We start from the raw sequence: 56,916 nt of genomic DNA on the forward strand, positions 1-56,916 counted from the left end.
CTCTTCAGTTTAATCTCTGTTTGTTGACTCTTTCGAGTCACCGGCATTGCTGCCGGGTCGCTCACTCAAAATACTGACCGTCACTTCATTTCTGAAGCAACGTTAATACTTTTTGTGAACATTTGATAATTTAAGTATGCGGCTGAACAAGTCAGCCGGCACCTTCATCAAACGCCCACACTTATCGACTGTTAATTTTTAAAGAACGCGGCTCCCGCCGAGGGTTCGGTACTGCACTTGCTGCTATGTTGCGAATCGTTGTGTTCGTCAGCAGCAGAGAAGAGAGATTATGAAGCTTTACTACGATCTCGTCAACTCCCTTTTTCCCTTCGCTTCGCTCATCTATAAGACGGCGTTTGCGTTGGAGAGGCGAGATTATAGCCACCCTGTCACGCGCCCGCAAGGCCTGTTTCTGTCGTTTTTTACGACATCGACGCGACCAGCTCGTGATACCAGCGCTCTTGTCTTGTCTTATGCAAGCGGAACCATGCCTTGGCCGTTTCCGGACGCCAGACCTTCAGCATCTTCAATACTTCATAAGAGAACTCGAGCGGCGCCAATCCGCTGGCGGTGATCAGGTTGTCGCCGCGTACCGCCGGTTCCTTGCGGTACCAGGTTTCGCCCCGGTACTCCGGACTGGACTGCTTCAGGAAGCCAAGATCGTTACTAGTATGGCGCCGCGTATTCAGAGCGCCAACATTGGCCAGGCCAACCGTGGCGCCGCAAATGGCGGCAACCCGATGCCCGCGATCCAGCGCGTCGCGCGCCAGCTCCAGTACCGGACGGGTCTGCGGCTGGTCCCACATGTTCGACCCTGGCAGCACCAGTACGTCGCCCTGCTTCAGTTCGATCGCATCGAAGGCCAGGTCCGGCGTGTAGACCACGCCGCCCATGCTGCGAACCTCATCCCTGGTAATGCCAACCTTCAGCAGATTGCAGTCCGCGGTCGGATCGGCGAAGTACCGGCGGCTGTTCAGCTCGGCCATGAGATAGCCGACCTCCCAGTCCGCCAGCGACTCGACAACAGCCAGATAGACGTTCATGCGACGGCGATCAGCGGCGGCCGGACTTCTGCTTGGCCTCCAGCTTCGGCTTGGTCTTGATGGTGGCCAGGATCGACGGACGCGCCGCGGTCGATGCGGCCGGCGCAGCCGGCGCGCGATCGGCACGGCCACCAGCGCCACGCACACCGGGACGCGGACCTGCCGGACCGCGCTTGGCAGTCTCGCGCTCCGACATCGGCACATTGCCCGGCACCACGCGCTTGCGCTCGCCCACCGGCTGGCCGGTCTCTTCCGACGGATGCCATGCCGGAATTAAATGCCGCTCGCCATTGCCGATCAGATCGCCACGGCCCATCTTGGTCAGCGTCTCGCGCAGGATCGGCCAGTTGGCCGGATCGTGATAGCGCAGGAAAGCCTTGTGCGCCTTGCGCACCTTGCCGCTGCGCGCGGTTTCGACGACTTCCGAATCCTCGGTGACCTTGGCCAGCGGGTTCTTGCGCGAGTGATACATGGTGGTCGCCATCGCCATCGGCGTCGGCGTGAATGTCTGCACCTGGTCGAGCTTGAAGTTGTTCTTCTTCAGCCACAGGGCCAGGTTCAGCATGTCCTCGTCGGTACAGCCCGGGTGCGCCGCGATGAAATACGGAATCAGGTACTGCTTCTTGCCCGCTTCCAGCGAGAACTTCTCGAACATGCGCTTGAACTCGTCATACGCGCCGATGCCCGGCTTCATCATCTTCGACAATGTGCCCTGCTCGGTGTGCTCCGGCGCGATCTTCAGCAGGCCGCCCACGTGGTGGGTCACCAGTTCCTTGACGTACTCGGGCGAACGCACCGCCAGGTCGTAGCGCAGGCCGGAACCGATCAGGATCTTCTTGATGCCGGGGATCGCGCGCGCCTTGCGGTACAGCGAGATCAGCTTGCTGTGGTCGGTACCCAGATTGCTGCAGATGGTCGGATACACGCACGACAAACGGCGGCAGCTCTCCTCGATCTTCTTCTCTTTGCACGCCAGGCGGTACATGTTCGCGGTCGGGCCGCCGAGGTCGGTGATGGTGCCGGCGAAGTTCTTGGTCGTGTCGCGGATCAGCTCGATCTCGCGCAGGATCGACGGCTCCGAGCGGCTCTGGATGATGCGGCCTTCGTGCTCGGTGATCGAGCAGAAGGTGCAGCCGCCGAAGCAGCCGCGCATGATGTTGACCGAATAGCGGATCATTTCCCAGGCCGGGATATGCGCCTTGCCGTAGCTCGGATGCGGCGCCCGCGCATAGTTCAGGTCGTAGACGTTGTCCATCTCGTCCATGGCCAGCGGCAGCGGTGGCGGATTGAGCCAGACGTCGCGGTCGCCGTGCGCCTGCACCAGCGCGCGCGCATTGCCCGGGTTCGATTCCAAGTGGAATACGCGCGACGCGTGCGCATACATCACCGGGTCTTCGCTGACGGTCTCAAAACTCGGCAGGCGCACCACGGTCTTGGCCGCCTTTTCGCGCGCGGCCGCCTGACGCTGCTCGCGCGTCATGATGACCACCGGTTTGGCCACCGGTTCCGGTGCGGCATTGTCCAGCGCGCAGGCTTTCGGGTCTTCCAGCGCCATCGCGTACGGGTTCGGCTGCTTGTCGATGCGGCCCGGCACGTCCACGCGGGTGGAATTGTGCACCGACCACTCTTCGTCCGGCAGCCAGCCCTGCGGCACCAGGAAAGCGGTGCCGCGCAGGTCGCGGATGTCCTTGATGTTCTCGCCCGCGGCGATGCGGCGCGTGACGTCGACCAGCGCGCGCTCGGCATTGCCGAAGATGACCAGGTCGGCCTTCGATTCGAACAGCACCGAGCGGCGCACTTTATCCGACCAGTAATCGTAATGGGCGATGCGGCGCAGCGAGGCTTCGATGCTGCCGGCGATTACCGGCACGCCCGGGAACGCTTCGCGGGCGCGCTGGCAGTACACGGTCACGGCGCGGTCTGGGCGTTTATTGGGCGCGGCGTCGGGCGTATAGGCGTCGTCGGAACGGATCTTGCGGTCGGCCGTGTAGCGGTTGACCATCGAGTCCATATTGCCGGCGGTGATCCCCCAATACAGGTTCGGCTTGCCCAGCGCGCGGAACGGCTCCACCGACGTCCAGTCCGGCTGGCTGATGATGCCGACCCGGTAGCCCTGCGCTTCCAGCAGGCGGCCAACCAGCGCCATGCCGAAGCTGGGGTGGTCGATATAGGCGTCGCCGGTGATCAGGATGATGTCGCACGAATCCCAGCCGAGCGCGTCCATCTCGGCGCGGGACATCGGCAGGAAAGGCGCAGTAGCAGCGCGGCTAGAGCGCTTGGGAACGCTCGCGAAGAGATTGGTGGGGGAGTTCATTGGCCGGCATTGTACCGGAAAACCATTTTCGCAGCATCGCCGCCCCCAGAAAATGGCTTAACTATCAATGACTTGTGGCTATTTCCCGACTGGCTTAGATGCCCATGTTCGAGAGGATATTGCCAAGTTCACGCAAACCGGACTCGACGCGCGGGTGGCGGGCGGCGAAGCGGGCGGCCAGTTCCTGCGAGCGCGAGCCCAGGCCATAGGTGTTGTCGTCGAGCTGGGCTTGCGCGCGGCGCTCCAGGACCTTCTCGATATCGCCGTCGAGCTGGCGCAGCAGCATTTCGAGTTCGGCGTCGGTTTCGCCGCCGGTTTCCTGCAGGTGACGGTGCAGGGCTTTGAGGCGGGCCTTCAGGTCGGCATCTTGTTCGGGTTGCATCGTTTTCCTCCGGTGGTGGGTCGATTTGATTGTACGACATGGGGGGAGGAAGGTAGAACACGGCTGTTCTGGGCAGTGCGCGGGGAAGCGGGAGCGGGTTGAACGCGTCGGCGGGGAACCCGCCAACCCTACGATAAACGGGTAGGGTTGGCGGGTTCCCCGCCGACGCAGTGATACGTACCAGTCATCTCACCACGACCGGTCCTGGCATCGGTCAGTTGCCGGTCAGACCACGACGCTCCAGCAGCGGCTGGATCACCGCATCCTTGCCGCGGAAGTTACGATACATCTGCATCGCATCCAGCGTACCGCCGCGCGACAGCAGGGTCTTGCGGAAGTGATCGCCGTTCTTGCGGGTCAGGCCACCATTCTCCTTGAACCAGTTGACGGTGTCCGCGTCCAGCTTCTCGGCCCACAGGTAGCCGTAGTAGCCGGCCGAGTAGCCGCCCGCGAAGGTGTGCGAGAAGTAGGTGGTGCGGTAGCGCGGCGGCACCAGGGCGAAGTCGACGCCGGCCTTTTTGAGCGCTTCAGCCTCGAACGCCAGCACGTCGGTCGGGATCTGCTGCGGGGTCAGCTGGTGCCAGGCCTGGTCCAGCAGCGCCGCGGCCAGGTACTCGGTGGTGCGGAAGCCTTCGTTGAACTGCTGCGAGGCCTGCACTTTATCGAGCAGCTCTTTCGGCATCGGCGCGCCGGTCTCGTAGTGCTTGGCGTAGTTGGCCAGCACTTCAGGCCATGCCATCCACATCTCGTTCACCTGCGACGGGAACTCGACGTAGTCGCGCGGCACGCGCGAGCCCGAGAAGCGCGGGTACTTCACGTCCGAGAACATGCCGTGCAGCGCGTGGCCGAATTCGTGGAAGGTGGTGCGCACTTCGTCGTAGGTAAGCAGGGTCGGCTCCCCGGCGGCCGGTTTCGGAATGTTCAGGTTGTTGGCGATGACCGGCTTCGTGCCCAGCAGCGAGCTTTGCGCCACCCAGGCGTTGGCCCAGGCGCCGCCGCGCTTGTTCGAGCGCGCGTACGGGTCGAAGGTGAAGATCGCCAGCTGCTTGCCGTCGACGTCGAACACGTCGAACATGCGCACGTCTTCGTTGTAGCCCGGCAGGTCCTTGCGTTCCTTGAAGGTGATGCCGTATTCCTTGGTCGCTGCGAAGAACACGCCGTCGATCAGCACGCGGTTCAGTTCGAAGTATGGACGCAGCTGGCCGGCATCAAAAGCGTAGCGCTGGGCGCGCACCTTGTCGCTGTAGAAGGCCCAGTCGTGGGCGGCGGCCTGGAAGCCACCTTTCTCGGCGTCGATCATCTTCTGGATCTCGGCCGCTTCCTTGCGCGCGTTGTTCACCGCTGGCTTGGCCAGTTCAGCCAGCAGGCTGTTGACGGCGGTGGTGGTCTGCGCGGTCTGGTCTTCCAGGTGGTACGAAGCGAAGTTCGGATGACCCAGCAGCTGGGCGCGTTCGGCGCGCAGCTTGACGATCTTCAGCACCACGTCGCGGTTGTCGAACTCGCCACCGCGGCTGCCGCGCGCCATCGAGGCGGCCAGCAGTTTTTCGCGCGTGGTGCGATTGGTCAGCACTGCCAGGCTGGCTTGCTGGGTGGTGTTCACGACCGGGATCACGAACTTGCCGTCCAGGCCACGTTTCTTGGCTTCGACGGCGGCGGCGTCGATCGCCTTGTCGCTCATGCCGGCCAGTTCGGCGCGGCTGTCGACCACCAGCGCCGAAGCATTCGATTCCTTCAGCACGTTCTGGGCGAACTGGGTCTGCAGCGCGGCCAGCTGGCTGTTGAAGTCCTTCAGTTTGGCCTTGTCGGCGGCGGACAGTTTGGCGCCGGCGCGCACGAAGTCGTCGTAGTAGCGTTCCAGCAGATAGGTCGATTCGGCGTCCAGCTTCAGGCTGGCGCGCTTGTTGTACAGGGTCTCGATGCGCTTGAACAGCTTGTCGTTCAGGCGGATCGCGTCGCCGTGCTGCGACAGCTTGGGCGCCATTTCCTTGCCCAGCGCGATCAGGGTGTCATTGGTGTAGGAACCGGACAGGGTGCCGAAGGCGCCGCTCACGCGATTCAGGAGGCGGCCGCTCTTTTCCATCGCGACGATGGTGTTGTCGAAGGTTGGCGCGGCCTTGTTGTTGGCGATCGCTTCCATCTCGGCGGCCTGCTGGCGCATGCCTTCGGCGTAGGCCGGGGCGAAGTGCTCGTTGCGGATCTTGTCCCAGGCCGGGTAGTTGAACGGCAGCGAGCTCTCGCGCGCGAACGGGTTCGACGCTTCCAGCTTGTTGCCCGGTGCGGTCGGGGCGGCGATGGCGATATTGGCGACGGCGACGCTCGCGGCGGCGACCAGCATGATGTGAGGACGGTTCATGGTCTCTTGCTCTGGTTTGTGAAAAAGGGTACTGCCGGGGAGAGCGGCGAACCGCCCTCCCCATCGTTGAAACGAATCAGTTCAGGCCACGGCGCTCGAGCAGCGGCTCGATGACCGGATCACGTCCGCGGAAGGCGCGGTACATCTCGACCGCATCCTGGGTGCCGCCTTTCGACAGCACCATCTGGCGGAAGCGGTCGCCGTTCTTGCGCAGCAGGCCGCCGTTTTCCTTGAACCACTCGCCGGCGTCGGCGTCCAGGCGCTCGGCCCACAGGTAGCTGTAGTAGCCGGCCGAGTAGCCGCCGCCCATGGCGTGCGAGAAGTAGGTGCTGCGGTAGCGCGGCGGCACCGGTGCGAAATTCAGGCCGGCATCCTTCAGCGCCTGCTGCTCGAACGCCACCACGTCAGTCGGGATTTGTTTTGAACCCAGCTGGTGCCAGCGCTGGTCGATCACGGCGGCGGCCAGGTATTCGGTGGTGCGGTACCCTTCGTTGAAGCGCTGGGCCGCGCGCAGCTTCTCCAGCAGTTCTTTCGGCATCGCGGCGCCGGTCTGGTAATGCTTGGCGTAGCTGGCCATCACTTCCGGCCAGGCCATCCACATTTCATAGACCTGCGACGGCAGCTCGACGTAGTCGCGCGGCACGCTGGTGCCCGAGAAGCGCGGGTACTTCACCTTCGAGAACCAGCCGTGGGTGGCGTGGCCGAATTCGTGGAAGGTGGTGCGCACTTCGTCCCAGGTCAGCAGGGTCGGCTCGCCGGCGGCCGGCTTGACCAGGTTCAGGTTGTTGGTGATGACCGGCTTCTTGTCCAGCAGCGTGCTCTGGTCGACCAGGGAGCTCATCCAGGCGCCGCCGCGCTTGTTCGGACGCGCATACGGGTCGACCACGAAGATCGCCAGGTGGCTGCCGTTCTCTTCGAACACGTCGTACACGCGCACGTCGGCGTCGTAGGTCGGCAGGTCGGTGCGCTGCTTGAAGGTGATGCCCCACAGTTTGGTGGCGGCGAAGAAGGCGCCCTTCTCCAGCACGTTGTTGAATTCGAAGTAAGGTTTCAACTGGTTGGCGTCGAACGCGTACTTGGCGGTGCGCACCTTGTCGCTGTACAGGCTCCAGTCCTGGGCCGCAACCTGGAAGCCGCCTTTTTCGGCGTCGATCACCTGCTGGATCTCGGCGGCTTCTTTCTTCGCATTGCGCACGGCCGGCGCGGTCAGGTCGCCCAGCAGCTTGTTGACCGAGGCGGTATCCTTCGCGGTCTGGTCTTCCAGCGAGTAGGCGGCGTAGTTCTCGTAGCCCAGCAGCTCGGCGCGTTCGGCGCGCAGCTTGGCCAGCTGCAGCACCACGTTGCGGTTGTCGAATTCGTTGCCGCGGGTGCCGCGGATCATCGAGGTGGTGAGCAGCTTTTCGCGGGTGCCGCGCACGGTCAGCTGCGCCAGCGGCGCCTGCTGGGTGGTGTTGGTCACCGGGATCACGAACTTGCCGTCCAGGCCGCGCTTCTTGGCTTCCACGGCGGCGGCGTCGATCGCCTTGTCCGACAGGCCGGCCAGTTCTTCGCGGGTGTCGACCACGAAGGCCGAGGCGTTCACTTCCTTCAGCACGTTCTGGCTGAACTGGGTCTGCAGCGCGGCCAGTTGGCTGTTGTACTGCTTCAGCTTGACCTTGTCGGCATCCGACAGGTTGGCGCCCGAGCGCACGAAGTCCTTGTAGTAGCGCTCCAGCAGGAATTTCGATTCGGCGTCCAGGCCGAGCGCGTCGCGCTTGTCGTGCAGGGTCTTGATGCGCGCGAACAGCTTCGGGTTCAGGCGGATCGCGTCGCCGTGGGCCGCGAACTGCGGCGCCAGCTGCTTGTCCAGCGCCTGCAGGCTGTCATTGGTGTAAGAACCGACCAGGGTGTAGAACACCGCGCGCACGCGGCCCAGCAGCTGGCCCGAGCGCTCCATCGCCACGATCGTGTTCTCGAACGTCGGCGCCGCCTTGTTGTCGGCGATCTTGACGATCTCCTGCGCCTGTTCGCGCATGCCTTCGGCGAAAGCCGGGGCGAAGTGCTCGTTCTTGATCTTGTCGAAGGCCGGGTAGCCGTACTGCAGGGTGCTCGGCTTGGCGAACGGGTTCGAGGCTGCGAGAGCCGCTGCTGCTGGTTGGGAAATCGACATGGTGGCGAGGGCGACGCTGGCTGCGATCAGCAGCAGTGGTGGACGGTTCATGGAGTCTCTTGTGCGTTGTGGTGGAAGGTATTTCAAACTCAAACGAAACGCCCCCTGTCGCTCATGACGACAGGGGGCGCATACAGCAATCAGTTACCGGTCAGGCCGCGGCGCTCCAGCAGCGGCTCGATCACCGGACCGCGGCCGCGGAAGTTCTGGAACAGGTCCATCGCTTCGGCGGTGCCGCCGCGCGACAGCAGCGTCTTGCGGAAGTGGTCGCCGTTCTTGCGGCTCAGGCCACCGTTATTCGTGAACCACTGTACGGTGTCGGCGTCCAGGCGCTCGCTCCACAGGTAGGCGTAGTAGCCGGCCGAATAGCCGCCGCCCATCGAGTGCGAGAAGTACGTCGTGCGGTAGCGCGGCGGCACCAGCGCGTAGTCGACGCCGGCGTCCTTCAGCGCTTTCGCTTCAAAGGCGAGAACGTCGGTGGGGATCTGGTTCGGCGCGAGCTGGTGCCAGCGCTGGTCGAGCAGCGCCGCGGCCAGGTATTCGGTGGTCTTGTAGCCCTGGTCGAACTTCTTCGACGCCACCACTTTATCCAGCAATTCCTTCGGCATCGGCGCGCCGGTCTGGTGATGCTTGGCGTAGTTTGCCAGCACCTCGGGCCAGGTGACCCACATCTCGTTGACCTGCGACGGATACTCGACGAAGTCGCGCGGCACGTTGGTGCCCGAGAAGTGCGGGTATTTCACATCCGAGAACATGCCGTGCAGCGCGTGGCCGAACTCGTGGAAGGCAGTCACCACTTCGTCGTAGGTCAGCAGCGTCGGCTGGCCGGCGGGCGGCTTCGGAATGTTCAGGTGGTTGCCGATCACCGGGCGCAGGCCGAGCAGGTGCGACTGCGACACGTATTCGTTCATCCAGGCGCCGCCCTGCTTGTTGCCGCGTGCGTAGGGGTCGAAGATGAAGATCGCCAGCTGCTTGCCGTCGACGTCGAACACGTCGAAGGTGCGCACGTCCGGGTTGTACACCGGCAGGTCCTTGCGTTCCTTGAAGGTGATGCCGTATTCCCTGGTGGCGGCGAAGAACACGCCGTCGACCAGCACGCGGTTCATCTCGAAGTACGGGCGCAGCTGGTTCTCGTCGAAGTTGTAACGCTGGGCGCGCACCTTGTCCTGGTACATTGGCCAGTCATACGCCGCGGCCTTGAAGTTGCCTTTTTCGGCGTCGATCACCTTCTGGATGTCGGCCGCTTCCTTCTGCGCGTTGGTGACGGCCGGCTTGGCCAGGTCGCCCAGCAGTTTGTTGACGGCGGCCGGGTTGCGCGCGGTTTCCAGTTCCTGCGAATAGGCCGCGAAGTTCGGGTAGCCGAGCAGCACGGCGCGTTCGGCGCGCAGCTTGGCCAGGCGCAGCACCAGCTGGCGGGTGTCGAATTCGCCGCCGGTGGCGCCGCGCTGCAGCGACGCCTTCAACAGGCGCTCGCGCGTGGCGCGGTGCTTCAGCGTCGACAGGGCCGGCTGGCTCGAGGTGTTCACCAGCGGGATCACGAACTTGCCCTTCAGGCCACGCTTCTCGGCTTCTTCGGCGGCGGTGTGGATCTCGGCGTCGCTCATGCCTTCCAGTTCGGCGCGGGTGTCGACCACCAGCGCGCTGGCGTTGACGCCTTTCAGCACGCGCTGGGTGAAGTCGGACTGCAGCGAGGCGATCTCGCCGTTGTAGGCCTTCAGCTTCTTCTGGTCGGCGCTTGATAAGTTGGCGCCGGCGCGCACGAATTCTTTGTAGTAGCGCTCGAGCAGGAAGGTCGATTCGGCGTCCAGGCCAAGCGAGGCGCGCTTGTCGTGCAGCGTCTTCACGCGCGCGAACAGCTTCGGGTTCAGGTGGATCGCGTCGTCGTGCGCGGCCAGCTTCGGCGACATCTCGCGGTCGACCGCGTCCAGCGTGTCGTTGGTGTTGGCGCCATGCAGGTTGGAGAAGGTCGCGTTCACGCGCGACAGCAGCTGGCCCGAACGTTCCAGCGCCACGATGGTGTTGTCAAAGGTCGGTGCGGCCTTGTCGTTGGCGATGGCTTCGACTTCGCGCAGGTGCTCGCGCATGCCGGCGTTGAAAGCTGGCAGGAAGTGGGCATCCTTGATCTTGTCGAAGGCCGGGTAGTTCAGCGGCAGGCTGCTGGGCTTGGCGAAGGGGTTGGATGCGTCGAGGGCAGGAGCTGCCATGGCGGGTGCATGCGCCAGCGCGACGGCGGCGGCAACGATGAGCAGTTGTGGACGGTACATGGGATCTTTCGCGAACACTGGGAAGGGCGCTGCCGGGCTAGCTCGGCAGCCTTGCGCGAAAGATCATAGCAGGCTTGCAGTTATCTCGACACAATTAAAAAGTATCCAATGTAACAGCCTGGCGGGCCTGTATTGACGGCGGTATTGACGACCGTAAGGACGAATATGCATGCGATAAATGGTCTGCATCCCGCCCTTGCGAGGCGCCTGTGCTAGCATCGGCCGCCATGCGTTCCCCTGCTCTCACATGACCTCTTCTCCTACCTGTTTTGATGCCATCGTGGTCGGCACCGGCCCCGGTGGCGCCAGTGTGGCGCGCGAACTGGCGCGTGCCGGCCGCCGGGTACTGATCCTGGAACAGGGTGGCGCCGCGCCGCTCACCGGCACCCTGGGGCAGATGGCGACCATGGCGGCGGTGCCGGGACGTGCCGCCTTCATCCACCGCGATGCGTCGCTGCTGGTGGGCGGGGCCACGCTCGGCGGCAGTTCGGCCGTGAACTTCGCCACCGCGGCGCCGCCGCCGCGCGCGCTGTTCAAGGCATTCGGCATCGACCTCGATCCGGCACTGGCCGCATTGCGCGCCGAGTTGCCGATGGCGCCCCTGCCCGACAATCTGGTCGGCCCGCTGGCGACCCGCATCGGCCAGGCGGCGCGCGCCATCGGCCTCGATTGGCGCAAGCTGGACAAGATGATCCGCCCCGCGCTATGCCGCAGCGGCTGCTGGCGCTGCGCCTATGGCTGCCCGTTCGGCGCCAAGTGGAGCGCGCGCGAATTCGTCGATGAGGCAGTGCGCCATGGCGCGCAGCTGCAGGCGAACAGCCGCGTCACGCGGGTGCTGCTGCAGGACGGCCGCGCGGCCGGCGTGGAAGTGATGCACCAGCGGCGCCTGCAGACGGTCCAGGCGCCGCTGGTGGTGCTGGCCGGCGGCGGCGTGGGCAGCCCGCGCATCCTGCACGCGTCGAAGCTGGCGCCGCGCCATGCGCCGTTCTTCAGCGATCCGGTGGTGGCGGTGATGGGGACGGTGGACGATGTCGACGGCGGCGCCGAGGTGCCGATGGCGGCCGGCATGCACGATGCGCAGGCCGGCATCGCGCTGGCCGATCTGACCTTGCCGCGTCCGATGTACCAGGCGTTTGCGGCCCAGGTCGGGCGCGTGGACCGCCTGTTGGCGCACCGGCGCACGCTGAGCATCATGGTCAAGATACGCGACGGGATCGGCGGACGGATCGGGCCGCGCTGGGCCGACAAGCGGCTGACCGACGCCGATCGTGGGCGTTTGCAACAGGGAGAACAGATGGCGCGCGCGATTCTGGCGCAAGCCGGAGCGCATCACGTGTTCAGGAGCTGGCATTTCGCCGCGCATCCGGGCGGCAGCGTGCCTATCGGGGCGAATGCGGGGGCGGGCGTGGATGCGGATCTGCAGACGTCCGCACCGGGATTGTTCGTGTGCGACGCCTCGGTGATTCCGGGACCGTGGGGCTTGCCGCCGACTCTGACGCTGCTATGCCTGGGCAAGCGGCTGGGGCAGCATCTCAATAATGCGGTGGCGGTTCGTTGAGCGGCGCCTGGCCGGCGTCGCGCAGGGTGCGCACGTGGTCGGCCATCTTGGTCAGCATGGCTTCCAGCTGGTCGATGCGGCGTTCCTGGCGGTAGATGGTCTTGTTCATCTCGTCGAGCAGGTCTTCCTGCTGGGCGAGCTTGATCTCGAGATTGATGAAACGGTCTTCCTGGTCCACGGCGAACTCCGGCTGCAAAGCCGGCATTATGCCAGCCTTGCATTGCAGTTCGGGCAAGTCCTCTCAGTTCACGATCGGCTTCGGCGTTGCCAGTAACGCTTTCAAGTTCGCCAATCTTTCCTTCGGGCTCAGCACTTCGCTTTCCATCGGCGCCGCATCGCCCACGTCCAGCGCCATTTCCTTGATGAAGCGCGACGGGTCGCAATTGACCAGCTCGCCTGCACGCTTGCGCCGCTTGCACCAGCTCACGTGTAGGGTGCGCTGGGCGCGCGTGATGCCGACGTACATCAGGCGCCGCTCTTCCTGGATGCGCGCCGCGATCGTCTCGACCGACGCGTCCGGATCGCCCTTGTGCGGCAGGATCCCCTCTTCCACCCCGACCAGGAACACGTGGGGATACTCCAGCCCTTTCGAGGCGTGGAGGGTCGACATGCGCACCGCGTCCTGCTCTTCGTCCTGGCCTTCGAGCATCGACATCAGGGCCACCATCTGGGTCAGTTCCAGCAAATTCTTTTCTTCGCCATCGCGGTCGCGTCCGCCACGGCCGCGGTCCTTCAGCCAGTTGGTGAATTCGAGCACGTTCTGCCACTTGGACTGGGCCGCGCGGTCGTCGAAGTTTTCGTACAAATAGTGCTCGTAGTTCATCTCCTTCATCATGTCGTCCAGCACCTCGGCCGCATGGTCGCCGCTGCCCGACGGGCCGGGACGGGTGGCGCGGTCTTCCAGCTCGGCGATGAAGTGGCAGAAGTCGCGCAGCGGCCCCAGCTGGCGATCGGCCAGCTTGGCTTCGATGCCGCCCTTCCTCGCCGCTTCGAACAGCGAGCAATTCCACTGCTTGGAAAATTCGCCCAGCACTTCCAATGTGGCCATGCCGACCCCGCGCTTGGGGGTGGTGACGGCCCGGATGAAGGCCGGGTCGTCGTCCTGGTTGGCGATCAGGCGCAGGTAGGCGATGATGTCCTTGATCTCGGCCTTGTCAAAAAAGCTCTGGCCACCGGACATGGTGTACGGGATGCGTTCCTTGCGCAGCGCCTGCTCGATCACGCGCGCCTGGTGGTTGCCGCGGTACAGGATCGCGTAGTCGGTCCACTTGTTCTTGCGCTGGAAATGGTCGGCCGAGATCATGATCGCCACCTGGTCGGCTTCCTGGTCGTCGTTCTGCATGCCCAGCACCTTGATCGGCTCGCCCAGGCCGTGCTCGGACCACAGCGACTTCTCGAACAGCTTCGGGTTGTTGCCGATCACCGCGTTGGCCGCCTGCAGGATGCGGGTGGTGGAGCGGTAGTTCTGTTCCAGCTTGATCACGCGCAGGTCGGGGAAGTCGGTCTGCAGCGTTTTCAGGTTCTCGACCGAGGCGCCGCGCCAGGCGTAGATCGCCTGGTCGTCGTCGCCCACCGCCGTGAACATCGGCTTCTTGCCCAGGCCCGTCACCAGCAGTTTGACCAGTTCGTACTGGCAGGTGTTGGTGTCCTGGTACTCGTCCATCAGCAGGTAGCGCAGGCGGCGCTGCCAGCGGTCGCGGATCGGCTCGTTGTTTCGGAACAGTTCCACCGGCAGGCGGATCAGGTCGTCGAAGTCGACCGCCTGGTAGGCCTGCAGCGTGGCCACGTAGCTGCGGTAGACGCGCCCGGCCATCGCTTCGTCCTCGTCGCGCGCGGCCTTGATCGCGTCCTCCGGGTCGACCAGGCCGTTCTTCCACAGCGAGATCGCGTTCTGGATGGCGCGCACTTCCTGTTTATCGGTGGTCAGCGCCAGGCTCGAGACGATGGTGTAGCAGTCGTCGCTGTCCATGATCGAGAACTTGTCCTTGAGGCCGACGCCGGCCGCTTCCTGGCGCAGGATCTTGACGCCCAGCGAGTGGAAGGTGGACACGGTCAATTGCTTGGCCTGCTTGGGCTGCTTGAGCAGCTTGCCGATACGCTCCTGCATCTCGAGCGCCGCCTTGTTGGTGAAGGTCAGGGCGGCAATGGTGCGCGGATCGTAGCCGCAATGCTCGATCATGTAGGCGATTTTTTGCGTGATCACGCGCGTCTTGCCCGAACCGGCGCCGGCCAGCACCAGGCAAGGGCCGTCCAGATACAGCGCGGCTTCGCTCTGCGGCCCGTTGAGGCCGAACTTGGGTGCATTGGACATGGGAAAGTTTTCTGTGGGATAGACGAGGATTGTAACAATCCAGCGCACTCAGCGGGCGACGCCGCGCGCCGCCGCGACCGGATTGCAACAGTGGCTTGCAACACCGTTTTGCAACCCCATCTGGTGCCTGTCAGACGAGCCCGGCACATGCCGGGAACGTCCTGCGTCGGGACACGCAATCGAGTACCATGCGTCCTTTGCGCGCCGCATGGACCGCGGCGCGGCGCCCCATTTTTCCGGATACCTGCCCATGAAATTCGAACACCTCGTCGCCGTCAACGATCCGATGAACCCGCTGATCGACACCCTCACCCGCGAGCAGCTGTGGCGCGGCCTGGTGCTGCGCGCCGAGCAGCCAACCGCCTTCATTCCGCACCTGGACCAGTGCGAGATCCTGGAACGCGACGCCGGCAGCCTCAAGCGCCGCCTGAGCTTCGGCGACCTGGTGATCGAAGACCAGGTCTATCTGACCCCGCTGCAGGAAGTGCGCTACGACGTGCCGGCCCAGGGCGAGATCGCGGCCTCGAACCTGCGCATGATCATCGAAGCGCCGACCAACGCCATGCTGTTCGTGCGCTTCTGCTACGACGACGGCCAGGGCGAGCACGTCGACGAAGCCAACGCGATGTACGACGAATTCAAGAAGTCGGCCTACCAGGAAGCCGACACCGACACGGTGCGCATCCTGCGCCAGATGGCGGCCGAGGGCAAGCTGGACGACAGCCTGCTGAATTGAACCTGAATCTGCCGCAGGTCCTGCCCTATGGCCGAATAACACCGTAGGGTTGGCGGCTCTGCCGCCGACGCGGTGGTGGTTGGCCGCCAGATCATCCGGCACGATCCCGGAGACGATAACAATCACCGCGTCGGCGGCGGAGCGCGGGGCCGCCTGGGCCACCCCTACGACCGTGACGCATCCGGCATCACCGCCCCGCCGCGCTCGTCAAGTCCCCGGCTCGGTATCCTCGACCACCGTCTCGCTCTCGCCTTTCGACAGGTTGGCGGCGAGGTCGCGCAGTGCGGTGCGCACGCCCTCCTCGATCACCGGATGGTAGAACGGCATGTCGAGCATCTGTTCCACCGTCAGCCGCATCTGACAGGCCCACGCCAGCAGGTGCGCCAGGTGCTCGGCGCGCGGCGCGATCATCTCGGCGCCCAGGAACAGGCGGGTGCCGTACTCCGCGTACACGCGCAGCATCCCCTTGTTCTGCAACATCACGCGGCTGCGCCCCTGGTTGGCGAACGACACGCTACCGACCGCGAACTTGCGCTGGCCGCCGGCGCATAGCGTGCGCCAGTTCTTGCCCAGCGTGGCGATGTTCGGCTCGGTGAAGGCGACCGCGATCGGGGTGCGCCGCAGACCGGGACGCACGTCCGGGAAGCGCCCCGCGTTGTCGCCGGCGATCTTGCCGTGGTCGGCGGCGTCGTGCAGCAGCGCGCGCTCGTTGTTGGCGTCGCCGGCGATGAAGACGTTGCTGGTGCCGCACTGCATGGTGCGGGTATCGAACAGGGGAATCCCGTCCGGCCCGCGTTCCAGGCCGCTGTGCTCCAGTCCCAGGTCGTGCACGTTGGGCGTGCGCCCGGCCGCCATCAGCACGAACTGGAAGCGTTCGCTGTTGTCCTTGCCCAGCGCGTCGCGGGTGTGCAGCACCACCTCGTCGCCATCCTGCTCGGCCCTGATGACCTGGGTCTGGAATGCGATGTCGAGCTCCTCGCCCAGCACCCGGGCGGCGCAGCGCAGCACTTCGGGATCGGTGATGTTGGCGATGCTGCCGCCGCGCGCATGGAACCGCACGCGCACGCCGAGCCGGCTCAGAGCCTGGCCCAGCTCGAGGCCGATCACGCCGGTGCCGATCACGGCCACCGAACGTGGCAGCTCGTCCCAATAGAACACGTCGTCGCTGGTGACGATGCCGGGGCCGACGTTTTCCAGCTGCGGCAGGCGCAGCGGCGTGGAGCCGGTGGCGATCACGATGCGTTTGGCCTGGATCTCGGTGTGATCGTCCACCTGCAGGGTGCACGGCGAGGTGAAGCGCGCGTGGCCTTGCAGGCGGTCGGCGGTCGGGATCGACTCAACCCCTTCCAGCACGAATCCGACGAAACGGTCGCGTTCGCGCTTGACCCTTTCCATCACGGCGCGGCCGTCGACCCGCACGTCGCCCGCATGCACGCCGAACGGGCTCGACGACGCCATCACGTGCGCCGCCTCGGCCGCCGCGATCAGGAGCTTGCTCGGCATGCAGCCGACCCGCGCGCAGGTGGTGCCGTATTGGCCGCTTTCGATCACCACCGTGCGCGCGCCCTGCGCCCTGGCGGCGCGGTAGGCGGTCATGCCGGCGGTGCCGGTGCCGATGACGGCGACGTCCACGTTCAGTTGCTTCATGCTGTTCTCCGCAGTTGACTGGCAAGACGATACGCTATTTTGCCCGCATCGGACAATCCGGCCACGCCGCGTTTGTGACCACTCGTGACCACCTCGTGACCACCTCGCGCCCACCCCGCGCCTGCGGCGCCGCGCTTGCTGTATCATCGCGTCCCCCAAAACGAAAGCACCCCATGCTCATCATCACCATCAAACAGGGCAAGGAAAAAGCCATCCTGTCCGGCGACCCGTGGATCTACCAGTCGGCCATCGAGAAGGTCGAGGGCAAGCCGCAGGAACGCAGCAAGCAGGGCGCGACCGCCGTCGTGCAGTCGTCGGCGCGCAAGTTTTTGGCGCGCGCCGCCTACAACGCCAAATCGCAGATCGCGGCCCGGATCTGGACCCTGCGCGAGGACGAGCCGGTGGACCATGCGTTGATCAAGCGCCGCGTCGCCGAGGCCGTCGAACGGCGCGCCGCCGCGTGGCAAGGCGCCGATCCGCAGGCGCTGGTGCAGCTGGTCGACGGCGAGAAGGATGGCTTGCCGGGCCTCCTGGTGCACAGCTACGGCGGCGCCGGCGGCTACCTGGTATGCCAGTTCAATGCCGCCGGGGTCGACCTGTGGAAGGTGTCGATCATGCAGGCGCTGGTGAAAGCCACCGGCTGCCCGAACGTGTACGAGCGCTGCGACAAGCCGCTGCGCGAAGGCGAAGGACTGGATCCGATCGCGCGCGCACGCGCCGGCGAAGAGCCGCCGCAGCGCCTGAGCGTGCGCGACGGCGAGAAGCTGGTGCCGATGGATATCCGTACCGGGTTCATCTATCCGCGCTGAGCCGGCGAAGCAACTGCTCAGCGCATGAAATGTTTTGTAGCAATCCTTACCGGCTTGCTGCACCTGTTTAGTTCGGTTCGCAGTGTAATGGACTCATCGCAAATTTCAGCGTGCCATCAGGAGAACCGACATGAAAACCACTGTGATCGCATCTGCACTGCTTGCCTTGAGCGTCGCCGCCAGCGGCAACGCATTCGCCCAGCGTGGTGACCATGGCAACGACCGTGCGCAGTATTCGCAGCATGACGACCGCCGCGACAGCGATCGCCGCGATGACCGCAAGGACAACGACCGCCACGACGACCGGCGCGGCCAGGCCGGCAACCACCGCAGCGACGACGCGCGCTACTACCACCGCGACGACAAGCGCGGCGGCGGCCCGCGCCACGACCTGCGCCGCGGCCAGCACCTGAGCAAGGAATACCGCGACAGCCGCTACGTCGTCACCGACTGGCGCGATCGCCACCTGAGCGCGCCCCCGAAAGGCCATCACTGGGTCCGCGCCGGCAACGACTACGTGCTGGCGGCGATCGCCACCGGCCTGATCGCCCAGGTCTTGCTGAGCAATTAATTAAGCAACTAGGCAGCCATGAGAACCGCGCCTCGACCGAAGCGCGGTTTTTTTACGTCTTTTTTTCGTACGTGAAATGTTTTGTAGCACTCTTTACCGGAATGCTTCACCTGGGCAAGGCCATTCGCGGTGTAATAGCATCACTGCAAAACAACAGCGCACCACGAGGAGAACGAGATGAAAAATACCTGGATTGCATCGGCATTGATCGCCCTGAGCATGGCAGCCAGCGGCAATGCCCTGGCAGACCGCGACGATCATCGTCATGGTCACGGGCACGACAAGCATGAGAAGCACGACAAGCACTACAAGCATGGCGACCGTCACCATGACCGCCACGGCGGTCCACGCGGCAAGGCCAAGCCTCACTACTATGGCGACGCGCGCTATTACCATCACGACGACCACCGCGGCGCCGGCCCGCGCCACGACCTGCGTCGTGGCCACCACCTGAGCAGGGAATACCGCCACGACCGCTATGTAGTGCGCGACTGGCGCGCCCGCCACCTGAGCGCGCCCCCGCGCGGCCACCACTGGGTGCGCGCCGGCAATGACTACGTGCTGGCGGCGATCGCCACCGGCCTGATCGCCCAGGTCTTGTTCAGCAACTGATTCAGCCAATAAGCACGCAGGCCAGATTCAAGACCGCGCCCTCGCAAGACGGCGCGGTTTTTTACGCCTTGCTCATGCCTGGTTGTGCGCACGCGCCACCGCGGCATTGATGCGCGCCGTCTCCGCCCGCGCATCCTCCACGCCGATCACCAGCCGGGCAAATTCGTGGCCGGCCAGTTCGATCACGATCGTGTTGCGCTTGCGGCGCGTATAGACGAACTGCCGGTCGCCGCCTTTCAGGAACGTCCCGGCGGCGAGCACGAACGGGAGATGGGTTCCGGGCATGCGCCATCCCATGCTCAGCCAGCCGAAACCGCTGTCCTCGGTGGCGCCGCGCACCTGCGTCAGCGGCACGCGCAAGGTCGGATGATGCAGGGCGGCCAGCGCCTCCCACTTGCTCAGATGCAGGATCAGGTCGTGGTCGGTCAATTCGAGTCGGGGCATCGTCAATCCTTGATGGGAAGGTGGGCGAGCAAGCGCGATCCCAGCAATTGCGCGGGGTCCTGGGAACAAGCCGCGAGCGCGTCGCGGCACAGTGCGGCGATTGGCAAGTCGATGCTGGCCAGCTCGCGCAAGGCGGTGATCAGGAGGTCGAGCGCCGCCGGATCGTGCTGCCAGTCTCCGGCCAGGGCGCGCCGCAATACCTGTTCGAACAGGCCGCGCTTGGAGCCGAACGTCTTGTACAGGCTGCCGCGCTGCAGGCCGGTCGCGGCGACCAGGTCGTCTACCGAGCAGCCGGTATAGCCAAGCTGGCCGAAGGCGCCGGCGGCGCGTTCGATGACATCGTCTTCATTGAAATTCCGGGGGCGCGCCATGGGGACATCCAGTTATGGAACGGTTGTTCAATAACTGCAATGTAGATGTTCTGGAGCGACCGGTCAAGAACTTCGGCGCACGGACTCAGATGTCGAGCGGATCGACCTCGAGCGACCACTTCACGCGCGACTTCATGGCCCGCAGTTCCTCGATCCAGACGCGCAGGAAGGCCTGCAGCGCCGGGCGCGAACTCGACTCCACCAGCAACTGGGCGCGGTCGACGTTGTGAACCCGGGTCATGGTCATCGGAATCGGGTCGTTCATCATGATCCCGTCCGTCGGCAGGCAGTCACGCGCCGCTTCCAGGAATGCGATCGCGATCGGCAGTTCGCGCGCCTCGGCGCGCAGCAACGCCTGGTACATGAAGGGCGGCAGCCCGGCGTCGCGCCGTTCGTCCAGCAGGTTGCCGGCGAAGCGCTCGTAATCGTGGCGCATCACCGCGCCGTACAGCGGATGCTGGGCGTAGCGGGTCTGCACCAGCACTTCGGACGGCGCCCCGGCGCGTCCGGCGCGGCCGGCCACCTGCATCAGCTGCGCGAACAGGCGCTCGCTGGCGCGGTAGTCCTGCGAGAACAGCGCAGTGTCCGGGTTCAGGATGCCGACCAGCGTCAGCTTCTTGAAGTCGTGGCCCTTGGCGACCATTTGCGTGCCGATCAGGATGTCGACCTCGCCCCGGTGCACGCTGTCGAATGCCGCCTGGGCGCTGCCTTTCAGGCGCGTCGAGTCGGCGTCGATGCGCAGGATGCGCGCTTCGGGGAACATCGCCTGCAAGCCCTCTTCCACGCGCTGGGTGCCGCGTCCCAGCGGCTGCAGGTCGATGTTGCCGCAGGTCGGGCACGAGCGCGGGATGCGCAATTCGAGGCTGCAGTGGTGGCAGCGCAGCCGGTGTTCGGGCTTGTGCAGCACCATGAAGGCGGTGCAGCGGGTGCAATTGCTGATCCAGCCGCAGGCGTCGCAGCAGATTACCGGAGCGTAGCCGCGCCGGTTCAGGAACAGCAGCGACTGTTCGCCCTTTTCCAGCCGTGAGCGCAGCGCGGCCAGCACTTCGCTTGTGAGACCATCGCGCGGGCGGTCGCGCTCCATGTCGACCAGGCGCACCTTGGGCAGCACGGCGTCGCGCACGGCGCGCTCGCGCAGGTCCAGGCGGCGGTAGCGGCCGGATTTGGCGTGGTGCCAGGATTCGAGCGAGGGCGTGGCCGAACCGAGCACGATCGGGATCCCCAGCTGGTGCGCGCGCCACACGGCCAGGTCGCGCGCCGAATAGCGCAGGCCTTCCTGCTGCTTGTACGAAGGGTCGTGCTCTTCGTCGATGACGATCAGTTTCAGGTTCGGCAAGGACGACAGGATCGCCAGCCGGGTGCCGAGCACGATGCGCGCCTGGCCGTTGTGCGCGGCCAGCCAGTGCAGCATGCGCTCACCCTCGGACAGGCTGCTGTGCAGCGTGGCCAGCATCATGCCGGGGAAGCGCGCGCGGATATTCCCCTCGAGTTGCGGGGTCAGGTTGATCTCGGGGACCAGGATCAGGATCTGGGCCTGCGGGTCGCGCCCCAGCACCTGGGCGCAGGCCTGCAGATACACCTCGGTCTTGCCGCTGCCGGTCACGCCCCACAGCAGCAGCGGGGTGAAACCATCGGCGCCGCCGATGGCGTCCGCCGCTTCTTGCTGGGCGGGGTTCAGCGTCGGCATGTCGACCGCGCTGGCGTCCTGCGGCGCATCGAGCTTGGCCAGTTTTTTGAGCGCGCGATCCAGCGCCACCGTCTTGGGCACGCGCAGGTTCTTCGGCAGGCCAGGCAGCGCCACTTCGCCCAGCGGGCGCTGGTAATACTCGGCGGCGAAGCGCGCCAGCGCGATCCAGCGCTCGGGCAGCGGCGAGAGCTGGCTGCGCACGGCCAGCGCGTCCTTCAGTTTTTCGGGCGGGACCTCGGTGTGCTGCTTGACGGCGACGATCAGGGCCATGATTTCGCGGCGCGCGAAGGACACCAGCGCCAGCTGGCCCGGGACCGGCTCTTGTCCGGGTTCACATGGCCAGCGGTAATCGAAGCTGCTGTTCAGCGGCGTGTCGAGCACGACTTCGAGTATGCAGTATGACAATTTGGGCCCTGTGCAAAACTGTGGAAAACTTTGTGAATAGCGTGGGACTTGACCCCATCAAAGGTTTACGTTAGATCAAGTCAATTTCGATAATTCTCAAAATCAAGTCTTAATTTTCCTTATAAATCATCGACTTGCACAAACCGGCTTCGACCTGTTAACAAGCTTGACCGCTTTCGCCGCGTTGTGCATAACTGGGTAATTTGTTTGGGAAAACTCGCTGCGTTGCATCAGAAACTTCATGCAATACTTGAAGAACAACGCTAAGTCTCGGTAAACCAAGCACTTTTCCCCAACGATCCGGCGTCTGTTGATAACTTTGTGAACAAGGAGCCGATTTGGTCCTTATTCTGTGGGACAACGTTGTGGCGCATGGGCACAGAATTCGCTCCTCGCGCAAAATCAACTTGAATATCAAGGAGTTACGCTAACCCTACCGCCTTTGAGATGTCCACAGGAATTTTTCATCGCTTTGACAAAGTTGTGAACAAGTGAGGTCTGCAGCATGCGGCGCCGGATCGCCGGCGCCGCGGATGGGGGCAACTCAGGCGGCGCCGCCGTCAGCCCGTTGCTTGCGACTGAAGCTGTGCACAGCTTCGACCATGGCGCTGACCGACTCCGGCGGGGTGAATTGCGAGATGCCGTGGCCCAGGTTGAACACGTGGCCATGGCCATTGCCCGGGGTGCCGTAGGCGCTCAGGGAGCGTTCGACTTCCGCGCGGATCTGCTCCGGCTCCGCGAACAGGATGGCCGGATCCAGGTTGCCCTGCAGCGCCACGCGGTCGCCGACCAGCGCACGTGCGCGGCCCAGGTTCATCGTCCAGTCCAGGCCCAGCGCATCGGCGCCGATGTCGGCCATCTCGTCGAGCCAGATGCCGCCGCCCTTGGTGAACACGATGGCGGGAATGCGCTCGCCATCGGGTTTATTCCCGACCGTGCGTTTCAAACCTGCCACGATCTGGCGCATGTACTTGAGCGAGAACTCCTGGTAAGCGCCATCGGCCAATGCACCGCCCCACGAGTCGAAGATCATCACCGCCTGGGCGCCGGCGTCGATCTGGGCGTTCAGGTACTGGATGACGGCTTGCGCATTGATGTCCAGGATGCGGTGCATCAGGTCCGGACGCGCGTACAGCATCTTCTTCACCGTGTGGAATTCGCGCGAACCGCCGCCTTCGACCATGTAGCAGGCCAGCGTCCACGGGCTGCCCGAGAAGCCGATCAGCGGCACGCGGCCATTGAGCGCGGTGCGGATCGAGGTCACGGCCTTGAACACGTAGTCGAGCGAGGCCATGTCCGGCACCTGCAGCGCCTTGACGTCGGCTTCGGTACGCAGCGGACGCTCGAACTTCGGACCCTCGCCGTCGGCGAAGTACAGGCCCAGGCCCATCGCGTCCGGCACCGTCAGGATGTCCGAGAACAGGATCGACGCGTCCAGCGGATAGCGGTCGATCGGCTGCAGCGTGACTTCGGTGGCGTAATCCGGATTCTTGGCCAGCCCCAGGAACGAGCCGGCGCGGGCGCGGGTGGCGCGGTATTCCGGCAGGTAGCGTCCGGCCTGGCGCATCAGCCACACCGGGGTGTACTCGGTCGGCTGGCGCAGCAACGCACGCAGGAAGGTATCGTTCTGGAGCGGGGCGAATTGTGGCATGGGAGACAAGAAACGCGAGGGAAAACCTCTATTATCGCATTCTTCGCGCACACTTATAATGCAGGTCCATGCAGACAGGGAGTTCGTGATGAGTATTGCAACCAGCCAAGATTCGAGCAAACAAGCCACGCCGTGCGGCGCCTGGACCTCGCCAATCAGCGCCGCCGTGGTGGCCGCCGGCGCCGTGCCCTTGTCGCAGGTGATGCTCGACGGGCCGAGACTGGCCTGGCTGGAAGGCCGCGCCAGCGAAGCCGGCCGCACCACCCTGATGCTGCACGACGCCGGCGGCACGCGCGAACTGACCCCGGCCCCGTTCAACGTGCGCACCCGCGTGCACGAATACGGCGGCGGCGCCTGCCTGCTGGCCGGCGGCGACGTGTTCTTCTCGCACCATGTGGATAACCGCCTTTATCGGATCACGGGCAATGCCGAACCCACCGCCCTGACCCAGGACGGCACGCGCCGCTTCGCCGATTTCGTGCTCGACCGCGCGCGGACTCGCCTGATCGCGGTGCGCGAAGACCATTCCAGCGGCGCCACCTATCCGACCAATACCTTGTGCGCGGTCGGCTTCGACGGCGCCGAGACCGTACTGGTCGACGGCAACGACTTCTACGCCGCGCCGCGCCTGTCCCCGGACGGCAGGCAGCTGGCCTGGCTGTGCTGGGACCATCCGCGCATGCCGTGGGTCGGCACCGAACTGTGGCTGGCCGACGTCGGCGACGACGGCGTCCTGCTCAATGGCCGCCTGGTCGCGGGCGGGCCGGAGGAGTCGATCTGCCAGCCCGAATGGTCGCCGAGCGGCGTGCTGCACTTCGTCTCGGACCGCAGCGGCTGGTGGAACCTGTACCGCTACCAACACGGCGTGGTGCAGGCGCTGTGCCCGCGCGCGGCCGAATTCGGCGCCCCGCACTGGGCCTTCGGCGGCTCGCTGTACGGCTTCCGCTCGGACGACGAGATCATCTGCGCCTATATCGAGAATGGCGTCAGCTGTCTGGCGCGCCTGTCCACGCGCGACGGCAGCCTGCTGCCGATCGAGACGGCGTACGAGGAAATCCGCGACCTGCGGGTGCAGGGCGACGTCATCGCCTTCCTCGGCGGCGCGCCGACCATCGCGCCGGAACTGGTGCGCATCGACCTGATGAGCGACGCCAACGAGGTGCTGGCGCATTCGATCCCGCAGCCGCCGTCGACCAGTTATCTGTCGGTGCCGCTGGCGATCAGCTACCCCAGCCAAAATGGACGTACCGCCCACGCCTTCTACTACGCCCCTGCCAACGCCGATCATGAACCGGCCGCCGGCGAACTGCCGCCGCTGATCGTGATCGGCCACGGCGGCCCGACCGGCATGGCGGCCAGCACCCTCAAGCTCTCGACCCAATATTGGACCAGCCGCGGCTTCGCCGTGCTGGACGTGAACTACGGCGGCAGCACCGGCTTCGGGCGCGACTACCGCAACCTGCTGAAACACCAATGGGGCGTGGTCGACGTCGAGGATTGCGTGGCCGGCGCGCGCCACCTGGCGCAGCAGGGACTGGTCGATCCCGAACGCCTGCTCATCCGCGGCAGCAGCGCCGGCGGCCTGACGGTGCTGTCGAGCCTGGCCTTCCACGACGTGTTCAAGGCCGGCGCCAGCTACTACGGCGTGTCCGACCTGGCCGGGCTGGACGCCGATTCGCACAAGTTCGAGTCGCACTACAACCAGTACCTGATCGCCCCGCCCGAGCGCGCCGAGGCGGTGTACCGCGAACGCTCGCCGATCCACCACAGCGACAAGCTGCGCCGCCCGATGATCTTCTTCCAGGGCCTGGACGACAAGGTGGTGCCGCCGCAGCAGTCCGAAAGCATGGTCGAGGCCCTGCGCGCGCGCCGCCTGCCGGTGGCCTACATCACGCTCGAGGGCGAGGGACACGGCTTCCGCAAGGCCGACAGCGTGGTGCGCACGCTGGAGGCGGAGCTGGTGTTCTACCTGCGCGTGTTCGGGATCCCGGTGCCGTCCGGCCTGCCGCAGATCGACATCGAGAACCTCGACGCTGCATGACGCGGGACGATCTGGACGCCCTGCTGGCCGATTGCAATGCCGAAGAACGCGCGATCCTGACGCTGCTGGCGATGGCCGGCGAGCCGATGGGCCGCCAGCGCATCCTGGAGCACATGCGCGCACTGGGCGCGGCGCTGCCGCCGGCGCAGTGGGCCGACGAGCTGGCGCGCCTGCGCGACGCCGGCCTGCTGATCGACGCCAACGAGCGCGGCATGGCGATCGCGCCCGCCGCCGCCTGGCCGGTGCTCGACCGCGCGCTCGACGACGGCCTGTTCGCCCAGGTAGCGGCCGCGTATGGCCAGGTGTCGCCGCTGCGGCGCGACTGGCAGGGCAACCTGATGCTGCGCAGCTACCGCCAGGGCCTGGCCCTGCTGCGCATCGCCCTGCTCACGGGCGAAGGCGAAGACGTGGTGGCGCCGTTGCTCGACGCCTGCCTGCGCTGCCATGAAGCGAACTACCTGCATCCGCTGGTTGACGTCTGCGCACGGCCGTTCGAGCCGTCGATGGTCGAACGCATCCACCCGCGCCTGCGCGAACGGGTGCTGCAGGTGCTGGTGCTGCACCTGCTGAACGAGCCGGCGATCGCGCCGGCGGTGCGCGCCTGCGCCGAGCGCTACCTGCCGCACAGCGGTCCCGAAAGCCCGCTGCGCCTGGCGCTGGGCGAACACTACCTGCTGTGCGGGCGCTTGGACGACACGCTGGCGATGGTGGCCGAGATGAGCGATTCGCCCGGCCTGTTCCTGCGCAGCGTGGTGCAGATCCTGCGGGCGAATAGCGATGCCGACCTCGAGGCCGGCCTGGCCGGCGTCGAAGCGGCGCTGAAACAGCTGCGCAAGGAGACCGGCAAGCGCAAGGCCACCTTCGACGGCCCGGCCGCGCACCTGGCCGTGGCCGCCCTGCTGCGCAGCAGCGACGCCGGCCACCGCAAGCTGGCGGACGCCTGGCTGGAAAGCGTCACGCGCTCGGTCCAGCGTCCCGAGACCGCGGTCTGGTTCCAGCTCGGCATGCTGCACGAGATCCGGCGCGGCACCGTCGACGCCGAATTGTTCGCCACCCGCAGCTGGGAGATGGCGCTGGAACCGACCGTGCTGCGCGCCCTGATCCACTACTGGCTGGGCTTATCAAGCCTGAACGGACAACGCGCCCGCATCGAGGACATGCTGGCCCTGTCCGAGGAAGCCGGCTTCGATTTCTGGTCGGCCCAGCTGGCTGGCGTGCTGGCGCAGATGAACCAAGCCGGCGCGGTCGCGCACGAAGCGCGCGCCGCCCAACTGCGCGGACGCCACCGCTTCGCCGACATGACGCTCTGGTTCGCGCGCGAAGAAGCGTGGGAGCGCCAGCTCAACGCCCTGATCAACCTGCAGCCGGCGTTGTCGGTCGAGACGGTGCGCGAATCGCGCCTGGTCTGGATGATCCGCTACGACCCGCACCTGGGCGTGCAGGAGCTCGAACCGCGCGAACAGAAACGCGATGCGCAAGGCGCCTGGACGCGCGGGCGCGCCATCAGCTTGAAGCGCCTGGCCGAGGAAGGCCAGACGCTCGACTTCCTCACCGCCCAGGACCTGCAGGCGGCGCACACCATCGCCGGGCGGCGCTATTACGGCAGCAGCACCATCCGTTTCGAGATCGAAGTCAACAAGGCGCTGGCGGCGCTGGTCGGCCATCCGCTGCTGTTCTGGATGGATTCGCCCGGCACCCGGGTCGAGCTGCTGCCGGGCGAGCCGGAGCTGCGCGTCACCAAGCACGACGACAGCGTCCACATCGCCCTGGTGCCAAACCTGGAAGACGCGCACGGCGACGTGGTGGTGTCGCGCGAGACGCCGACCCGCCTGCGCCTGGTGCACGTCAACGAAGAACACCGGCGCATCGGCGCCATCCTCGGCGACGGGTTGCACGTGCCGCTGGCGGCCGAGCGGCGCGTGCTGCGCGCGATCGGCGCCGTGTCCTCGATCGTCACCGTGCAGTCGGACATCGGCGCCAGCGCCAGCGACATCGAGACGGTCGACGCCGACCCGCGCCTGCACGTGCACCTGCGCCCTTACCAACAAGGCCTGCGCATGCAGCTGCTGGTGCGTCCGCTGCCGGACGCCGGCGCCTATTACGGTCCCGGCGAAGGGGCGGCCAGCGTGATCGCCGACGTCGCCGGCGTGCGCACGGAGGCGCGGCGCGACCTGAACGCCGAGCGCGAAGCCGAGCGCCGGCTGGTGAGCGCCTGCCAGGTGCTGGAAGGCGCGGAACTCGACCACGGCGAATGGCTGCTCGGCCAGCCGCTGCTGGCGCTGGAGCTGGTCGACCAGCTGCGCGAGGCCGCTGCGCAAGACATCGTGGTGGCCTGGCCCGAGGGCGAGAAGTTCAGGGTCACCAAAAAGGCCACCAGCAAATCGGTGCGGGTCCAGATCCGGCGCGACAAGGACTGGTTCGCGGCCAATGGCGACGTGATGATCGACGAGGGCCGGGTGATGAACCTGCGCACGCTGCTGGAAAAGCTGCGTGAGAGCGACAGCCGCTTCGTGGCGCTGGGCGAGAACGAATACCTGGCCCTGTCCGAGGAACTGCACCGGCGCCTGACGGAGCTGGGCGCCTATGGCGAAATCCACGGCGACGGCATCCGCACCCATGCGCTGTCGAGCTTTGCGCTGGACGAGCTGGCGCGCGACGCCGGCAGCGTCGATGCCGATAAAGCCTGGACCGCGCACCTGGCGCGCATGGCCGAGAACGCGGCCTTCGTGCCGGAGCTGCCGTCGACGCTGCAGGCCGAGCTGCGCGACTACCAGGTCGAGGGCTTCCAGTGGCTGGGACGCCTGGCCCACTGGGGCGTGGGCGCCTGCCTGGCCGACGACATGGGCCTTGGCAAGACGCTGCAGGCGCTGGCGCTGCTGCTGACGCGCGCCAAGGATGGCCCGGCGCTGGTGGTGGCGCCGACCACCGTGTGCCTGAACTGGATCGACGAGGCAGCGCGCTTCGCGCCGACGCTGAACCTGACACTGTTCGGCGCGGGCGACCGCAAGGCGACGGTCGAACAGGCCGGCCCGTTCGACGTGATGGTGGTCAGCTACGGCCTGCTGCAACTGGAAGCGGCGCTGTTCAAGGGCCGGCGCTGGCACAGCATCGTGCTGGACGAAGCGCAGGCGATCAAGAACATGCACACCAAGCGCTCGCAGGCGGTGATGGCGCTGCAGGGCGACTTCCGCATGGCGGCCACCGGCACCCCGCTGGAGAATCACCTGGGCGAATTGTGGAACCTGTTCCGCTTCATCAATCCGGGCCTGCTCGGCACGGCCGACCAGTTCCAGCTGCGCTTCGCCGGCCCGATCGAAAAGGCGCAGACGGATAAGAATAGAGACAGGCGCGCCGAAGCCGGCGCCCGTGTGCGCCTGCGCCGGCTGACGTCCCCCTTCATCCTGCGCCGCACCAAGGCGCAGGTGCTGACCGAACTGCCGCCGCGCACCGAGATCGTGCTGCCGGTGGAGCTGAGCGCCGAAGAGAGCGCGCTGTACGAATCGCTGCGCCGCCAGGCGCTGGACAAGCTGGCGGCACTGGAAGCGCCCGAAGGCCAGAAGTCGATCGAGATCCTGGCCGAGATGATGCGCCTGCGCCGCGCCTGCTGCAATCCCGAGCTGGTGGCGCCCGGCGCCGGCATCGTCAGCAGCAAGCTGGCGGCGTTCGCGCGCCTGACCGAAGACCTGCTCGAGAACCGCCACAAGGTGCTGGTGTTCAGCCAGTTCGTCGACCACCTGACCCTGATCCGCAACTACCTGGACAAGCAGGGCATCCGCTACCAGTACCTGGACGGCGCCACCCCGATGCAGGAACGTAAAAAGCGGGTCGACGCCTTCCAGGCCGGCGACGGCGACCTGTTCCTGATCAGCCTGAAAGCGGGCGGGGTCGGCATCAACCTGACCGCGGCCGACTACGTGATCCACATGGACCCGTGGTGGAACCCGGCGGTGGAAGACCAGGCCTCGGACCGCGCCCACCGCATGGGCCAGCAGCGCCCGGTGACGATCTACCGCCTGGTGGCGCGCGGCACCATCGAGGAAGGCATCGTCGACCTGCACCGCCACAAGCGCGACCTGGCCGACAGCCTGCTGGCCGGGACCGAGGTGGCGGCGCGCATGTCGCCGCAGGACATGCTGGAGATGCTGCGCACGGGGCTGGGACGCTGAGGTTGACGATCAATCAACATTGTCAAACTTACGTGTCGGAATGTTTCAAGGTGGCCGCAAATGCCACGTTTGATGCTAATCTGCACGCGCTCCGCGCCTGAATCCGCGCCTGCCTCCACACCTGCAAGCGCAGCCAGGCCACCCTATTCTCTGTCACAGGGCCGAATACGATGATGAAAACGAAGATCGCGCTGGCAGCCTTGCTGGCGTGTTTCGCACTGACGCCGGCGCATGCCGCCACCGCCAAGTCCAAAGGCAAGGCCAAGGCCGAGGCCAAGTCCTCGAAGGTCGTCAAGAAGAAGACCAGCAATAAAGGCAAGAAAGCCGCCGTGGTTGCCGCCGCCGGCGCTACTGCCGCCGCTGCCGCAAGCACCTCCTCCACTGCCAGCGCCAGCGAAGGCCGCCTCGACCGCCACATGGCCTCGATGAGCATGCAATACCTGACCGCCCTGTGGCGGGTCGACCCGGAAGGCGGCATCTATGTCGGCAAGTTCGACCAGGCCGCCAACCTGACCATCCCCGACGCCGCCACCCGCGCCAGGAAGCTCGCCTTTGCCAACGAATGGCTGGAAAAATTCGGCAAGCTCGACGCCAGGCAGATGTCGCCGCGCTACCGCACCGACCTGGCGCTGCTGGTCAACAAGCTGGAAAAGGACCGCTGGAGCCTGACCAGCTGGCGCGAACACGAGTGGAATCCGTCGCTGTACAACGTCGCCGCGCCGCTCGACCTGATCCTGAACACCGACTACGCGGCCAAGCCGCAGCGCCTGCGCACCATCCTCAAGCGCCTGGCCAACGTGCCGGCCTACTACCAGGCGGCGCAAGCCTCGATCACCACGCCGACGCGCGAGCACACCCAGCTCGCGATCGCGCAGGCGCCGGGCACCATGGTGATCCTGGCCGACCTGGGCAAGGCGGCCCAGGAGTCGATCCTGACGCCGCAAGAAAAAGCGATCTTCGCCCAGCGCCTCGCCAACGCCGGCACCGCGCTGCTGGGCTACATGGACTTTTTGAACGGAATCGAAAAACGCCAGGCCGCCAGCGGCCAGGCGCGCCCGTTCCGCATCGGCAAGGCGCTGTACGAACAGAAGTTCGCGCTCGACATCCAGTCGTCGAGCAGCGCCGAGCAGACCTACCGCAAGGCGCTGGCCACGCGCGAAGAGCTGCTCACCCGCATGGATGCCGTGTCGGACGAGCTGTGGCCGCGCTACATGGCCGGCGTGTCCAAGCCGACGGACCGCTTCAGGAAGATCGGCATGATGATCGACAAGCTCTCGAGCCGCCACGTGGCGCGCGAGAACTTCGTGTCCGAGATCCGGCGCCAGATCCCGCAGCTGCAGGACTGGGTGATCAAGCATGACCTCTTGACGCTCGACCCGAGCAAACCGCTGGAAGTGCGCGAGACCCCGATGTACCAGCGCGGCGTGGCCGGCGCCAGCATCGACGCGCCGGGTCCGTACCGCTCCAAGGACAAGACTTATTACAACGTCACGCCGCTCGACGGCTTGACGGCGGAACAGGCCGAAAGCAGCCTGCGCGAATACAACGAGTGGATCCTGCAGATCCTGAACATCCACGAAGCGATTCCGGGCCACTATGCGCAGCTGGTGCATGCCAACCGCTCGCCTTCGCTGGTCAAGTCCCTGTTCGGCAACGGCGCCATGGTCGAAGGCTGGGCCGTGTATGGCGAGCGCATGATGCTCGAATCGGGGTACGGCGACAACGCGCCCGAGATGTGGCTGATGTACTCGAAATGGAACCTGCGCAGCGTCACCAACACCATCCTCGACTACAGCGTGCACGTGAACGGCATGAAGCAGGCGGAGGCGATCGACCTGCTCACCCGCCAGGCCTTCCAGACGCGCCAGGAAGCCGACGAAAAATGGCGCCGCGTGACGCTGACGTCGGTGCAGCTGACCAGCTACTTCAGCGGCTACCACCAGATCATGGAACTGCGCGAACAGCGCCAGCGCCAGCTGGGCGAGCGCTTCAAGCTGAAGGAATTCCATGACCAGTTCCTCAGCTATGGCAATGCGCCGGTGAAGATGATTGCGGAGCTGATGCAGTAAGCCCGATGTAACAAGCCTGCCTGGCACGGCCATCCGGCTGTGCAAAAGCGCACAAGCGGCGTGCTCCAACGCCTGCTTGTGCGCCCTGTTTCCAGAACTATGATGATCAATGCGGCGCTCGGGCGCCGCCACGATAACCATACTGGAGACAGCGCATGTACCGTTCCTTCAAACTTACGTAAAACTATTTACAGCTTGCTTTACTGTTGAATTCCTGCTTCGTCGAAGCTGGTTTCACCCTGCAATTTTGCAGGGCCAGAGCCGTCTTCTCCACAGGCTGACACGGTGGAACTCACCGCCGTATGATAAGACTACACAGGTTTGAATGAGTTCCAAGCTAACTGCTAAAACCCCTTCGACCGACTAGCGGCGCGGGCCGCGTTCTGCCTGGCGCTGCTTGCGCCGGTCTTCAGCGCGCATGCGCAAACGCCGATCCAGGCCGGTCCCAGCGCCTGGAGCGCCAACCAGACCTGGGCCGCCGACACGACCTATGGCGGCGCCATCACCGACTACTACTGGCCGGCCACCCTCCCCACCCTGGACAACAAGCGCGCCCTGGTGCTGGTGCTGCACGGCTGCGTGCAAACGGCCGGCGGCGACGTGATCAACGGCAGCGGCGACGCCGGCTTCAACTGGAAGGCGATGGCCGACCGGTACGGCGCCGTGATCCTGGCGCCGAACGCCACCGGCAATGTCTACGGCACCCACTGCTGGGACTGGGCCGCCACCAACCGCAGCCGCGGCTATGGCCACAACGCGGTGCTGCTCGACCTGGTCAACCGCTTCCTCAGCAACCCGCAGTATGCGATCGACCCCAAACAGGTGTACGTGGCGGGCCTGTCCTCGGGCGGCGCCAAGGCCATGGTGCTGGCCTGCACCGCCCCCGAGATCTTCGCCGGCGTCGGCATCGGCGCCGGCCCCGCGCCGGGCGTCGGTTCGGGACAGATATCGCTGGTGCCGTCCGGCTTCACGGCAACCACGGCGGCCAACAACTGCCGCGCGATGGCGGGCAATGCGGCCGCTTCCTTCTCGAGCCAGATCGCGAGCGTGATCTGGGGCACGGGCGACTACACGGTGGCACAGGCCTATGGCCCGCTCGACGCGGCCGCGCTGCGCCAGGTGTATGGCGGCACGTTCACCAGGGGCGCCACGGCCAGTGTGCCGGGCAGCGGCAGCAACGTGCCGTACCTTGATGCCAACGGCAAGCTGCGCACCTCGGAGATTGCGGTCAGCGGGCTGGGTCATGCCTGGCCGGCCGGCAGCGGCGGGCAGAACGCCAACTTCGTCAATTCGACCAGGGTGAATTATCCGGCCTTCCTGATGGATTTCTGGTTCACCAACAACCTGCGCATAACACAGGGGCAGGCGCCGGCGCCGGTGATGAGCGCGTGCAGCGCCAGCGTGTCCGGTGCGACCGTGACGGTATCCGGTGCGGCCTCGTTCGACAACGGGACGATCGCGAGCTACCGGGTGCGGCTGGACGGGCCGTCGCCGGTGGACGATGCGGCGGCCGGCACAGGCGGTGGATTCAGCAAGGCGTATGCGGGACGGGCTGACGGGACGTACAGCGGCAGCGTGACGGCGACCGGGAGCAACGGGCAGGTGTCGGCGCCCTGCAGCATCGCGCCCTTCCAGGTGGGGAGCGGGACGCCGCCGCCGCCCTTCACCTGCACCACCAGCACCGCCACCAACTACGCCCATGTGCTGGCCGGGCGCGCCTACGTCAGCGCAGGCTTTGCGCTGGCCAAGGGGTCGAACCAGAACATGGGCTTGTACAACATCTTCATCACGCGCACGCTGGCGCAGACGGCGGAGGGATATTACGTGGTGGGGAGTTGCCCGTAACGCGTTACGCGGTTTCTTCCGGCGCCTGCGTCGCGCGCTGGAAGGCCGGCGCCACCAGCAGGCCCAGCTCGTACAGCAGCCACATCGGAATCGCCAGCGCCAGCTGGCTGACCACGTCCGGCGGCGTCACGATGGCGGCGATCACGAACGCGCCGACGATCACGTACGAGCGGATCTCGCGCAGCTTCTCGATGCTGACGATCCCCATGCGCACCAGGATCACCACCACCACCGGCACCTCGAACGAGGCGCCGAAGGCCAGGCACATCGACATCACGAAGTCGAGGTAGTTCTCGATATCGGGCATGACCGCGATCGACGTCGGCGCGAACTCGCCGATGAAGTGGAACACGCGGCCGAACACGAAGAAGTAGCAGAACGCCACGCCGGCGATGAACAGCAGCGAGGACGAAATCACCAGCGGCAGCACCAGGCGCTTCTCGTGGGCGTACAGCCCCGGCGCGATGAACGCCCAGGCCTGATAGAACACCCACGGCAGCGCCACGATGAACGCCAGCAGCAGCGTCACCTTCATCGGCACCAGGAACGGCGAAATGACGCCGGTGGCGATCATGGTCGAACCTTTCGGCATCGAGGCGATCATCGGCTCGGCCAGCAGGTCGTAGATGTGCGACGGGCCCGGCCACAGCATCAGCGCGGCGCAGACGATCGCGATACCGATCGAGGCCTTGACCAGCCGGTCACGCAGCTCGACCAGATGCGAGATAAATGTTTCTTCGCCGGCTTGCTCGGTCATCAGATCAGAAGAAGGAAGAATTGGATTTGGCGCCCGAACCAGGACGGAACTTGCGCACGCGGGCGGCGCCCGACATCACATGGCGCTTGGTGCCATGGCGGTTCTTGTACCAGGCCGGCACGGCGGAGGTGCGCACCAGCTTCTTGCGGCGGAAGTCCTTGGCCTTGCGGTCGATGTCTTCAAGCGTTGGCGTGCCGTAGCTGCTGCTGGTGGCGGCGCTGCTGCTTTCGTGCGCAGACCCGCCATCCCACAGCGCCTCGACCTCGTCGACATGACTGGTCACGTTCGACTCGAAATCGTTCTTGGCCGATTGCACCTCGTCCTTGAACGACTGCGCGCGGTCCTGCACTTCCTTGTGCAGGTTGCGCAATTCGTCGAGCTCGATCTCGCGGCTGACCTCGGATTTGACGTCGTGCAGGTAGCGCTGGGCGCGGCCGTACAGCGTCCCGGCCATGCGCGCCACCTTCGGCAGCTTTTCAGGGCCGATCACGATCAGGGCAACCACGCCGATGATCGCCAGTTTCGACAGTCCAAGATCAATCATGGAACTGCTTGATTACAGACGGGTCTTGTCGCGGGCTTCCACGTCGATGGTCGACTTGTCGGCCACTTGCTGGGTCGGCTGGCCCGTGGTCGGGTTGACCGGATTGGCCGCATTGGCCTTCTCTTCGTCGCTCTTGACGCCGTCCTTGAAGCCTTTCACGGCCTTGCCCAGGTCGGAACCCATATTGCCCAGCTTCTTGGTGCCGAAAATCAGCATCACGACCACCAGCACGATCACCCAGTGCCAAATACTCATCGAACCCATGTTTATCTCCTAGCAAGGCGCCTGGCGCCTGTAAAACGGACAAGCGTATGTGCAGCGAATAATGCCGCCAACACGCAGTATATGCGATGCGGGAACCGATTGCTCCCGCCAAGACTTACGTCTGCCTTAGATGTTCAGGCCGCGCCACGGACGCGGACCGCCATACACGTGCAAATGCAGGTGATAGACTTCCTGACCGCCATCCGGACCGGCGTTGATCAGGGTCTTGAAACCGCCGCTGGTGTTGCCATTCGCGTCGGTTTTGACGTCGATACCATTCTCTTTTGCAAGCTTGGGCGCCAGCGCCAGCATCTTGCCCAGCACGGCGGCGTGGGCATCGGTGCAGTCCGACAGCGTCGCCACGTGCTGCTTCGGGATCACCAGCAGGTGCACCGGGGCAGCCGGATTGATGTCCTTGAAGGCGAGCAGGTCGTCGTCTTCATAGACGACGGCGGCCGGAATCTGCTTGGCGACGATCTTGCAAAAAATGCAGTTATCCATCTTGTCTCCAGGTTTTTATTACACCGTGCCACAGCGCTGATTGCCGTGGAACCCGCGCATCGTATCAACGCAGCATGACATCGGTGTGACGACCAAAAGCCGATTATGACACCGGTCCGGCTTGGCCGCACGGTGAGGGGGCGCTTACTTGCACCGCGGCAAGCAAACTTGCAACAGCTTATTCCTTGCGCGATGCTTTTTCTTCGATGCCCGACACGCCTTCGCGGCGCGCCAGCTCGTCGAGCACCTGCTGCGGGGTCAGGTCGAACCTGGCCAGCAATACCATCGAATGGAACCACAGGTCGGCGCATTCATACAGCACCTTGGACGCGTCGTTCTCGACGCGCGCATCCTTGGCGGCCATCACCAGTTCGGTGGCTTCTTCGCCGATCTTTTTGAGGATGGCGTCGTCGCCCTTGGCAAACAGCTTGGCGACGTACGAGGTCGCAGGGTCGCCGCCCTGCTCGGGCTTGCGCGATTCGATCACGGCCGCGACGCGGGCCAGGGTAACGCTCATGGGGATTTCTTCTTGTCCGAGGAATAAATGGTGTCCGGGTCCTGCAGCACCGGCTCGACGCTGTGCCAGTCGCCGTCTTCGTACTTCTGGAAGAAGCACGAATGGCGCCCAGTGTGGCAGGCGATGCCGCCGACCTGCTCGATCTTGAGCAGCACCACGTCTTCGTCGCAGTCGAGGCGGATCTCCAGCACTTTCTGGGTGTGGCCCGACTCTTCGCCCTTGTGCCACAGCTTCTTGCGCGAGCGGCTCCAGTACACCGCTTCCTTCAGTTCGACGGTGCGGGTCAGCGCCTCGCGGTTCATCCAGGCGAACATCAATATGTCGCCGGTCGCCGCTTCCTGGGCGATCACCGGCACCAGGCCGTGCTCGTCCCAGCGCACCTTGTTCAGCCATTTGGAATGATTGACCATGCGTCACTCCACCCGCATCGGGATGCCGCGGTCAAGCATGAAGCGCTTGGCTTCGCCGACCGTGTGGTGCCCGTAGTGGAAGATGCTGGCCGCCAGCACCGCGTCGGCGTGGCCTTCCAGGATGCCGTCGGCCAGGTCCTGCAGGCCGCCGACGCCGCCCGAGGCGATCACCGAGATGCCGACCGCATCCGACACGACGCGCGTCAGGCCCAGGTCGAAGCCGGATCTGGTGCCGTCGCGGTCCATCGAAGTGAGCAGCAACTCACCGGCGCCCAGGCTTTCCATCTTGCGCGCCCACTCCACGGCGTCGAGGCCGGTGGGGTTGCGCCCGCCATGGGTGAACACTTCCCATTTGTCCGGGCCGACCTGCTTGGCGTCGATCGCCACCACGATGCACTGCGAACCGTGCTTGTGGGCGCAGTCGAACACCAGCTGCGGGTTGGTCACGGCCGAGGTATTCATGCTGACCTTGTCGGCGCCGGCGTTGAGCAGGCGGCGCACGTCCTCGACCTTGCGCACGCCGCCACCGACGGTGAGCGGAATGAACACGGTCGAGGCCACAGCTTCGATGATGTGCAGGATCAGGTCGCGGCCGTCGCTCGAGGCGGTGATGTCGAGGAAGGTGATTTCGTCGGCGCCTTGCTCATCGTAGCGGCGCGCGATCTCGACCGGGTCGCCGGCGTCACGCAGCTCGGTGAAATTGACGCCCTTGACCACGCGGCCGCCGGTGACGTCGAGGCAGGGGATGATGCGTTTAGCCAGCATGCTTTAAGCGCCCGTGCCCTCGGTCAGTTCGTCGGCGCGGTCCTGGGCCGAGGTCAGATCGAGCGTGCCTTCGTAGATCGAACGGCCGCAGATCACGCCTTCGATGCCTTCGTCCTGCACCGCGCACAGCGCTTCCACGTCGGCCAGCACGTGCACGCCGCCCGAGGCGATGATCGGAATTTTCACCGCGCGCGCCAGCTTGACGGTGGCGTCGATGTTCACGCCGCCCATCATGCCGTCGCGGCCGATGTCGGTGTAGACGATCGATTCGACGCCGTAGCCTTCGAACTTCTGCGCCAGGTCGATCACTTCGTGGCCCGACATCTTGCTCCAGCCGTCGGTGGCGACCTTGCCGTCCTTGGCGTCCAGGCCGACGATGATGTGGCCCGGGAAGGCGCCGCAGGCGTCGTGCAAAAAGCCCGGGTTCTTCACCGCGGCGGTGCCGACGATGATGTAGCTGATGCCGTCGTCCAGGTAGCGCTCGATGGTGTCGAGGTCGCGGATGCCGCCGCCCAGCTGGACCGGGATCTCGTCCAGGTCGTTCTCGTCGGCGTATTCCTGCACGGCTTTCAGGATCGATTTGATCGCGGATTCGTTCTTCGGCTTGCCCGCGAACGCGCCGTTCAGGTCGACCAGGTGCAGCCGGCGCGCGCCCTTCTTGAGCCAGTGCAGCGCCATCTCGGCGGGATCTTCGGAAAACACGGTGGCGAGGTCCATATCGCCTTGTTTCAGGCGAACGCAGTGACCGTCTTTCAGGTCGATGGCGGGGATCAGCAGCATGGTCGTTGTCGGTTGGGTTGACGAATGGATCGAGGGTGAATCGAAAAGGGGTAACTTAAAAGAGGTAACTCAAGGATTCCAGTGAATGAAATTGCGGTACAGGCGCAGGCCCGCTTCCGCGCTCTTCTCCGGATGGAACTGGGTGGCGACGACGTTATCGCGGCCAACCGCGCAGCAGTATGGCGCGCCGTAGTCGGCTTCGCCAATCACATCATGCGCGTTCTCGGGCGCCGCATAGTAGCTGTGCACGAAATAGAAATAGCTGCCGTCGGCGATGCCGTCCCACAGCGGGTGGGCGCGCGACTGGCGCACGCGGTTCCAGCCCATCTGCGGCACCTTGAAGCGCGAACCGTCGGCCTGCAGCTTGCCGTCGAGTTGAAAGCGCACGACCTTACCGGGCAGCAGGCCCAGGCCGGGCGTGCCGCCGTTTTCTTCGCTGGACTCGAACAGCATCTGCTCGCCCACGCACACGCCCATCACCGGACGGGTCCTGATGGCGCGCAGCACGGCTTCTTCGGCGCCGGATTCGCGCAGGCTGGTCATGCAGTCGCGCATCGCGCCCTGCCCCGGCAGCACCACGCGGTCGGCGCGGTCGATGTCTTCCGGCTTGTGCGAGACCAGCACGTCGGCTTCCGGCGCCGCGGTGCGCAGCGCCTGCACCACCGAGCGCAGGTTGCCGAGGCCATCGACCACCACAATCTTGTTGGCCATGATTACAGGCTGCCTTTGGTCGAAGGGATGATGCCGGCGGCGCGCTCGTCGAGTTCGGTCGCCATGCGCAGCGCGCGCCCGAACGCCTTGAACACGGTCTCGCACTGGTGGTGCGCGTTCACGCCGCGCAGGTTATCGATATGCAGGGTCACCGCCGCGTGATTGACGAAGCCGCGGAAGAATTCGCCGGTCAGGTCGACGTCGAAGGTGCCGATCATGGCGCGCGTGAACGGCACGTGCAGCTCCAGGCCGGGACGGCCGGAAAAATCGATCACCACGCGCGACAGCGCCTCGTCCAGCGGCACGTACGCGTGGCCGTAGCGGCGGATGCCCTTCTTGTCGCCGATCGCCTTGGCCACCGCCATGCCGAGCGTGATGCCGACGTCTTCCACCGTATGGTGGGCGTCGATGTGCAGGTCGCCGACGGCTTCGACTTCGAGGTCGAACATGCCGTGGCGCGCGATCTGGTCGAGCATGTGGTCGAGGAAGGGGACGCCCGTGTTGAGCTTCTGGCGGCCGGTGCCGTCGAGGTTGATCGAGACGCGGATCTGCGTTTCGTTGGTGTTGCGCTGAATGTCGGCGGTGCGGGTCATTGCTGGGTGCTCGTCAGTCGGCTTTTTTCAAATAAAGCCGGCGGTTGGATGATTACGTCAGTGCCGCCTTCAGGGCGGCCAGGAACTGGGCGTTCTCTTCGGGGGTGCTGACCGTGACGCGGATGCAGTTGGCCAGCAATTTGTGCATTTTACTCAAATTCTTGATCAATACCTTCGCGCCGTGAAGATGCGTGCAAACACGGTCGGCGTCCGGCACCCGCAGCGAGATGAAATTGGCGGCCGACGGGAACACCGTCACGCCCGGCAGTTCGGCCAGCGCGGCCGCCAGACGGGTGCGTTCTTCGTTCAACAAGTCGGCCTGGCGGTCCAGCACCTCGATATGGTCGAGCGCGAATTCGGCTGCCACCTGGGTCAGCACGTTGACGTTGTAGGGCGGGCGCACCTTCTCGAACTGGGCCAGCAGCGGCGCGGCGCCGGCCATGTAGCCGAGGCGGATGCCGGCCAGGCCCAGCTTGGACAGGGTGCGCATCACGATCAGGTTCGGGAAGCGCGGCAGGCGCTCCATGAAGCTGACCTTGGCGAACGGCTGGTAGGCTTCGTCGACCACGGCGATGCCGGTCTCGCCCAGCGCCGTGATGATGGCTTCCATGTCGCCGGCATCGAACAGGTTGCCGGTCGGGTTGTTCGGGTAGGCCAGGAACACCAGCGACGGCTTGTGCTCTTCGATGGCGGCCAGCATCGCTTGGCGGTCGAGCGAAAAGTCTTCGCGCAGCGGCACGCCGACGAAATCCGCGCCCGCGAACTGGGCCGAGCGCGAGAACATGACGAAGGCCGGGATCGGGGCCATGATGACGGCGCGTCGATTTTCCCGTTCCTGGCGCGCCACGGTGGTGGCCAGGATCGTGATCAACTCGTCCGAGCCGTTGCCGAGCAGGACGTCGTAACCAGACGGGACACCCAGCTTGGCGCAGATGCGGGTTTTCAGCGTGTCGTACGACGGCACCGGATAGCGGTTCAGCGCCGCCTCGGCCAGGCGCGTGCCCAGTTCGGCGCGCAGGTCTTCCGGCAGCTGGTACGGGTTCTCCATCGAGTCCAGCTTGACGTAGCCGCTGGCGTCCGGCACGTGGTAGCTGCCGATGGCGCGCACGTCGGCGCGGATGGCGTTGTCGATCAGCTTAACGATGTCGGTCATGATGATTCTTCCGTAGTGACGGCGGCGCTCTTGGCCGCCTTGCGTTGTTTGGCGGCTTTCGCCGCCGCCTTGATCTTGGCACCGGTCAGCGGCACCTCGGGCGCGGCCAGGCGCTGCTCGATGATGGCGCAGTAGTCCGGGTTCAGCTCGAAGCCGGTGAACTGGCGGCCCAGGCGCTTGGCGGCAATCGCCGTGGTGCCGCTGCCCATGAACGGGTCGAGCACCACGCCGCCCGGCGGGCACGAGGCCTTCACCATGCGTTCGATGATCTCGAGCGGCTTCTGGGTCGGATGGTCGGCGCGCTCCGGATGCTCGCGATGCAGGCGCGACACGCTCCACACGTCCTTCGGGTTGTAGCCGACTTCGAGCCACTTGGCGCCGATGAAGATCGAGCGCGAGCGTGCCTTCTTGGTCTCGGCGTCGTAGGGGATGCGCACCGCGTCGAGGTCGAAGTAGTAATCCTTGCGCCTGGCGAAGAAGCCGATGGTGTCGTGCACCGACGAGAAGCTGCGCACGCTGCCGCCCATCGACGGCACGCGGCGGTCCCAGATGATCTCGTTCATCATCGTCATGCGCTTTTTCAGCATGACGAAGATCTCCGGCGCGAAGCGCCAGGTCAGGAAGATGTACAGGCTGCCGTTGTCCTTCAGCTTCGGAATGGCGGCGTCGATCCACTGCTCGGTCCAGGCGAGATACGCCTCGACGCTCTGCTGGTCGGAGGCGTTGCCGTAGTCCTTGCCGAGGTTGTACGGAGGGTCAGTCAGGATCAGGTCGATGGAACCATCGGGGATGCGCGCCAGGCCGGCCAGCGCATCCTCGCAGAACACCTGGTTGACCCAGGCCGTCATGATGCTTGTGGCGGCACGGAATCCAGACGCAGCTCGGCGCTGCGGGCGTGCGCCTGCAAGCCTTCGCCGTAGGCCAGCGTGGCGGCAACCTTGCCCAGCGTTTGCGCGCCGGCTTCACTCACCTGGATGATCGAGGAGCGTTTCTGGAAGTCGTACACGCCCAGCGGCGACGAGAAGCGCGCCGTGCGCGAGGTCGGCAGCACGTGGTTCGGGCCGCAGCAATAGTCGCCCAGCGATTCGGACGAGAAGCGGCCCAGGAACATGGCGCCGGCATGGCGGATTTTATCGGCCCACTGTTGCGGCTCGATGGCCGAAATCTCGAGGTGCTCGGCGGCGATACTGCTGGCGATCTCGCATGCCTCATCCATGTCGCGTACCTTGATCAGCGCGCCGCGATCCGACATCGAAGTGGTGATGGTGGCGGCGCGCGGCATCGACGGCAATAGCTTGTGGATGCTGGCTTCGACCTTGGCGATGTAGTCCGCGTCGGGGCACAGCAGGATGGCTTGCGCCAGCTCGTCGTGCTCGGCCTGCGAGAACAAGTCCATCGCCACCCAGTCCGGGTCGGTGGTGCCGTCGCACAGCACGAGGATCTCGGACGGACCGGCGATCATGTCGATGCCGACCACGCCGAACACGCGGCGCTTGGCCGAGGCGACATAGGCATTGCCCGGGCCGACGATCTTGTCGACCGGTTGAATCGTTTCGGTCCCATACGCCAGCGCGCCGACGGCTTGCGCGCCGCCGATGGTGATCACGCGCGTCACGCCGGCGATCGCGGCGGCGGCCAGCACCATCCCGTTCTTCACGCCGTCCGGGGTCGGCACCACCATGATGATTTCCTTGACGCCGGCGACGTGGGCCGGAATCGCGTTCATCAGCACCGACGACGGATAGGCCGCCTTGCCGCCCGGGACGTAGATGCCGACACGGTCGAGCGGCGTCACGCGCTGGCCCAGCACCGTGCCATCAAGCTCGGTGAAGGTAAAGCCGGTGGATGCTTCCTTCTGGCGCTCGTGGAACACGCGCACGCGCTCGGCCGCGACCTGCAGCGCCTCGCGCTGGGCCGCCGGCAGCGATGCCAGTGCCTGGTCCAGTTCCGCCTGCCCGATGTCGAATTCGGCCATCGATTTGGCGCCGCCATTCGGAATGCGGTCGAACTTGTTGGTGTACTCCAGCACCGCGGCGTCGCCACGCGTCTTCACGTCGCGCAGGATCCCAGTGACGGCGTTCTCAATGGCGTCGTCGGTTTCGGCTTCAAAAGCCAGCAGCGCAGCCAGCGTCTGCTTGAAGTCCGGTGCGGTCGAATCGAGTTTGCGGATCTGTACTGCCATTGCTGTTAGCCCTGTTTGGCGGAGGCGCGTTCGAACGCCTCCAGGATCGGTTGCAGGCGCTCGCGCTTGAGCTTGAGCGCGGCCTGGTTGACCACCAGGCGCGAGGAGATGTCCATGATCTTTTCGACTTCGACCAGGTTGTTGGCGCGCAGGGTGCCGCCGGTCGAGACCACGTCGACGATGGCGTCCGACAGGCCGACCAGCGGCGCCAGCTCCATCGAGCCATACAGCTTGATCAGGTCGACGTGCACGCCTTTCGAGGCAAAGTGCTCGCGCGCGGTGTTGACGAACTTGGTCGCCACGCGCAGGCGCGCGCCCTGGCGCACCGCGCTCTCGTAGTCGAAGCCGGCATTCACCGCCACCGACATGCGGCAGCTGGCGATGCGTAGGTCGATCGGCTGGTACAGCCCTTCGCCGCCATGCTCGAGCAGCACGTCCTTGCCGGCCACGCCGAAGTCGGCCGCGCCGTGCTGGACATAGGTCGGCACGTCGGAGGCGCGCACGATCAGCACGCGCACGCCTGGGTCATTGGTCGGCAGGATGAGTTTACGCGAGGTTTCCGGGTTTTCCAGCACCTCGATCCCGGCCGCCGACAGCAGCGGCAGGGTGTCCTCGAAGATGCGGCCCTTGGACAGCGCCAGGATCAGGGAAGTACCGGTTTTGCTTTCGAAAGTCATGTGAGTCTTTTACGTGATGCGCTTACTTGATACGCACGATGTCCGCGCCAACCGCCGACAGCTTCACTTCCATGCGGTCGTAGCCGCGGTCGAGGTGGTAGATGCGGTCGATCAGGGTCGTGCCTTCGGCCGCCATGCCGGCGATCACCAGGGACGCCGACGCGCGCAGGTCGGTCGCCATCACCGGCGCGCCGACCAGGCGTTCGACGCCGCGCATGAAGGCAGTATTGCCCTCGATCGAGATCTGCGCGCCCAGGCGGTTCATCTCCTGCACGTGCATGAAGCGGTTCTCGAAGATGGTCTCGGTCACGCGCGACGGGCCGTCGGCGATGGTGTTCACCGCCATGAACTGGGCCTGCATGTCGGTCGGGAAGCCCGGATATTCGGTGGTGCGGAACGATACCGGACGCGGACGGCCATCCATCTTGGCGCGGATGCTGTTCTCGCCCACGGTCAGCTGCAGGCCCATCTCGCGCAGCTTGTCGAGCGCCACGTCGAAGATGTCGGTGCGGGTATTGGTCAGCTGGATGTCGCCGCCGGTGGCCGCCACCGCGCAGAGAAAAGTAGCCGCTTCGATGCGGTCCGAGATCACGCTGTGCGAAGCGCCGTGCAGTTCGTCCACGCCCTGGATCACCAGGCGGTCGGTGCCGATGCCTTCGATCTTCGCGCCCATGGCCACCAGCAGGTTGGCCAGGTCGGTCACTTCCGGTTCGCGCGCGGCGTTTTCCAGCACCGTCTCGCCTTCGGCCAGGGTCGCGGCCATCAACAGGTTCTCGGTGCCGGTGACGGTGATCATGTCGGTCAGGATGCGCGCGCCTTTTAATTTTTTGGCTTTGGCATGGATGTAGCCGCCTTCGATCGTGATCTCGGCGCCCATCGCGCGCAGGCCCTTGATGTGCTGGTCGACCGGACGCGAGCCGATGGCGCAGCCTCCCGGCAGCGAGACCTTGGCTTCGCCGAAGCGCGCCAGCAGGGGACCGAGCACCAGGATCGAGGCGCGCATGGTCTTCACCAGGTCGTACGGCGCTTCGAGCGAGTCGATGGCGCTGCCGTTCATGGTCACCTTTTCATCGTCCTGCTCGATCTTCAGGCCGGTCTTCTCGAGCAGCTTGAGCATGGTGCGCACGTCGTGCAGGCGCGGCACGTTCGACAAATGCAGGTCGCCCGCGGTCAACAGGCCCGCGCACAGGATGGGCAGCGCCGCGTTCTTGGCGCCGGAGACCGGGATGTCACCTTGCAGGCGGTTGCCGCCGACGATCTGGAGCTTGTCCATGCTTATCCTTGGTATTCTTCAGGGGTGAGGGTTTTCATCGACAGCGCGTGGATCTCTTCGCGCATGCGGTCGCCCAGCGCGGCGTACACCAGCTGGTGGCGCTGGATCGGACGCTTGCCGGCAAAGGCCGGCGACACGATCACGGCGTTGAAATGCTGGCCGTCGCCTTCGACGTGCAGGTGCGTGCATTCGAGGCCGGCGCTGATGTAGCCGTGGATCAGTTCAGGTGTGGTCGCCAAGGTAACTCCAGATAATCGCTAAGTGCGCGCGGCCATGCCGCGCGGGTATTCGTTAATGGCGCAGGTTGTAGCCGCGCTTGAGCAAGGTGATCGCAATCGTCGTCAGCACCACCAGGAACACCAGCACGATGGCCAGGCTGGTCCAGGGCGATACGTCCGACTGGCCGAAGAAGCCGTAGCGGAACCCGTCAATCATATAAAAGAACGGGTTGAAATGCGAGACGGCGAGCCAGAAAGGCGGCAATTTTTGAATGGAATAGAACACGCCGGCCAGGAAAGTGGCCGGCATGATCAGGAAGTTCTGGAACGCCGCCAGCTGGTCGAACTTCTCGGCCCACACGCCGGCGATCACGCCCATGGTGCCGAGGATGGCCGCGCCCAGCAGCGCGAACACCACGATCCACACCGGCGCGACAAAAGTCAGGTGCGCGAACCAGGCGGTGACGATGAACACGCCGGCGCCCACGGCCAGCCCGCGCAGGATCGAGGCGGCGACGTAGGCCGACAAAATCTCGGCATGCGACAGCGGCGGCAGCAGGATGAACACCAGGTTGCCGGTGATCTTCGACTGGATCAGCGACGAGGACGAGTTGGCGAAGGCGTTCTGCAACACGCTCATCATCACCAGGCCCGGGATCAGGAACGCCGTGTACGACACGCCGTCCAGCATCTCGACCCGGCCGTCCAGCACGTGGCCGAAGATCAGCAGGTACAGCATGGCGGTGACCACCGGCGCGGCCACGGTCTGGGTCGCGACCTTCCAGAAGCGCAGCGACTCTTTGTAGAACAGGGTACGGAAGCCCACGGAGAACAGGTTCATTTATTTGCCCTCCATGATCTGGATGAAGATGTCTTCCAGGTCGGCTTGTTCGAGTTGCATCTCGTCGATCACGGCGCCGCTCTCGCGCAGGCGCGCCAGGATCGGCTCGACTTCGGAATAGTGGTTCACGCGCAGCGTGTACTTGTTGCCATGGTTGTGTTCATCGTGAGACACCAGATGACGCAGCCCTTCGGGCAGCTCGCCCGACTTCAGGTGCACCACCAGCTGCGACCCGGACACCCGGCGCAGCAGGGCGCTCATGTTATCCAGCGCCACCACTTCGCCGCGCTTGAGCATGGCCACGCGCTGGCACATGGCCTGCGCTTCTTCCAGATAGTGGGTGGTCAGCACGACCGTGTGGCCACCTTCGCGGTTCAGGCGTGAGATGAACTTCCACAGGGTCTGGCGCAGCTCGACGTCGACGCCGGCGGTCGGCTCGTCGAGCACGATCACCGGCGGACGGTGCACCAGCGCCTGGGCCACCAGCACGCGCCGCTTCATGCCGCCCGACAGCGCGCGCATGTTGACGTCGGCTTTCTCGGTCAGGTCGAGGTTGTGCATCACCTCGTCGATCCAGGCGTCGTTGTTGCGGATGCCGAAGTAGCCCGACTGCAGGCGCAGGGTCTCGCGCACCGTGAAGAACGGGTCGAACACGAGTTCCTGCGGCACCACGCCGAGGCGCTTGCGGGCTTCGCGGAAGTCGGACACGACGTCGTGGCCGTGGATGCGCACGCTGCCGGCGTCGGGCCGGATCAGGCCCGCGACGGTGGAAATCAGGGTGGTCTTGCCGGCCCCGTTGGGACCGAGGAGGCCGAAGAACTCGCCCTGTTCGATGTTCAGGGAGACGCCCTTCAGGGCCTTGAAGCCTTTGTAGCTCTTCTCGACGCTGTCAATCTGGATCGCTGTCATTCGTGGTGGGTGGCTGGCGCGCCGCAACAGGGCGCACGAAAACCGTGCGGGGGAAACCGGTCATTATAGGGGAAATCGGCATGTCAAGCCGACAGCAGGGCTCTCACGCCACCAACCGAAGCCGCCAACCACCAACAGGGTCAGCAAAACAAAAAACGCTCACGTCGTGAGCTTCACTCAGAGAGCTGCAATCTCGTCGAGCAGCTTGGGATTGCGGTCGATCAGGCTGAGAAGGATGGCGGCCTGGGCGTTTGGCCGGGCAGTGCCTTGCTCCCAGTTCTTGATCGTCTGAGGCTTGGTACGCAAGCGGTGCGCGAACACGGGCTGCGACACGTTAAGCTTCTCGCGCACGGCGCGGACCTTCTCGGGCGTCATCTCGGGCGGGGGCATGATTTCCACTTCCGTGGTCTGGAGCGTGACCTTGCCCTGACGCGCGCCTTCCAACGCATCGAAACCTTCCATCAGGTCAGCGAAAATATCTCGTTTGCTCATTTTTTGGCACTCCTTGCTTTGATTTGCGCTTCCAGCCGCCCCTTCAACATCTTTCGCTGGTCGGCAGTGAGGTCGTCGGCTTCGTCCTTGTTATAGACGGTGAACAGCCAGAACTGGTCGTCTGCGTCCTTCCAGAAGTAGATGACCCGCGAGCCGCCCCGCTTCCCTTTCCCTCGCTTCTCATCGCCGTACCGGACTTTGCGCAGGCCGCCGGCACCCTTGATCACGTCCCGGCTTCAGAGTCCCTCATCAATTCGATCTGCAATTCCTTGAACGAAGCGTCATCGAAATATTCGTCGCGCATGCGTTGAAATGCGGGAAGCTCGATAAAAGTGGCCTTCATATAGTGTACCCAAGTTAGGCATACCTAAGTTTAATTTTTAAACTTTGGTGGCGGAAGTCGCGTTTGCACGAATGGTGATGGCAAGCGCGCCTGGATTCCCGACAGACGGGCACTACATGGAAAAAAACGGCGCCCAAAAGACACTGCGCCGGACAGGCCGGCGCAGGATGAGATAGCTCAGTAAAACGGTCAGGATTGCTGCGGCAGCAGCGTATCGACCCCATACAGGGCCGCCAGCTTGTGCACGTTGTCCGGCACGTTGACGAAGGTGAGGCGGTGGCCGGCATCGAGCGCGCGGCGCTGCCAGGCCAGCAGCAGGGCCACGCCCGACGAGTCGGCGGCGCGTACGCCGCCCAGGTCGAACACGGTCTCGCCGGCGCGGATCGCCGCCGTGCCCTGCTCCAGCGCCTCGCGGGCGCTGGTGAAGGTCAGGGCGTCGATCGACAGCATGGGATTTGCTTCAGCCATCGGGATTACTTGGCCGGCGCGGCCAGCGGCTTCGACGCCAGCTGGGCGTTGCGGTCGGCCAGGCGCTTGATCAGGCCATCGATGCCGTTCTTGCTGATCTCGCTGTTGAAAGTGCTGGTATAGGTCTGGACCAGCCAGGCGCCCAGCACGTTCACGTCGTAGATCTTCCAGCCCTGGTCGCCCTTGGACAGGCGGTAGTTCAGGGTGATCGGCTCGCCGCGCGAGACGTTCACCTGCGAACGCACTTCGACGTCGGTGTCCGATGGGCTCGAGCGCATCGGCTTGAACTCGACGGTTTCGTTCTTGATGGTCGACAGCGCGCCGGCGTAGGTGTACACCAGCAGGGTGCGGAATTCCTGGGTCAGCTTCTGCTGCTGCTCAGGGGTGGCGCTGCGCCAGTGGCGGCCGGCCGCCTGCTGGGTCATTTTCTGGGCGTCGACGTAGGGCAGGATCTTGGAGTTGACCAGGTCCATGATCTTGGCGCGGTTGCCGGCCTGGATGTCCTTGTCGGCCTTGACGCTGTCGATCACGTCGGCGCTGATGCGCTTGACCAGCGCGTCCGGCGCTTCATTGGCGACCGGCGCGGCGATGACGCTGGTAGAGAAGACCACGGTCGCGGCCGCGGCGGCGAACAGTTGCATGACTGGCTTCATATGTCGTTTCCTTTATCAAGTGGCGCCGCCGCGCGCTGGAGCAGCGCTGCTGGCGGCTGGTACCTGGTGAGTGTTTACTTCTTGTCCGGCGACACCGGCTGCGGCACCACCTGCGAATTCGCGTCGCCGGCGGCATCGGCGCCGGCGTCGTCGGCCTGGCGCGGCACGTCGCCGTCGTAGACCTGGCTCTGGCGGCGCTGCAGGTAGCCGTCGCGCAGGAATTCGTAGCGGTCCAGCGCGGCTTCCTCGAGCAGGTTCGACGCGTCCAGCAGCGTGGCGCGCTTGTCGACGATGCGCACGCCGGCGCCGATGTTGCGCACGTGGGTCGGATCCTTGTACTTCCAGATGTCGCCGGCGAAATCGGCCGGCAACGCCGCGGTGTCACGCACCGTAGATGGGCCCAACAGCGGCAACATCAAGAAGGGACCGCTCGGCACGCCCCATTTTCCCAGGGTCTGGCCGAAATCCTCGTTGTGTTTCGGCATGCCGGCTTCGGACGCGATGTCCAGCAGGCCGAAGATGCCGAAGGTCGAGTTCAGGGCGAAGCGGCCGAAATCGGTGCCGCCATCCTCGACTTTGCCCTGCAGGAAGTTGTTGATCGAGCTCCAGGCGTCGGACAGGTTGCCGAAGAAGTTGTTCACGCCGGTTTGCGCGAAGCCCGGCAGCACCTTCTTGTAGGCGGTGGCGGTGGGCTTGAGCACGGTGCGGTCGACCGCATCGTTGAAGCTGAATACTGCGCGGTTATAGCCTTCCAGCGGATCCTGCGGATTGCCGGTGGTGGCGCAACCGCTCAGGACCAGTACAGCAGCGGCGGCGGCGCATGCGCGCAGGCGCGAGAGCGTGACGGTGTGCTTCATTCACTACCTTCCTTTCCATCAGCAGCCTTGCTGTAGATAAATTGATTGATCAAGTCTTCGAGTACCGTCGCCGATTGGGTACGAATGATGCGGTCGCCTTCGGCCAGGTTCTTTTCGTCGCCACCGGCTTCGATGCCGATGTATTGCTCGCCCAGTAAACCAGCGGTCAAAATCTTAAGAGAACTATCTTTCGGGAATTTATACTCGGAATCCATGTCGAGGCGCACGGATGCCTGGAAACTCTTGTCGTCGAACGAGATGTCGCTCACGCGGCCGACCACCACGCCGGCACTCTTGACCGGCGCCTGCGGCTTGAGGCCGCCGATATTGTCGAAACGGCCGGTGACGCTATAGGTCTGGCCGAACGAAACCGAGCTCATGTTCCCGGCCTGGAATGCCAGGAACAGCAGAGAGGCCAGACCCAGCAGGACGAACAGGCCGACCCAGACGTCGATAGTTTTGCGATGCATTTGAGTACCTTACAGAACCGTTATTTTGTTAAATTATTTATTGAACATCAGGGCGGTCATCACGAAGTTCAGACCCCAGACCAGCAGCGAAGCGATCACGACGGTGCGCGTGGTGGCGCGCGACACGTCTTCCGGCGTCGGCTGGGCCTGATACCCCTGGAACAGGGCGGTAAAGGTCACTGCGATGCCAAAGATAAAGCTTTTAATCACGCCGTTCAGTACGTCATTTCGCACATCGACGCCGGCTTGCATCTGCGCCCAGAACGAACCTTCGTCGACGCCGATCAGTTTCACGCCGACCAGGTAGCCGCCCAGCACGCCAACCGCCGAGAACACGGTGGCCAGTACCGGCATCGCGACCACGCCGGCCCAGAAACGCGGCGCCAGCACGCGTTGTAGCGGATTGATCGCCATCATTTCCATCGCTGACAGCTGCTCGCCCGCCTTCATCAGGCCGATCTGCGCGGTGAGCGAGGTGCCGGCGCGGCCGGCGAACAGCAGCGCCGTGACCACCGGACCCAGTTCGCGCACCAGCGCCAGCGCCACTACCTGGCCCAGCATCTGCTCGGCGCCGTACTGGTTCAGCGTGTAATAACCCTGCAACGCCAGCACCATGCCGACGAACAGGCCGGAAACGGCGATGATCACCAGCGAATAATTGCCGATGAAATGGATCTGCTCGGAAATCAGGCCCGGGCGGCGGAACGCCCCCGGCGACACGCCCAGCAGGTTGAAGAAGGCGCGCACCGCGAAGCCGAGGCTGGCGATGCTTTCGCGCACGGTGCGGCCGATAGCCGCCAGGAAACGTCCGATCATTTGCGCGCTCCCAGGCCCAGATCGTCGGCCAGCGACTTGCCGGGGTAGTGGAACGGCACCGGACCGTCCGGGGCGGCATTCACGAATTGCTTCACGTAAGGATCTTCCGAGACACGCAGCTCGTCCGGCGTGCCTTCCGCCACGATCTTGCCGGCGGACATGAAGTACACATAGTCGGCGATCGCGAAGCATTCGTGCACGTCGTGCGAGACCAGGATCGAGGTCGAGCCGAGCGCGTCGTTCAGGTTGCGGATCAGGTTGGCGGTGACGCCCATCGAGATCGGATCGAGGCCGGCGAACGGCTCGTCGTACATGATCAGTTCGGGGTCAAGCGCCACCGCACGCGCCACGGCCACGCGGCGCGCCATGCCGCCCGAGATCTCGGCGGGTTTGAGGCGGTGCGCATTGCGCAGGCCGACGGCGTTCAGCTTCATCAGCACCAGGTCGCGGATGAGTTCTTCGGGCAGGTCGGTGTGCTCGCGCAGCGGGAAGGCGACGTTGTCGAACACCGACAGGTCGGTGAACAGGGCGCCGAACTGGAACAGCATGCCCATGCGGCGGCGCAGGCGGTACAGGCCTTCGGTATCGAGCTGGTGCACGACTTCGCCGCCGATGCGCACTTCGCCGCGCTGGGGACGGATCTGGCCGCCGATCAGGCGCAGCACCGTGGTCTTGCCGCAGCCGGAACCACCCATGACGGCAATGAGCTTGCCGCGCGGGAAGTCCATGCGCAGATTCGACAGGATGGAACGCTCACCGTACGCAAAATGCAGATCGCGGATTTCGACTAGGTTCGACACGGCGTAATTAAAGTTTGGGTAATCCAGTATTGTAGTGCAGAAAGCCGCCATCCTGCTGGAGGCCCCCCTGTTTACACCGGTATTGCGACGTACTATTACAACACTAATAACTCATCGGTCATCTATTTCACGCGATAAGCCATTGTTTTTGTTGAGATATGTATGTTTCGCAATATTGCTTTATGTTGACATAGTGCAACAAATGCGCCATGGAAACCAAAGTCCCAAGCTAGCTGTTGCTGTCGGTTATCGCTGCTTTGCAGCAATTCGCGTGGGCGCGTTTTCTACTTCTCTTATATAAACACGGAAGGCGTTTAGTTTTGTCCATAAAAAAATGTTGTTACTTCACATAAAACGCACCTGTCATTTCCAGTTGTTAATATAATGCTTACTTTTAAGTCAAGGTTCTTGCCATGAACAAGCCTGCCACCCCATCCTGGCTATCTGGCGAGCGCGCCCGCAATGGCGTGCAGTTTCTCAAATTCGCCTTCGTCGGTGCTGCAGCAACCGGTCTTCATTATGCGATCTTCCTGTCGCTGGTGATGTTGCTGGAGGTCGCGCCCGGCCCGGCGGCCTTCACCGGCGCGGCTTTCGGCGCCTGCGTGGTGTACTTGCTCAACCGTCGGTACACCTTCGCGACCCAGCGCGCGCACCGGGAGACGATTCCGCGCTTCGTCGCGCTGTCGGTGCTGGGCGCGCTCCTGAACGGCGCCATCGTCGGCTGGCTGAGCAGTGCCGGCCTGCATTTCCTGCTGTCCCAAGTCGTCGCCACCGTCCTCGTTCTTTTCATTAATTTCGTTGTGAGCAAAAAATGGATCTATCGGTAAACCCCGCAGTCGCCGTTCCCCCGCCCGGACCAGGATTGAAAGCCGCCCTTACCCCGCGCGGAGCGGCCGCCATGCCCTCGATCTCGGTGGTCGCACCCGCCTATAACGAACAGGAAGTGCTGGGCGAATTCCACCGCCGCGTGACCGAGGTCATGATCGGCATCGGCTGCGCCTATGAGATCGTGCTGGTCAACGACGGCAGCCGCGACACCACCCTGCAATTGATGCACGCCCTGCGCGAGCGCGATCCGCACGTCACGGTCGTCGACTTGTCGCGCAACTTCGGCAAGGAGATCGCCCTGAGCGCCGGCCTCGACTACACCAAGGGCGACGTGGTGGTGGTGCTCGACTCCGACCTGCAGGATCCGCCGGAACTGATTCCCGCCATGCTGGAAGGCTGGCGCGAAGGCTACGACGTGATCTACGGCACCCGCACCGTGCGCGACGGCGAGACCTGGTTCAAGAAACTCACCGCCAAGTATTTTTATCGCATCATCAAGCAGGTCAGCCGGGTCGACATCCCGAAGGACACCGGCGACTTCCGCCTGATGAGCCGGCGCGCCGTCGAGGCGCTCAGCGGCTTGCGCGAAGAGCACCGCTTCATGAAGGGCCTGTTCGCCTGGATCGGCTTCCCGTCGCGTCCCCTGCCCTACCGGCGCGATCCGCGCGCGGCCGGCGAAACCAAGTGGAACTACTGGAAGCTGTGGAACTTCGCGATCGAAGGCATCACCTCGTTCACCGTGGCCCCGCTCAAGGTCAGCACCTACGCCGGCCTGGCGATCGCCGCCTTCGCCCTGCTGTACGCGGTGGTGGTGATCTCGAAGGCGCTGCTGTTCTCGGATCCGGTGCGCGGCTACCCGTCGCTGATGGCGGTGATCCTGTTCCTCGGCGGCGTGCAGCTGATCTCGGTCGGCCTGCTGGGTGAATACGTGGGCCGCATCTTCAACGAGGTCAAGCGCCGTCCGCTGTACCTGATCAACCGCCTGGTTCCGTCGGAACTGGACGGCAGCTTCAGCAAGCGCGAGGAACCGGGCGCATGAGCGCCCTGCCGCCGGCCGGCGGCGCCGGCGCCCTCCCCGCCGCGCGAGGCGCCCGCACGCGCCTGAACCCTGTCCTGGCCGGCGTGCTGTCGGCGCTGGTCCTGCTGGCTTTCGTGCTGCTGCTGTGGGCGCAGCCGCTGATCGAACTGCGCCTGCCGAAGCAGGTCGACATCCTGGTGCACCTGCGCTGGTCGGATCAGTTCCTGGCCGCGCTGCAGGAGGGTGTGCTGCTGCCGCGCTGGGCCTGGGCCTCGTTCGGCGGCCTGGGCGACCCCACCTTCTCGTATTACCAACCGATGTTCTACTACATCACCAGCGCCTGGTCGCTGCTGGGCGTGAGCGGGCCGCGCGCGCTGCTGCTGGGCGCCCTGACGCCGTTCGTCATCCTCGGCCTGATCGTCCAGTTCTCGCTCCTGAAGCGCTATGGCGCCGGGCGCGCGCTGATCGGCGCCTGCTTCGTCGTGTTCTGCCCGGTGCTGTTCTTCCTGGCAGCGCAGATGGCCGCCTATCCCTGGACCCTGAGCCTGCCGTTCAGCATCCTGTTCATCCGCGAAAGCACCCGCGACGAGCCACGTCCGGCGCGGGTCGCCATCCTGCTCGCCGTGCTGTGCCTGAGCCACCTGCTCAGCGCCCTGATCGCGCTGATGGCCACCGGCGTCGGCCGCCTGGTGCTGCACTTCCCGGCCCGCCATAACATCCTGCGCCACGGCGCCTGGCTGCTCGGCGTGGCGCTCGGCCTGGCGCTGGCCGCCTTCTTCGTCTATCCGGCGGTGACCCAGCTCGACCTGATCAATCCGCAGGGCTGGACCGGCGGCGACAACTTCGACTGGCGCCGCGCGTTTGCCTTCCCGACCTTCACCTTCATGCAGTACGGCCTGCGCTGGGCCGCGATCCAGTGGCCGTTCGCCGTGTTCGCGCTGGCCATGTGCCTGCTGGTGCTGCTGGCCCGGCGGCCCGAGACGCCGACACCGGGCCAGGTGCTGGCGCGCCGCTTCACGATCGTGGCGCTGGCGGCGCTGGCGCTGGGCAGCGAACTGGCGTATCCGCTGTATGCGCTACTGCCGCCGCTGCAGAAGATCCAGTTCCCGTACCGCTTCGTGTTCGTGGCCACCATCCTGGCCAGCATCGCGCTGATGCTGCACCTGTATGAAGGCGGCTGGTCTCGCTGGAACCGGCTGCTGCGCGCGGCGGCGCTGGCGATCTTCGCCGCCTATTTCGCCCAGACGCTGCTGCTGCAGTGGCAGATCCACAAGGGCGGCCTCGATCTGCCGCAGCGCGAACAATACATGCAGGGCGTGTTCGGCCAGCCGGAATACCTGCCGGCGGTGCGCGGCCCGCAATGGCGCCAGTACGTCGCCGACGGTGGCCTGATCGGCGAATGCCTGCGCCTGCAGATCGCCTGCACGCCGGCGCAACCGGATCGGACCCATGGCTTCGCGGCGACGGTCGAGACCCCGCGCGCGGTCAGTGTGCGGCTGCCGATGTTCGCCTATCCGGCCTGGCAGCTGGTGGTCGACGGCGCGCCGCAAAGCCTGGTGGCCGATCCCGACACCGGCGTGGTGGTGGCCCGGCTGGCGCCGGGCCGGCATGAAGTCGCCCTGCGCTGGATCGGGCTGGCGGCCGACGCCACCGGCCGCGCCATCAGCGCGCTGGCGCTGGCGATCGTGCTGCTGATGCTGGCGGCCGGATTCGTGAAACGCCGCCGTCCGCATGGAGATCAAGCATGACCGAATCGCACAAGCGTCCCTTGGGCGCACTGATCCTGATCCTGTTCGTCGCCCTGCTCTGGCTGTACCCGGCCGTGAGCCTCAGGCTGGCGTTCCAGAACGACATCGCGGTGCACCTGCGCTGGGTCGAGCAGTTCTACACCTCGTTGCAGGACGGCTGGCTGCTGCCGCGCTGGGCGCATGAGGCCCAGGGCGGCTTGGGCGATCCGTCGTTCTTCTATTACCAGCCGCTGTTCTACTACATCACCAGCTTCTTCGTGTGGCTGGGCGTCGGTCCCCGGCGCGCGCTGGTGCTGGCGGCGGCCGTCCCCTTCCTGATGGTGGCGGGCGTCGTGTACTGGCGCTTCCTGCGCCGCTACCCGCAGCGCACCGCGCTGCTGGGCGCGATGTTCGTGGTGGCCTGTCCGACCCTGTTCTTCATGTCGACCCACCTGGCGGCCTTCCCGTGGAGCCTGAGCATTCCGTTCAGCCTCCTGTTCGCGCTGGAAAGCATGCGCGACAAGCCGCGCGCGCGCATGCTGGCGCCGCTGCTGGCGCTGATCTGCCTGAGCCATCTGCTGAGCGGCATGATGACCCTCCTGTGCACCGGCATGGCGCGGCTGATCGTGTTTGCGCCGCGCGCCCACACGATCCGTGACCACGCCGCCTGGCTGGGCGGCATCGTGCTGGGACTGGCGCTGGCCGCCTTCTTCGTCTATCCGGCCGTGACCCAGATGGCGCTGATCAACCCGGACGGCTGGGAGCAAGGCTTCAACTGGCGCCGCTGCTTCGCGCTGCCGCTGGTGTCGCAGTTCGTGCACGGCACCTACTGGTTCGGCGTGCAGTGGCCGTTCTCGCTGCTGTGCCTGGGCCTGGTGCTGCTGGTGCTGCTGCCGCGCAGCGTGCGCGCCGGAGCCCAGCCGCTCACGCCCGGCATGGTCAAGGCGCGCCGCCTGGGCTGGGTCGCCCTGTGCGCGCTGGCGCTGGGCACCGAGCTGGCCTATCCGCTGTATGCGACTCTGGGACCGATGCAGAAGCTCCAGTTCCCGTACCGCTTCATGTTCGTGGCTTCGCTGCTGGCCAGCATCGCCCTGATGATGCAGCTGGGCGAAGGCGCCTGGAAGCGCTGGAGCAAGGTCACGCGCATCGCCGCCGTGCTGCTGATCCTGGGCCAGTGCGGCCAGACCGCCTTGCTGGAACTGAAGATCGCCAGGAACGGTGAGCCGATCAAGACCCACGAGCAGTACTTCAGCGGCCGCTTCGGCCAGCCGGAATACCTGCTCGGCGCGCGCGGCCCGCAGTGGAAGGACTATGCGGAGAACGGTTCGCTGGCGCAGGATTGCGCGCGGCTTGGCGTCACGTGCCGCGACGTCGACAAGCGCAGCCACGGCTACGCGCTGACGGTCGACGCACCGGGCGCGGTGAGCCTGCGCCTGCCGGTGTTCGGCTTCCCGGCCTGGCAGGCGACGCTGGACGGCAAGGTGGTGGACTGGCGCCTCGATCCGGCCACCGGCACGATCCTGATGGACGTGCCGGCCGGGCAGCACGCGCTGGCGCTGCGCTACGTGCGCCTGCCGGTCGAAGTCGCGGGCCTGTGGGTCAGCGCGGCGGCGCTGGCGGTGCTGCTGGCGCTGCTGATGCTGGCGCGGCGGCGCGCAGGCAACGCCGGGCCGCTGCACCTGGAAGGCGAGCCGGCGCTGCAGGAAGCATTGAAGCGGGCCTGAAGCGCAGCTAGACAAAAAAGGCCGCCGGATCACTCCGGCGGCCTTTTGCATTGCAGGGACAAGCCCTGCAAGATGGATCAACGCGGCAGCGTCGACGCCCCCATCAGGAATTCGTCGACCGCGCGCGCACATTGGCGGCCTTCGCGGATCGCCCACACCACCAGCGACTGGCCGCGGCGCATGTCGCCGGCCGCGAA

The 56,916-nt window shown here is 65.1% G+C and carries 53 protein-coding genes (1 of these 53 only partly in view); 13 read left to right on the forward strand and 40 right to left on the reverse strand.

The genetic code is table 11. The features are described 5' to 3' along the window. Positions 1-422: 422 nt before the first annotated feature. The 6 genes from QPK27_RS08060 to QPK27_RS08085 form a co-directional block, all read right to left on the reverse strand. A complete protein-coding gene (locus tag QPK27_RS08060; protein ID WP_290417704.1) occupies positions 423-1,043 on the reverse strand; it encodes a type 1 glutamine amidotransferase family protein in 621 nt (206 codons plus the stop codon). Between the two features lie 10 nt (positions 1,044-1,053). Further along, the gene (locus QPK27_RS08065; protein WP_290417705.1) at positions 1,054-3,282 is read right to left on the reverse strand and encodes a YgiQ family radical SAM protein; all 2,229 of its coding nucleotides are present in this window, start codon (positions 3,280-3,282) and stop codon (positions 1,054-1,056) included. Positions 3,283-3,451: 169 nt separating this feature from the next. Further along, entirely contained in the window at positions 3,452-3,739 is a 288-nt protein-coding gene (locus QPK27_RS08070) for a DUF4404 family protein (RefSeq protein WP_290417706.1), read from the reverse strand. 214 nt (positions 3,740-3,953) lie between these two features. After that, entirely contained in the window at positions 3,954-6,092 is a 2,139-nt protein-coding gene (locus QPK27_RS08075; RefSeq protein ID WP_290417707.1) for a M3 family metallopeptidase, read from the reverse strand. A gap of 76 nt (positions 6,093-6,168) precedes the next feature. Continuing rightward, the gene (locus QPK27_RS08080) at positions 6,169-8,292 is read right to left on the reverse strand and encodes a M3 family metallopeptidase (protein WP_290417708.1); all 2,124 of its coding nucleotides are present in this window, start codon (positions 8,290-8,292) and stop codon (positions 6,169-6,171) included. An 89-nt stretch (positions 8,293-8,381) separates the two neighbouring features. Further along, positions 8,382-10,505 (reverse strand): M3 family metallopeptidase, encoded by a 2,124-nt coding sequence (locus QPK27_RS08085; RefSeq protein ID WP_290417709.1) that lies wholly within the window; start codon positions 10,503-10,505, stop codon positions 8,382-8,384. Positions 10,506-10,752: 247 nt separating this feature from the next. Here QPK27_RS08085 and QPK27_RS08090 point away from each other — a divergent pair, with 247 nt between their 5' ends. Continuing rightward, positions 10,753-12,063 (forward strand): FAD-dependent oxidoreductase, encoded by a 1,311-nt coding sequence (locus QPK27_RS08090; RefSeq protein WP_290417710.1) that lies wholly within the window; start codon positions 10,753-10,755, stop codon positions 12,061-12,063. Here QPK27_RS08090 and QPK27_RS08095 read toward each other — a convergent pair. After that, positions 12,038-12,268, reverse strand: a complete 231-nt coding sequence (locus tag QPK27_RS08095; protein ID WP_290417711.1) for a SlyX family protein — start codon at positions 12,266-12,268, stop codon at positions 12,038-12,040. The two genes, QPK27_RS08090 and QPK27_RS08095, sit on opposite strands and share 26 nt — an antisense overlap. A 36-nt stretch (positions 12,269-12,304) precedes the next feature. Beyond that, the gene (locus QPK27_RS08100) at positions 12,305-14,374 is read right to left on the reverse strand and encodes a UvrD-helicase domain-containing protein (RefSeq protein ID WP_290417712.1); all 2,070 of its coding nucleotides are present in this window, start codon (positions 14,372-14,374) and stop codon (positions 12,305-12,307) included. A gap of 250 nt (positions 14,375-14,624) precedes the next feature. Here QPK27_RS08100 and QPK27_RS08105 point away from each other — a divergent pair, with 250 nt between their 5' ends. Further along, complete coding sequence (locus tag QPK27_RS08105) at positions 14,625-15,110, forward strand: SRPBCC family protein (protein WP_290417713.1); 486 nt, start codon at positions 14,625-14,627, stop codon at positions 15,108-15,110. Between the two features lie 207 nt (positions 15,111-15,317). Here QPK27_RS08105 and QPK27_RS08110 read toward each other — a convergent pair whose 3' ends face one another. Next, positions 15,318-16,757 (reverse strand): dihydrolipoyl dehydrogenase, encoded by a 1,440-nt coding sequence (locus tag QPK27_RS08110; protein ID WP_290417714.1) that lies wholly within the window; start codon positions 16,755-16,757, stop codon positions 15,318-15,320. A gap of 173 nt (positions 16,758-16,930) precedes the next feature. Here QPK27_RS08110 and QPK27_RS08115 point away from each other — a divergent pair, with 173 nt between their 5' ends. From QPK27_RS08115 to QPK27_RS08125, 3 genes are all read left to right on the forward strand, one after another. Next, on the forward strand, positions 16,931-17,566 hold the full coding sequence (locus QPK27_RS08115; RefSeq protein WP_290417715.1) for an SAM-dependent methyltransferase: 636 nt from the start codon (positions 16,931-16,933) through the stop codon (positions 17,564-17,566). A gap of 130 nt (positions 17,567-17,696) precedes the next feature. Continuing rightward, positions 17,697-18,137 (forward strand): RcnB family protein, encoded by a 441-nt coding sequence (locus QPK27_RS08120; RefSeq protein WP_290417716.1) that lies wholly within the window; start codon positions 17,697-17,699, stop codon positions 18,135-18,137. 177 nt (positions 18,138-18,314) lie between these two features. After that, complete coding sequence (locus tag QPK27_RS08125) at positions 18,315-18,749, forward strand: RcnB family protein (RefSeq protein WP_290417717.1); 435 nt, start codon at positions 18,315-18,317, stop codon at positions 18,747-18,749. A gap of 72 nt (positions 18,750-18,821) precedes the next feature. Here the strand turns inward: QPK27_RS08125 and QPK27_RS08130 are convergent, their stop codons facing one another. The 4 genes from QPK27_RS08130 to hemE form a co-directional block, all read right to left on the reverse strand. Then, a complete protein-coding gene (locus QPK27_RS08130; RefSeq protein ID WP_290417718.1) occupies positions 18,822-19,193 on the reverse strand; it encodes a hypothetical protein in 372 nt (123 codons plus the stop codon). Between the two features lie 2 nt (positions 19,194-19,195). Next, positions 19,196-19,564: a TetR/AcrR family transcriptional regulator gene (locus tag QPK27_RS08135; protein WP_290417719.1), complete on the reverse strand. Its 369-nt coding sequence runs from the start codon at positions 19,562-19,564 to the stop codon at positions 19,196-19,198. 85 nt (positions 19,565-19,649) lie between these two features. After that, positions 19,650-21,656: a primosomal protein N' gene (locus tag QPK27_RS08140; RefSeq protein ID WP_290417720.1), complete on the reverse strand. Its 2,007-nt coding sequence runs from the start codon at positions 21,654-21,656 to the stop codon at positions 19,650-19,652. A gap of 544 nt (positions 21,657-22,200) precedes the next feature. Then, the gene (gene hemE, locus QPK27_RS08145; protein WP_290417721.1) at positions 22,201-23,307 is read right to left on the reverse strand and encodes a uroporphyrinogen decarboxylase; all 1,107 of its coding nucleotides are present in this window, start codon (positions 23,305-23,307) and stop codon (positions 22,201-22,203) included. A gap of 88 nt (positions 23,308-23,395) precedes the next feature. Here hemE and QPK27_RS08150 point away from each other — a divergent pair, with 88 nt between their 5' ends. The 4 genes from QPK27_RS08150 to QPK27_RS08165 all read left to right on the forward strand — a co-directional run bounded on the left by QPK27_RS08150 (position 23,396) and on the right by QPK27_RS08165 (position 33,428). Further along, the gene (locus tag QPK27_RS08150; protein ID WP_290417722.1) at positions 23,396-25,348 is read left to right on the forward strand and encodes a prolyl oligopeptidase family serine peptidase; all 1,953 of its coding nucleotides are present in this window, start codon (positions 23,396-23,398) and stop codon (positions 25,346-25,348) included. Beyond that, a complete protein-coding gene (locus QPK27_RS08155) occupies positions 25,345-29,514 on the forward strand; it encodes a DEAD/DEAH box helicase (protein ID WP_290417723.1) in 4,170 nt (1,389 codons plus the stop codon). The genes QPK27_RS08150 and QPK27_RS08155 overlap by 4 nt, the downstream gene beginning before the upstream one ends. A 170-nt stretch (positions 29,515-29,684) precedes the next feature. Beyond that, positions 29,685-31,583 (forward strand): DUF885 domain-containing protein, encoded by a 1,899-nt coding sequence (locus tag QPK27_RS08160; protein ID WP_290417724.1) that lies wholly within the window; start codon positions 29,685-29,687, stop codon positions 31,581-31,583. A 387-nt stretch (positions 31,584-31,970) separates the two neighbouring features. Then, complete coding sequence (locus tag QPK27_RS08165; RefSeq protein WP_290417914.1) at positions 31,971-33,428, forward strand: PHB depolymerase family esterase; 1,458 nt, start codon at positions 31,971-31,973, stop codon at positions 33,426-33,428. A gap of 4 nt (positions 33,429-33,432) precedes the next feature. On the opposite strand, the gene tatC is transcribed toward QPK27_RS08165, so the two are convergent. The 26 genes from tatC to QPK27_RS08295 form a co-directional block, all read right to left on the reverse strand. Next, positions 33,433-34,185 (reverse strand): twin-arginine translocase subunit TatC, encoded by a 753-nt coding sequence (gene tatC / locus QPK27_RS08170; RefSeq protein ID WP_290417725.1) that lies wholly within the window; start codon positions 34,183-34,185, stop codon positions 33,433-33,435. A 4-nt stretch (positions 34,186-34,189) separates the two neighbouring features. Next, positions 34,190-34,729 carry a Sec-independent protein translocase protein TatB gene (tatB, locus tag QPK27_RS08175; protein ID WP_290417726.1) on the reverse strand — a complete coding sequence of 180 codons (540 nt, stop codon included), beginning with the start codon at positions 34,727-34,729 and terminating at the stop codon, positions 34,190-34,192. 12 nt (positions 34,730-34,741) lie between these two features. After that, complete coding sequence (tatA, locus tag QPK27_RS08180) at positions 34,742-34,993, reverse strand: Sec-independent protein translocase subunit TatA (protein ID WP_290417727.1); 252 nt, start codon at positions 34,991-34,993, stop codon at positions 34,742-34,744. Positions 34,994-35,119: 126 nt separating this feature from the next. Beyond that, positions 35,120-35,494: a histidine triad nucleotide-binding protein gene (locus QPK27_RS08185; RefSeq protein WP_290417728.1), complete on the reverse strand. Its 375-nt coding sequence runs from the start codon at positions 35,492-35,494 to the stop codon at positions 35,120-35,122. Between the two features lie 178 nt (positions 35,495-35,672). Beyond that, entirely contained in the window at positions 35,673-36,011 is a 339-nt protein-coding gene (locus tag QPK27_RS08190) for a phosphoribosyl-ATP diphosphatase (RefSeq protein WP_290417729.1), read from the reverse strand. Beyond that, complete coding sequence (hisI, locus tag QPK27_RS08195) at positions 36,008-36,421, reverse strand: phosphoribosyl-AMP cyclohydrolase (RefSeq protein ID WP_290417730.1); 414 nt, start codon at positions 36,419-36,421, stop codon at positions 36,008-36,010. Before hisI ends, QPK27_RS08190 begins: the two co-directional genes overlap by 4 nt. A 3-nt stretch (positions 36,422-36,424) precedes the next feature. After that, a complete protein-coding gene (gene hisF / locus QPK27_RS08200; protein WP_290417731.1) occupies positions 36,425-37,186 on the reverse strand; it encodes an imidazole glycerol phosphate synthase subunit HisF in 762 nt (253 codons plus the stop codon). A gap of 3 nt (positions 37,187-37,189) precedes the next feature. Next, the gene (gene hisA, locus QPK27_RS08205; protein ID WP_290417732.1) at positions 37,190-37,966 is read right to left on the reverse strand and encodes a 1-(5-phosphoribosyl)-5-[(5-phosphoribosylamino)methylideneamino]imidazole-4-carboxamide isomerase; all 777 of its coding nucleotides are present in this window, start codon (positions 37,964-37,966) and stop codon (positions 37,190-37,192) included. A gap of 69 nt (positions 37,967-38,035) precedes the next feature. Beyond that, entirely contained in the window at positions 38,036-38,677 is a 642-nt protein-coding gene (hisH, locus tag QPK27_RS08210) for an imidazole glycerol phosphate synthase subunit HisH (RefSeq protein ID WP_290417733.1), read from the reverse strand. A 2-nt stretch (positions 38,678-38,679) separates the two neighbouring features. Next, complete coding sequence (hisB, locus tag QPK27_RS08215) at positions 38,680-39,270, reverse strand: imidazoleglycerol-phosphate dehydratase HisB (protein WP_290417734.1); 591 nt, start codon at positions 39,268-39,270, stop codon at positions 38,680-38,682. A gap of 52 nt (positions 39,271-39,322) precedes the next feature. Then, the gene (hisC, locus tag QPK27_RS08220) at positions 39,323-40,423 is read right to left on the reverse strand and encodes a histidinol-phosphate transaminase (RefSeq protein ID WP_290417735.1); all 1,101 of its coding nucleotides are present in this window, start codon (positions 40,421-40,423) and stop codon (positions 39,323-39,325) included. Next, positions 40,420-41,271, reverse strand: coding sequence for a site-specific DNA-methyltransferase (locus tag QPK27_RS08225; protein ID WP_290417736.1), 852 nt, complete (start codon positions 41,269-41,271; stop codon positions 40,420-40,422). The genes hisC and QPK27_RS08225 overlap by 4 nt, the downstream gene beginning before the upstream one ends. Next, positions 41,268-42,605, reverse strand: a complete 1,338-nt coding sequence (hisD, locus tag QPK27_RS08230) for a histidinol dehydrogenase (protein ID WP_290417737.1) — start codon at positions 42,603-42,605, stop codon at positions 41,268-41,270. The genes QPK27_RS08225 and hisD overlap by 4 nt, the downstream gene beginning before the upstream one ends. A gap of 5 nt (positions 42,606-42,610) precedes the next feature. Next, positions 42,611-43,282 (reverse strand): ATP phosphoribosyltransferase, encoded by a 672-nt coding sequence (gene hisG, locus QPK27_RS08235; RefSeq protein WP_290417738.1) that lies wholly within the window; start codon positions 43,280-43,282, stop codon positions 42,611-42,613. A gap of 22 nt (positions 43,283-43,304) precedes the next feature. Then, positions 43,305-44,555: a UDP-N-acetylglucosamine 1-carboxyvinyltransferase gene (gene murA, locus QPK27_RS08240; RefSeq protein ID WP_290417739.1), complete on the reverse strand. Its 1,251-nt coding sequence runs from the start codon at positions 44,553-44,555 to the stop codon at positions 43,305-43,307. A gap of 2 nt (positions 44,556-44,557) precedes the next feature. Further along, positions 44,558-44,794, reverse strand: a complete 237-nt coding sequence (locus QPK27_RS08245; RefSeq protein ID WP_290417740.1) for a BolA family protein — start codon at positions 44,792-44,794, stop codon at positions 44,558-44,560. Between the two features lie 52 nt (positions 44,795-44,846). Next, positions 44,847-45,614, reverse strand: a complete 768-nt coding sequence (locus tag QPK27_RS08250) for an ABC transporter permease (protein ID WP_290417741.1) — start codon at positions 45,612-45,614, stop codon at positions 44,847-44,849. Beyond that, positions 45,615-46,523 (reverse strand): ABC transporter ATP-binding protein, encoded by a 909-nt coding sequence (locus tag QPK27_RS08255; protein WP_290417742.1) that lies wholly within the window; start codon positions 46,521-46,523, stop codon positions 45,615-45,617. Positions 46,524-46,700: 177 nt separating this feature from the next. Further along, a complete protein-coding gene (locus QPK27_RS08260; protein WP_290417743.1) occupies positions 46,701-47,015 on the reverse strand; it encodes a DNA-binding transcriptional regulator in 315 nt (104 codons plus the stop codon). Continuing rightward, on the reverse strand, positions 47,012-47,242 hold the full coding sequence (locus QPK27_RS08265) for a hypothetical protein (protein ID WP_290417744.1): 231 nt from the start codon (positions 47,240-47,242) through the stop codon (positions 47,012-47,014). Before QPK27_RS08265 ends, QPK27_RS08260 begins: the two co-directional genes overlap by 4 nt. 305 nt (positions 47,243-47,547) lie before the next feature. Beyond that, a complete protein-coding gene (locus QPK27_RS08270) occupies positions 47,548-47,826 on the reverse strand; it encodes a lipid asymmetry maintenance protein MlaB (protein WP_290417745.1) in 279 nt (92 codons plus the stop codon). A 5-nt stretch (positions 47,827-47,831) separates the two neighbouring features. Beyond that, a complete protein-coding gene (locus tag QPK27_RS08275; protein ID WP_290417746.1) occupies positions 47,832-48,479 on the reverse strand; it encodes a phospholipid-binding protein MlaC in 648 nt (215 codons plus the stop codon). A 74-nt stretch (positions 48,480-48,553) separates the two neighbouring features. Then, positions 48,554-49,336: a VacJ family lipoprotein gene (locus tag QPK27_RS08280; protein ID WP_290417747.1), complete on the reverse strand. Its 783-nt coding sequence runs from the start codon at positions 49,334-49,336 to the stop codon at positions 48,554-48,556. Next, on the reverse strand, positions 49,333-49,806 hold the full coding sequence (mlaD, locus tag QPK27_RS08285) for an outer membrane lipid asymmetry maintenance protein MlaD (RefSeq protein WP_290417748.1): 474 nt from the start codon (positions 49,804-49,806) through the stop codon (positions 49,333-49,335). Before mlaD ends, QPK27_RS08280 begins: the two co-directional genes overlap by 4 nt. A gap of 33 nt (positions 49,807-49,839) precedes the next feature. Continuing rightward, a complete protein-coding gene (mlaE, locus tag QPK27_RS08290; protein ID WP_290417749.1) occupies positions 49,840-50,622 on the reverse strand; it encodes a lipid asymmetry maintenance ABC transporter permease subunit MlaE in 783 nt (260 codons plus the stop codon). Continuing rightward, positions 50,619-51,422, reverse strand: a complete 804-nt coding sequence (locus QPK27_RS08295) for an ABC transporter ATP-binding protein (protein WP_290417750.1) — start codon at positions 51,420-51,422, stop codon at positions 50,619-50,621. The genes mlaE and QPK27_RS08295 overlap by 4 nt, the downstream gene beginning before the upstream one ends. A 413-nt stretch (positions 51,423-51,835) precedes the next feature. Here QPK27_RS08295 and QPK27_RS08300 point away from each other — a divergent pair, with 413 nt between their 5' ends. The 4 genes from QPK27_RS08300 to QPK27_RS08315 are packed head-to-tail and all read left to right on the forward strand — an operon-like array spanning position 51,836 to position 56,719. Beyond that, the gene (locus tag QPK27_RS08300; protein WP_290417751.1) at positions 51,836-52,249 is read left to right on the forward strand and encodes a GtrA family protein; all 414 of its coding nucleotides are present in this window, start codon (positions 51,836-51,838) and stop codon (positions 52,247-52,249) included. Positions 52,250-52,284: 35 nt separating this feature from the next. After that, positions 52,285-53,289: a glycosyltransferase family 2 protein gene (locus QPK27_RS08305; RefSeq protein ID WP_290417752.1), complete on the forward strand. Its 1,005-nt coding sequence runs from the start codon at positions 52,285-52,287 to the stop codon at positions 53,287-53,289. Continuing rightward, complete coding sequence (locus QPK27_RS08310; RefSeq protein WP_290417753.1) at positions 53,286-55,016, forward strand: 6-pyruvoyl-tetrahydropterin synthase-related protein; 1,731 nt, start codon at positions 53,286-53,288, stop codon at positions 55,014-55,016. The genes QPK27_RS08305 and QPK27_RS08310 overlap by 4 nt, the downstream gene beginning before the upstream one ends. After that, on the forward strand, positions 55,013-56,719 hold the full coding sequence (locus QPK27_RS08315; RefSeq protein ID WP_290417754.1) for a 6-pyruvoyl-tetrahydropterin synthase-related protein: 1,707 nt from the start codon (positions 55,013-55,015) through the stop codon (positions 56,717-56,719). The genes QPK27_RS08310 and QPK27_RS08315 overlap by 4 nt, the downstream gene beginning before the upstream one ends. A gap of 77 nt (positions 56,720-56,796) precedes the next feature. Here QPK27_RS08315 and QPK27_RS08320 read toward each other — a convergent pair whose 3' ends face one another. Next, on the reverse strand, positions 56,797-56,916 hold the final stretch of the coding sequence (locus QPK27_RS08320) for a glutamate synthase subunit beta (protein WP_290417755.1). 1,344 nt of this gene lie beyond the right edge of the window; the window shows 120 of its 1,464 coding nt (coding positions 1,345-1,464); the start codon falls outside the window, past its right edge — the gene reads right to left on this strand; the stop codon is at positions 56,797-56,799.

The sequence above is a fragment of the Massilia sp. YIM B02443 genome (genome assembly GCF_030411955.1).
Lineage (GTDB): Bacteria > Pseudomonadota > Gammaproteobacteria > Burkholderiales > Burkholderiaceae_D > Telluria.

Coding starts and splice junctions, on each gene's coding strand:
- hisB (WP_290417734.1), bottom strand. CDS start 39,270: ATGACCCGCACCGCCGACATTCAGCGCAACACCAACGAAACGCAGATC.
- mlaE (WP_290417749.1), bottom strand. CDS start 50,622: ATGATCGGACGTTTCCTGGCGGCTATCGGCCGCACCGTGCGCGAAAGC.
- QPK27_RS08155 (WP_290417723.1), top strand. CDS start 25,345: ATGACGCGGGACGATCTGGACGCCCTGCTGGCCGATTGCAATGCCGAA.
- mlaD (WP_290417748.1), bottom strand. CDS start 49,806: ATGCATCGCAAAACTATCGACGTCTGGGTCGGCCTGTTCGTCCTGCTG.
- QPK27_RS08255 (WP_290417742.1), bottom strand. CDS start 46,523: ATGACAGCGATCCAGATTGACAGCGTCGAGAAGAGCTACAAAGGCTTC.
- QPK27_RS08075 (WP_290417707.1), bottom strand. CDS start 6,092: ATGAACCGTCCTCACATCATGCTGGTCGCCGCCGCGAGCGTCGCCGTC.
- QPK27_RS08120 (WP_290417716.1), top strand. CDS start 17,697: ATGAAAACCACTGTGATCGCATCTGCACTGCTTGCCTTGAGCGTCGCC.
- QPK27_RS08250 (WP_290417741.1), bottom strand. CDS start 45,614: ATGAACCTGTTCTCCGTGGGCTTCCGTACCCTGTTCTACAAAGAGTCG.
- QPK27_RS08115 (WP_290417715.1), top strand. CDS start 16,931: ATGCTCATCATCACCATCAAACAGGGCAAGGAAAAAGCCATCCTGTCC.
- hisF (WP_290417731.1), bottom strand. CDS start 37,186: ATGCTGGCTAAACGCATCATCCCCTGCCTCGACGTCACCGGCGGCCGC.
- hisH (WP_290417733.1), bottom strand. CDS start 38,677: ATGGCCAACAAGATTGTGGTGGTCGATGGCCTCGGCAACCTGCGCTCG.
- QPK27_RS08095 (WP_290417711.1), bottom strand. CDS start 12,268: ATGCCGGCTTTGCAGCCGGAGTTCGCCGTGGACCAGGAAGACCGTTTC.
- hisG (WP_290417738.1), bottom strand. CDS start 43,282: ATGACTTTCGAAAGCAAAACCGGTACTTCCCTGATCCTGGCGCTGTCC.
- QPK27_RS08105 (WP_290417713.1), top strand. CDS start 14,625: ATGAAATTCGAACACCTCGTCGCCGTCAACGATCCGATGAACCCGCTG.
- QPK27_RS08110 (WP_290417714.1), bottom strand. CDS start 16,757: ATGAAGCAACTGAACGTGGACGTCGCCGTCATCGGCACCGGCACCGCC.
- hisD (WP_290417737.1), bottom strand. CDS start 42,605: ATGGCAGTACAGATCCGCAAACTCGATTCGACCGCACCGGACTTCAAG.
- QPK27_RS08310 (WP_290417753.1), top strand. CDS start 53,286: ATGAGCGCCCTGCCGCCGGCCGGCGGCGCCGGCGCCCTCCCCGCCGCG.
- QPK27_RS08080 (WP_290417708.1), bottom strand. CDS start 8,292: ATGAACCGTCCACCACTGCTGCTGATCGCAGCCAGCGTCGCCCTCGCC.
- QPK27_RS08160 (WP_290417724.1), top strand. CDS start 29,685: ATGATGAAAACGAAGATCGCGCTGGCAGCCTTGCTGGCGTGTTTCGCA.
- QPK27_RS08315 (WP_290417754.1), top strand. CDS start 55,013: ATGACCGAATCGCACAAGCGTCCCTTGGGCGCACTGATCCTGATCCTG.
- murA (WP_290417739.1), bottom strand. CDS start 44,555: ATGGACAAGCTCCAGATCGTCGGCGGCAACCGCCTGCAAGGTGACATC.
- QPK27_RS08060 (WP_290417704.1), bottom strand. CDS start 1,043: ATGAACGTCTATCTGGCTGTTGTCGAGTCGCTGGCGGACTGGGAGGTC.
- QPK27_RS08270 (WP_290417745.1), bottom strand. CDS start 47,826: ATGGCTGAAGCAAATCCCATGCTGTCGATCGACGCCCTGACCTTCACC.
- tatB (WP_290417726.1), bottom strand. CDS start 34,729: ATGATTGATCTTGGACTGTCGAAACTGGCGATCATCGGCGTGGTTGCC.
- QPK27_RS08090 (WP_290417710.1), top strand. CDS start 10,753: ATGACCTCTTCTCCTACCTGTTTTGATGCCATCGTGGTCGGCACCGGC.
- tatC (WP_290417725.1), bottom strand. CDS start 34,185: ATGACCGAGCAAGCCGGCGAAGAAACATTTATCTCGCATCTGGTCGAG.
- QPK27_RS08225 (WP_290417736.1), bottom strand. CDS start 41,271: ATGACGGCCTGGGTCAACCAGGTGTTCTGCGAGGATGCGCTGGCCGGC.
- hisC (WP_290417735.1), bottom strand. CDS start 40,423: ATGACCGACATCGTTAAGCTGATCGACAACGCCATCCGCGCCGACGTG.
- QPK27_RS08135 (WP_290417719.1), bottom strand. CDS start 19,564: ATGGCGCGCCCCCGGAATTTCAATGAAGACGATGTCATCGAACGCGCC.
- QPK27_RS08190 (WP_290417729.1), bottom strand. CDS start 36,011: ATGAGCGTTACCCTGGCCCGCGTCGCGGCCGTGATCGAATCGCGCAAG.
- QPK27_RS08185 (WP_290417728.1), bottom strand. CDS start 35,494: ATGGATAACTGCATTTTTTGCAAGATCGTCGCCAAGCAGATTCCGGCC.
- QPK27_RS08100 (WP_290417712.1), bottom strand. CDS start 14,374: ATGTCCAATGCACCCAAGTTCGGCCTCAACGGGCCGCAGAGCGAAGCC.
- tatA (WP_290417727.1), bottom strand. CDS start 34,993: ATGGGTTCGATGAGTATTTGGCACTGGGTGATCGTGCTGGTGGTCGTG.
- hisI (WP_290417730.1), bottom strand. CDS start 36,421: ATGGTCAATCATTCCAAATGGCTGAACAAGGTGCGCTGGGACGAGCAC.
- QPK27_RS08070 (WP_290417706.1), bottom strand. CDS start 3,739: ATGCAACCCGAACAAGATGCCGACCTGAAGGCCCGCCTCAAAGCCCTG.
- QPK27_RS08130 (WP_290417718.1), bottom strand. CDS start 19,193: ATGCCCCGACTCGAATTGACCGACCACGACCTGATCCTGCATCTGAGC.
- QPK27_RS08125 (WP_290417717.1), top strand. CDS start 18,315: ATGAAAAATACCTGGATTGCATCGGCATTGATCGCCCTGAGCATGGCA.
- QPK27_RS08065 (WP_290417705.1), bottom strand. CDS start 3,282: ATGTCCCGCGCCGAGATGGACGCGCTCGGCTGGGATTCGTGCGACATC.
- hisA (WP_290417732.1), bottom strand. CDS start 37,966: ATGCTGCTGATCCCCGCCATCGACCTGAAAGACGGTCACTGCGTTCGC.
- QPK27_RS08280 (WP_290417747.1), bottom strand. CDS start 49,336: ATGAAGCACACCGTCACGCTCTCGCGCCTGCGCGCATGCGCCGCCGCC.
- QPK27_RS08085 (WP_290417709.1), bottom strand. CDS start 10,505: ATGTACCGTCCACAACTGCTCATCGTTGCCGCCGCCGTCGCGCTGGCG.
- hemE (WP_290417721.1), bottom strand. CDS start 23,307: ATGCCACAATTCGCCCCGCTCCAGAACGATACCTTCCTGCGTGCGTTG.
- QPK27_RS08150 (WP_290417722.1), top strand. CDS start 23,396: ATGAGTATTGCAACCAGCCAAGATTCGAGCAAACAAGCCACGCCGTGC.
- QPK27_RS08275 (WP_290417746.1), bottom strand. CDS start 48,479: ATGAAGCCAGTCATGCAACTGTTCGCCGCCGCGGCCGCGACCGTGGTC.
- QPK27_RS08260 (WP_290417743.1), bottom strand. CDS start 47,015: ATGAGCAAACGAGATATTTTCGCTGACCTGATGGAAGGTTTCGATGCG.
- QPK27_RS08300 (WP_290417751.1), top strand. CDS start 51,836: ATGAACAAGCCTGCCACCCCATCCTGGCTATCTGGCGAGCGCGCCCGC.